This is a genomic window from Actinacidiphila sp. bgisy160 (assembly GCF_057707815.1).
Genome location: NZ_JBYIQW010000009.1, coordinates 55365 through 111531, shown reverse-complemented (window position 1 = coordinate 111531; position 56167 = coordinate 55365). Strand labels below are relative to the sequence as shown.

Here is a 56167-nt window from a genome sequence, read left to right as displayed (position 1 = left end):
CCTGCGGCAGTGGTCTTCGGGGGCGGTCTACCTGAACTTCATCGGCGACGAGGGCGAGGGCCGGGTGATCTCCGGGTTCGGCGCGCACAACCTGGGGCGGCTGGCCCAGGTGAAGACGGAGTACGACCCGGAGAACGTCTTCCGGCTCAACCACAACATCGAGCCGGGCTGAGCCCCCGGCCGGGGAGCGCGGGGCGGCGGCTCAGCGGGTGGCGTAGGGGGCGTCCACGGGGACGATCTCGCGGCCGAGCGGCACCAGGGAGATCGGCACCATCTTGAAGTTCGCGATGCCGAACGGGATGCCGATGATCGTCAGGCAGAAGCCGATGCCCGCGAGCACGTGGCCGATGGCGAGCCAGATCCCCGCGAAGATCAGCCAGATGATGTTCCCGAGCAGTGACCCGACCCCCGCGTCGCGGCGTTCCACCGTGGTGCGGCCGAAGGGCCACAGCACGTAGTTGGCGATCCTCAGGGACGCGATCCCCCACGGGATGGTGATGATGAAGATGAACATCAGCAGGCCCAGCAGGGCGTAGCCGATGGCCATCCACAGGCCCCAGATGACCAGCCACACGACGTTCAGGACGATGTTGACCGCCTTCATTGGCCCAGCCTCCCATGCGCCCGGGGGCCCCGCCCGTCAGGTGGGCGGGAGCCGCAGCTCCGACAGCCGCCCCCCACGGGGCCCGTACCCGCGCGCGGGCCGGGCCGCACGTACGCGTCAGCGGCGGTAGCCGGCCATCTCCTCGAGGCGGGTGATGCGCTCGGCCATCGGGGGGTGGGTCGAGAAGAGCTTGGACACGTCGCCGGGGCGGAACGGGTTGGCGATCATGAGGTGGCTGGTGGTCTCCAGCCGGGGCTCGGGCGGCAGCGGGGCGCGCTTGGTGCCCGTCTCCAGCTTGCGCAGCGCGGAGGCGAGGGCGAGCGGGTCGCCGGTGAGGCGGGCGCCGGAGGCGTCGGCCTCGTACTCGCGGGAGCGGCTGACGGCGAGCTGGATGAGGGAGGCGGCGACAGGGCCGAGGATCATCATCAGGAGCAGGCCGAACAGGCCGGGGCCCTCGTCGTCGTCGGAACGGCCGACGGGGATCAGCCAGGCGAAGTTGACGAGGAACATCACCACGGAGGCCAGAGCGCCGGCGACGGAGGAGATGAGGATGTCGCGGTTGTAGACGTGGCTCAGCTCGTGGCCGATGACGCCGCGCAGCTCGCGCTCGTCGAGGAGGCGCAGGATGCCCTCGGTGCAGCACACCGCGGCGTTGCGCGGGTTGCGGCCGGTGGCGAAGGCGTTGGGGGCCTCGGTCGGGGAGATGTAGAGCCGCGGCATGGGCTGCCGGGCGGAGGTGGAGAGCTCGCGCACCATGCGGTAGAGCGCCGGCGCCTCGAACTCGCTGACCGGGCGGGCGCGCATGGAGCGGAGTGCGATCTTGTCGCTGTTCCAGTACGCGTAGGCGTTGGTCCCGAGGGCTACGACGAGCGCGACGATCAGTCCCGTACGGCCGAAGAAACTTCCGATGATCAGGATGAGAGCCGACATTCCGCCCAGGAGCGCGGCGGTCTTCAGGCCGTTGTGCCGGCGGTGCACGGTACACCCTCCAAGTTGTGCATCAGGAGGACCTTCTCTCCTCGTTCAAGGAGAACCTCCCGAAGGGGGCAACGCCACCGGAAGGGCGTTAGTTCCCTTGTGCACCTTCCACCGGGTGCTCAGAGCAGGGTGGCGGAGGCGAAGCGGAGGACGAGCTGGGGTGCGCCGGACAGCACGATCCCGACGACCGCGGTGAGCGCGATGGCGGCGCTGAGCGGGCGCGGCGGGCGGGACGGGCGCGCGGCGGCGGCCTGCTCGGTCGCGGGCTTGGCGAAGAGCAGGACCGTCCACCGAAGGTAGTACACGAGCGCGATGACGACGTTGACGGCCATGACGGCGGCAAGCCAGCCGAGGTCCGCGTCGACGGCCGAGGAGAAGACGGCGACCTTGGCGAACAGGCCGATGACTCCCGGCGGCAGACCGGCCAGGCAGAGCAGGAAGAAGGCCATGGCCAGTGCGGCGAGCGGGTGGCCGCTGTGGAGGCCGCGGTAGTCGGTGAGCCGGTTCTGCGGCGCGGTGCGGGCGACGAGCGCGGCGACGCCGAAGGCGCCGAGGTTCACCGCGCCGTACATCAGCGCGTACGCGAGGGTGGTGCCGATCTGGCGGTCGGGGTCGGTGTACGCGGCCGCGGCGATCGGGACCAGCAGGTAGCCCGCCTGGCCGATGGACGACCACGCCAGCAGGCGGACCGCGCTGCGCGGGCGGTCGGGGCGCTGCATCAGGGCGGCGACGTTGCCGACGGTCATGGTGAGGGCGGCCAGGACGGCGACGGCCGGGCCCCAGACGTGCGCGTACGGCCGGAAGGCCACGACCGTGACGAGGATGAGGCCGGCGAACCCGGCGGCCTTGCCGACGACCGACAGGTAGCCGGCGACCGGGAGCGGGGCGCCGGTGTAGGTGTCGGGCACCCAGAAGTGGAAGGGGGCGACGGCGAGCTTGAAGGCGAAACCGACGACGGTGAGGGCGGCGCCGGCGGCGGCGAGGGTGTCCAGGCGAGGGTCGACGCCCTGCAGCCCCTTGGCCATGGCCTCCAGGTGGAGGGTGCCGGTGGCGGCGTAGACGAAGCTGACGCCCAGCAGGGTGACGGCGGTCGCGGCGACCGAGGACAGGAAGAACTTCAGGGCAGCCTCGCTCGACAGCCGGTCGCCGCGGCGCAGGCCGACCAGGGCGAACGAGGGGAGGGTGGTGACCTCCAGGGCGATCACGAGGGTCGCCAGGTCGCGGGAGGCGGGCAGCAGGGCGGCGCCGGAGGCCGAGGAGAGCAGCAGGAACCAGAACTCGCCGGGAGGCAGCTCGTCGAGGGTGTGCACCGACAGCAGGGCGGTGACGAGCGCCCCGGCCAGGACCAGCAGTTGCACGACGAGCGTGAAGTGGTCGGCGACATAGGAGCAGTCGCCGGGGCTGCCGACCAGGCAGAAGGTCGTGCGGTCACCGTCGAGCAGCGGCAGCAGGCTCAGCCCGGCCAGCACGAGGCCGGCCAGGGTGATCCCCACCAGGCTCTGCTTGCGGCCCTCGGGCAGGAAGAGGTCGGCGACCAGGACGACGAGCGCGGCCGCCGCCACGATGCCGGGCGGGGCGATCGCGGCCCAGTCGACCGACTGGACGACGGAGGTGGCGAGGGTGCTCATCAGCTGCCTCCGAGCAGGGTGCGCACGGCCGGGTCGGTGAGGCCGAGCAAGGCGGCGGGCCACAGGCCGGCGAGGACGGTCAGGACGGCCAGCGGGGTCCAGGCCGCGAACTCGTAGCCCCGGACGTCGGCGAGCGCCGGCGCGGCCTGGACGGTGTCGCGGTCGCCCATGCAGACGCGGCGCACGACGACGAGGAGGTACGCGGCGGTGAGCAGGGTGCCGAAGGCGGCGACCGCGGTGAAGACGAGGTAGGCGCCGCGGTCCAGGCCCGGGGCGGGCTTGAAGGAGCCGAACATCGCCAGCATCTCGCCCCAGAAGCCGGCCAGGCCCGGCAGGCCGAGGGAGGCGACGGCCGCGAAGGCGAGCAGGCCGCCCATGCGGGGGGCCTTGCCGTACAGCGCGGCGCCGGTCTGCCCGGCGAGGCTGTCCAGGTCGGTGGAGCCGTAGCGGTCCTTGAGCGCGCCGACCAGGAAGAAGAGCAGGCCGGTGATGAGCCCGTGGGCGATGTTGGCGAAGAGCGCGCCGTTGACGCCGGTGGTGGTCAGGGTGGCGATGCCGAGCAGCACGAAGCCCATGTGGCCGACGGAACTGTACGCGATGAGGCGCTTGAGGTCGCCGCCGGCGCCGCGGCGGGCCAGGGCCAGGCAGGCCAGCGACCCGTAGACGATGCCGACGACCGCGAGGGCGGCCAGGTAGGGCGCGAAGGTCTGCATGCCCTCGGGTGCGGCCGGCAACAGGATCCTCACGAAGCCGTAGGTGCCCATCTTGAGCAGGACCCCGGCCAGGAGCACCGAGCCGACCGTGGGGGCGGCGGTGTGGGCGTCGGGGAGCCAGCTGTGCAGCGGCCACATCGGGGCCTTGACGGCGAGGCCGAGGCCGATGGCGAGGACGGCGATCAGTTGCGTGGAGTGACTGAGTGGCGACCCGTTGTCAGAGGCGAGTGCCACCATGTCGAATGTGCCCGCCTTCAGCCCGATGAGGAGCAGGCCGAGCAGCATGATCACGGAGCCGAGCAGTGTGTAGAGGATGAAGCGGAGGGCGGACTTCTCCCGGTTCTCGCCGCCCCAGCGGGCGATGAGGAAGTACATCGGGATGAGGACCGTCTCGAAGGCGAGGAAGAAGAGCAGCAGGTCGAGCACCGAGAAGGTGGCGAGCGTGCCCGTCTCCAGGAGGAGCAGGAGCGCCACGAAAGCCTTCGGGGAAGGGCCCGCGGGCATCTTGAAGTAGCTGTAGAGCGCGCAGAGGAAGGTCAGCAGCGCGGTCAGGACGAAGAGGGGGAGGCTGATGCCGTCGATGCCGAGGTGGATGCGGATGCCGAGCGCCGGGATCCAACTGATGTCGGTGTTCGCCTGCATCGTCGCGGGGTGGTCGTGGTCGAAGCCCGCGGCGAGGACGATGCTCAGGACGAGGACGAGACCGGTGACGGTGACGCCGTGGCGCAGCACGGCCTGGTCGGGGTTCTTCCCCTTCAGGCCGGGCGGGGCCGGCAGCAGCGCGGCCGCGGCGCCGAGCAGTGGCAGGACGACGGCGGCCGCGAGGACGTACTGGAGGACGGTGTCGTTCACGGCTCACGCTCCGACGGCGACGAGGACGGCGAGTATCACGGAGCCGGCCAGCAGCACGCTGATATAGGTCTGCACGTTGCCCGTCTGGGTTCGGCGCACGATCGCGCCGAGCAGCCGGGGCAGTCCGCCCGCACCACGGACGTAGGTCTCGACGACCTCGCGGTCCAGGAAGCGGACGAGGCCGGAGGCGGCGAGCACGGGGCGGACGAAGAGCGCCGCGTAGAGGGCGTCGAGGCGGAAGCCGTGCGAGGCCGGCCCGAAGAGCGGGCCGAGCAGCAGGCGTCCGGGGTCGGCGGGGTCCTGGGCAGCGGCGACATCCCCGTAGACCTGTTCGTGGGTCTGCAGCGCCGCGGCCTCGGTGAGCGCCGGCTCCTCCTCCGCGGCCTCGGCGGTGACGATCGCGCCGAGCGGGGTGCCGCGGCGAACCGCGGCGGCCTGCCAGGCGCCGTAGGTCGCGAGGATGCCGACGACGGCGAGGCCGACGCCGAGGATCGAGGTGACCAGGGTCGGGGCGAGCTCGTTGCCGTCGAGCCAGGCAGGGAGGTCGAGGAGGGAGGGCACGAGGGCGACGGCGCCGAAGGCGAGGGTCGGGACGGCCAGCACCCACAGCACGACGGTCATGACGGCCGGTTCCCTGCCGTGGGCCTCGGGGGCCGTGGCGCCCTGGCCGCGGAAGGCGAGGAGGAACAGGCGTGTGGCGTAGCCCGCGGTGAGCACGGCGGTGATCAGCGCGGCGACCAGGACGAGCCAGCCGACGGCCGACGGCACGCCCTCGGCGTGGCCGGAGGCGGCGTGCTCGGCCGCTCGCAGCACCGACTCCTTGGAGAAGAAGCCGGAGAAGGGGGGGATGGCGGCCAGCGCGGCCAGCGCGATGCCCATGGTCCACATGGCGTCGGGGACGCGCTTGCCGAGGTCGCCCATGCGGGACATCGCGGCCAGCGAGTTGGTGCCGGCGGCGTGGATGACGACGCCCGCGGCGAGGAAGAGGAGGGCCTTGAAGGCGCCGTGCGAGATGAGGTGGAACACGGCGGCGCCGCGGTCGCCGACGGCGAGGGCGGCGGCCATGTAGCCGAGCTGGCCGATCGTCGAGTAGGCGAGCACGCGTTTGATGTCGTCCTGGGCGAGCGCGGCCAGACCGGAGCCGATCATGGTGACGGCGGCCAGCACGCCGAGCACCGCGAGGGTGACGGTGGATGCCTCGAAGACCGGCAGCAACCGGGCGACGAGGTAGATGCCGGCCGCGACCATGGTGGCGGCGTGGATCAGCGCGGACACCGGGGTGGGACCGGCCATCGCGTCGGGCAGCCAGGTGTGCAGCGGGAACTGCGCCGACTTGCCGGCGACGCCGGCGAGCAGCAGCAGGCCGACGACGGTGGGGTGCCCGATCCCGCCGTGGGTGGCCGCGGTGAGGATGCCGTTGATCCGGAACGTCCCGGCGTCGGCGGCGAGCGCGAAGACGCCGATCAGGAAAGGGACGTCGCCGAGCTTGGTGACCAGGAAGGCCTTGAGCGAGGCGGCCCGGGCGACCTCGGTCTCCCAGTAGTGGCCGACCAGGAAGTACGAGCAGATGCCCATGATCTCCCAGCCGACCAGCAGCACCATCAGGTCACCGGTGTAGACGACCAGGAACATGGCGGCGGTGAAGAGGGAGACCAGGGCGGAGTAGGAGGCGTAGCGCGGGTCGTGGCGCAGGTAGGCCGTGGAGTACAGCTGCACACAGGTGGCGACCAGGCCGACGAGGACGGCGATCAGCACCGCGAAGCCGTCGAGGTGCAGGGCGAGGTCGACGGGTACCGAGCCGGTCGGCGTGAGCCGCGTCGCGGCGTCGGTGGCCGGCCCGGTGCCCTGCCGTACGGCGACGACCACGGCCAGCACGAAGGCGGTCACGGTGGGCAGTACGGCCAGCGGCCGGACGAAGCCGGGGGCGGTGCGGCCGAGCAGCAGACCGCCGACGGCGCCGAGGAAGGGGAGGAGGGGGACGAGGACGGCGAGGGTCGTCAGGGTCACGCTGCGGCCTCGGCCTTCTCTTCGGGTGCGGAGGGCCCGGCCCCTTCGCCCTGCGGGTCGTGCGGTGCGCGCTCGGCGAGGTCGGTGAGGCGGTCGACGTCCGAGCTGCCCCGGTTGCGGTACACCAGCAGGACGATGGCGAGGCCGATGCCGATCTCGGCGGCGGCGATGACGATGACGAACAGCGTCAGCGCCTGCCCGGCGTGGAGGGTGTCGTGGAGCCAGACGTCGAAGGCGACCAGATTGAGGTTGACCGCGTTCAGCATCAGCTCGACCGACATCAGGACGAGGATCGCGTTGCGCCGGGCGAGGACGCCGTACAGGCCGACGGAGAACAGGAGGGCGGCGAGGACGGCGGGATAGACGAGATGCATCAGCGCTCTCCCGGCTGCTGACGGGACTGCTTGCGGGACAGGACGATCGCACCGACGAGCGCGGCGAGCAGGAGCACGGACAGTGCCTCGAACGGCAGCACCCAGTGCCGGAAGAGGATCTGGCCGGTGACCTTGGTGGAGCCCTGCGCGGCGCCGTCCACGTCGATCCAGGTGGCCCGGAAGGCGTCCACCACGACCCACACCAGAGTGCCCGCGGCGGCGACGGCCACGGCCAGCGCCGCGATCCGGTTGCCCGAATCGGCGTCCGGGGAACGCCCGATCGGCGCCTTGGTGAGCATCAGCCCGAACAGGACGAGCACGACGACCGACCCGACGTAGATCAGCACCTGCACCCAGGCGATGAACTCGGCGGTGAGGAGGAGGTATTCGACGGCGACGCCCCCGAGCGCGACGACCAGCCACAGCGCGGCGTGCACCAGCTGCTTGGTGGTGACGCTGACGACGGCGGCGGCGAGGGTCGCGACGCCCACGAGGACGAAGGCGGTCTCGACCCCGGCCGGGGACAGGAAACCGGGGTGGGCTGCGGCGAGGCTCACGCGTCGCCCCCCGGCTGCTCGCGCTCGGCCCCGGCGGCCCCGGCGGTCTCGGCGGCCCCGGCGGTCTCGGCGGCCCCGGCGGCGAGGGCCGCGGCGGCCGCCTTCTCCGCGGCCTTGCGGGCGGCACCGAGTTCCTTGGGCTCCTCGGCCGCCGGGTCCAGCGGCGGCGGGGCCGGCACCGTCCACATCCACTCGCGCAGCTTGTCGCGCTCGTGGGTGAGTTCGAGGATGTCGGTCTCCGCGTACTCGAACTCCGGCGACCAGAACAGTGCGTCGAAGGGGCACACCTCGATGCAGATGCCGCAGTACATGCAGAGCGAGAAGTCGATGGCGAAGCGGTCCAGCACGTTGCGGCTGCGCTCGCGGCCGCCGGGGGTGACGGCGGGCACCGTCTCCTTGTGGGAGTCGATGTAGATGCACCAGTCGGGGCACTCGCGAGCGCAGAGCATGCAGACCGTGCAGTTCTCCTCGAACAGCGCGATCACGCCGCGGGTGCGGGGCGGCAGTTCGGGCTGCACCTCGGGGTACTGCGCGGTGTGCGAGCGCCGGGTCATCGTGCGCAGGGTGACGGCGAGGCCCTTGGCCAGGCCGGAACCGGGGATGCCCATCAGGAGATCACCACCTTCACCACGCCGGTGAGCGCGATCTGGGCCAGGGCGAGCGGGATGAGGACGGTCCAGGCGAACCGCTGCAACTGGTCCTCGCGCAGCCGGGGGTACGTGACCCGGAGCCAGATGACGACGAAGGCCAGGGCCGCGGTCTTCAGCAGCGTCCACAGCCAGCCGAGATGGCCGGACCAGGGGCCGTGCCAGCCGCCGAGGAACAGGACGGTGGTCAGGCCGCACAGCACGACGATGCCGGCGTACTCGGCGAGCAGGAACAGGGCGAAGCGCAGGCCCGTGTACTCGGTGTAGGCGCCGAAGATGATCTCCGAGTCGGCCACCGGCATGTCGAAGGGCGGGCGCTGGAGTTCGGCGAGGCCCGCGGTGAAGAAGACGACGGCGCCGATCAGCTGCCACGGCGTCCACCACCAGGCGTACGCGTCGACGATGCCGGGCAGCGAGAGCGTCCCGGCCGCCATCGCGACGGACGCGGCGGCGAGCAGCATCGGCAGCTCGTACGACATCAGCTGCGCGGCGGTGCGCAGACCGCCGAGCAGGGAGAACTTGTTGGCGGAGGCCCAGCCGGCCATGAGGGAGCCGAGCACCCCGACGCCCATCACGGCGAGCACGAAGAACAGGCCCGCGTCGATGTCCTGGCCGACGAGCCCGTCGGGGCCGACCGGGATGGCGATGAGGACCAGGAGGTAGGGCAGCAGCGCGACGGCGGGCGCGAGCTGGAAGATCTTCCGGTCCGCGTCGGCCGGGACCACGTCCTCCTTCTGCGCGAACTTCACGCCGTCGGCGACGAGCTGGGCCCAGCCGTGGAAACCGCCGGCGTACATGGGTCCGAGGCGGCCCTGCATGTGGGCCATGACCTTGTGCTCGGTCTGGCCGACGGCCAGGGGCAGGACGAGGAAGGCGACGAGCACGGCGAGCAGCCGGAGGATCACGTCGAGGGCTTCGCTCACGGTGTGCTGCCTCCTTCTGCGTCGTCGTTGCGGGGGGTGTCCGGCGGGCCGCCGGGGGTCGCGTCCGGACTCGTTCCGGGGCGCCGCGCGGGTTTCTCCGCGTCGGACTGCGCTGCCGGTGCGGCGGCCGGGCCGGCAGCGGGTTCGGTGTCACGGGGGACGTCCCAGGGGGCGTCCGGGGTGCGCCTGCGGGGAGTCTCGGACGGCGCCGGGGTCGCCGGGGCCTCGGCGGCGCCCTGACTGGCGGAGCCCTCGGTGACGCTTCGGGTACGGCGCGGGGTGGCAGGGACCGCGGCGGCGCCCTGACTGGCGGAGCCCTCGGTGACGCTTCGCGTGCGCCGCGCGGGGCGCTCCGCGGCACCGGCGGGGCCGGCGGCACCGGCCGCACGCGGGGTACGGGCGGGCCGGGCCGGGGCGGGCGGCAACTGCCCCTTCAGCGGGCCCCACTCGTTGGGGTCGGGCACGCCCGGCGGCAGCATTTGGCGGCGCTTGGGCCCGCCGTGATCGGACTCCCCCGGCTCCTTCGCCCCCGGCCACGCCTTCGCGACACGCGCCGCCAGCACGAAGTCCTTGCGCAGCGGGTGCCCCTCGAAGCCGTCGGGCAGCAGCAGCGGCACCAGGTGCGGGTGGCCGGTGAAGTCCACCCCGAACATCTCGTGCGTCTCGCGCTCGTGCCAGGCGGCGCCCGCGTAGACACCGACGGCGGTCGGCAGGGCCGGCGCCTCGTGCGGGACGGTCGTACGGATCATCAGGCGCCGCACCGAGCCGACCGCGGGGGCGACGACGTGGGCGCAGACGCGGAACCCGGTGCCGCCCTCGTCGACGGCGCTGAGCCAGTCGAAGAAGGTGCAGCCGAGGGTGTCCCGGGCGGCCCGCAGGGCGTCGGTCCAGGACGCGGCGGGGACGTCGACGGTCAGCAGGCCGTACGCCTCCTCCGCCGTGGCCTGCGCGCCGAAGACCTCGGCGACGGCGTCCGGCTCGGGGAGCCGGTCGAAGGGCGTGGTCACTTCGCGGCCTCCCCGGGTGGTGGCGGGGCCTGGACGAGGCCGCTGCGCAGCGCGGCGGTGGACGCGCGCGGGGTGCCCCCGTCGCCGTAGCGCTCGCCGAGCGACTCGCGGGCGATCTTCTCCTGGAGCTTGAGGATGCCCTGCAGCAGCGCCTCGGGCCGCGGCGGGCAGCCGGGCACGTAGACGTCGACGGGGATGATCTGGTCGACGCCCTTGGTCACGGAGTAGGAGTCCCAGTAGGGGCCGCCGCAGTTGGAGCAGGCGCCGAAGGAGATGACGTACTTCGGCTCGGGCATCTGCTCGTACAGGCGCTTCACGGCCGGGGCCATCTTGTCCGTGACGGTGCCCGAGACGACCATGAGGTCGGCCTGGCGCGGGCCGGGCGCGAAGGGGATCACGCCGAGCCGGATGAAGTCGTGCCGGGCCATGGACGCGGCGATGAACTCGATGGCGCAGCAGGCGAGCCCGAAGTTGAAGACCCACAGGCTGTAGCGGCGGCCCCAGTTCAGGACCACCTTCATCGGCTCCGGCGCCAGGCGCGCCAGCGTTCCGAGGCGGCGCGGCTCCGGAAGGTACTCGGGAGTGCTCACATCGGTCACTTCGGTCACGTCCATTCCAGGACGCCCTTCTTCCAGGCGTAGAGCAGACCGACGGCGAGGAAGCCGAGGAAGACGAACATCTCGACCAGCGTCGTGCCGCCGTACCCCTCGGCGGCGAACACGGTCGCCCAGGGGAAGAGGAAGATCGCGTCGACCGCGAAGACGACGTAGAGGAAGGAGTAGACGTAGTAGCGGATCTGGGTGTGCGCCCAGCCCTCGCCGACGGGGTCGACGCCGCACTCGTACGTGAGCATCTTCTCCTGCGTCGGCACGACGGGCCGCAGCAGGCGACCGGCCCCGAAGGCCACGGTCACGAAGAGCACCCCGAGCACCGCGACCAGCCCGACGACCGAGTAGCCGTGGAAGTAGTCCACGTCCGTCCGCCCCTCGTTTCTCGTCGTAAGCGCGTTGTCCAGCGATCCCGGTGGATCTTTAGACGATCTGTACGAACGGAGTCTAGGCCCTGCCTCCCGGAGCGGAACCACCCGTCCTGACCGGTGGTACGGATAACCCCACCTTGTCCCCGCAGGCGTACCCCATGGCGGTGGCCGCCCCGTCCACGGCAGGCTTGACGTCATGACCATCACATCCCAGCGCGGTGAAGCCGCCCCGCTGCCGCCGGCGCGCTTCGCCTTCGACGCCGTGACGTGGAAGGAGATCGCGTATCTGCTGGCGAACCTGCCCGTGGACATCGTGGGCTTCGTCTTCGTCGCCGTCGTGCTCTACCTCGGCGTCGGGCTGTCCGTGACCGTGGTCGGCCTGCCGCTGCTGGCGCTGGGACTGGCCGGGTGCCGGTTGCTGGGGCGGCTGGAGCGGATACGGGCACGCGGCATGCTCGGGGTGGCCGTGGACGAGCCCCGATCGCTGCATCCGGGGCGGATGGGCTTCTTCCCCTGGCTGTGGACCTCGCTGAAGGACCCGGTGGGGTGGCGGCACGCGCTGTACTTCTTCATCCGGCTGCCATGGGGGATCGCGACCTTCACCATCGCCCTGACCTCGCTCTTCGTGGCGTGGCCCGTGCTGCCGTTCATCGCCCGGGGGCTGGCCAACGCGGACCGCGCGATGGTCCGCGGCCTGCTGTCGCCCTCCGACGAGCTGGAGCGGCGGATCGCCGAGCTGGAGTCGGACCGGGGCACGGTGGTGGACACCGCCGCCGCCGACCTGCGCCGTATCGAACGCGATCTGCACGACGGCGCCCAGGCACGGCTCGTGGCGCTCGCCATGGACCTGGGCCTGGCCAAGGAGAAGCTGCAGGAGGACCCGAAGGCGGCGGCGAGGATGGTCGACGACGCCCACGGCGAGGTGAAGCTGGCCCTCCAGGAGCTGCGCGACCTGGCCCGCGGCATCCACCCGGCCGTCCTCACCGACCGCGGCCTCGACGCGGCGCTGTCCTCGGTGTCCGCCCGGTGCACGGTGCCGGTGCAGGTGCAGGTGGACCTGGCGAGCCGGCCCGCGGCGGCGATCGAGGGCATCGCCTACTTCACCGTCTCCGAGCTGCTGCAGAACATCAGCAAGCACAGCGGGGCGCGCCTGGCCGTCGTCGAGCTGTGGCGCTCGGACGGCCGGCTGATGATCCAGGTCCGCGACGACGGGCGGGGCGGGGCGACCGCCTCGGGGGGCAGCGGGCTGGGCGGGCTCGCCGAGCGGCTGGGCTCGGTGGACGGCCTGCTGGTGATCGACTCCCCCGCGGGCGGCCCGACGACGGTGACGGCCGAGCTGCCCTGGCGGGACCGCGCCTGAGCCGCGCACAAGTAGGCCGGTGCCCTCGCGGAGGGGACCGGCCTTCTCTCGTGGCGCCAGGCGGCGAGTCAGCGCCCCGGTCCGGGCCGCCGCACAGCGGGGTGGGGTTTTCCCCAGGTCCGAGACGCCGATCCGCACCATGGGCGCGAGGGCCCCGCAGGAGGAGGCTGAAGACAACACAGGCGGCAGAGGGACGACGAAGAGGACGGACGTGACCATGGCATACGGTTTCCCGGAGCCGCGCGAGCACCGGTTGCCCGCGGCGCTGCGCGCGCCGATCGAGGCCCGCACCTGGCGCGAGCTCCTGTATCTGCTGCTGAACCTGCCGATGGGCGTCATCGGCTTCGTCTTCACGGTGACGATGCTGTCGCTCGGCGCGGGCCTGCTGGTCACCTTTCTCGGGCTGCCCGTCCTCGCCGCGATGCTGGCCGGTTGCCGGGGGCTCGGCGTCGTGGAGCGCGAGCGGGCCCGTCAGTGCCTGCGCATCGACGTGGCCGCGCCAGAGCCGCTGCGCCGACGGCCCGGTCAGGGCCTCATGTCGTGGCTCGGCGGCCAGCTGACCAGCGGCGCCTCCTGGCGGCACGTCCTGTACTTCTTCGTGCACTTCCCGTGGGGCGTGTTCACCTTCTCCGTGGCCGTCTCCTTCTTCACCTACGGCTGGGGGCTCCTCACGTACCCGCTGTGGCAGTGGGTGTTCCCGGCCTACACCGACCAGCCGGGGCTCCAGCTGTACGGGGACGGGAACGGCAACGGCTGGTGGCTGGACTCGCCGTTCGAGCTGGCCATGACCTCCGCGCTGGGCCTGCTGCTGGTCCTGGTCACCCCCTGGCTGATCCGGGGCATGGCGTACGTGGACAGGGGCCTGGTCGCGGGGCTGCTGGGGCCGTCCCGGCTGGCCAGCCGGGTCTCGGAGCTGGAGTCGGACCGGGGCACGGTGGTGGACACCGCCGCCGCCGACCTGCGCCGTATCGAACGCGATCTGCACGACGGCGCCCAGGCACGGCTCGTGGCGCTCGCCATGGACCTGGGCCTGGCCAAGGAGAAGCTGCAGGAGGACCCGAAGGCGGCCGCCACCATGGTCGAGGAGGCGCACGGCGAGGTGAAACTGGCCCTCCAGGAGCTGCGCGACCTGGCCCGCGGCATCCACCCGGCCGTCCTCACCGACCGCGGCCTCGACGCCGCCCTGTCCGCCCTCGCGGCTCGCTGCACCGTGCCGGTGCAGGTGAGCGTGGACCTGCCGGGGCGGCCGGTACCGGCGATCGAGGGCATCGCGTACTTCACCGTCTCCGAGCTGCTGCAGAACATCAGCAAGCACAGCGGGGCCTCGCGCGCCGCGGTGGACCTGTGGCGCTCGGGGGACCGGCTGATGATCCACGTCGCCGACAACGGACGCGGCGGCGCCTCCACGGCTCGCGGCTCGGGCCTGGCCGGGCTCGCCGAGCGGCTCGGGGCGGTGGACGGCGTCCTCGCGGTGGACTCCCCCGCCGGCGGCCCGACCACCGTCGCGGCCGAGCTGCCCTGGCGAACCTGACGTCACGGTGGCCGCGCAGGCGCCGGGACCGGAAGACCGCTGGACCGACCGGAACGACCGCAGGACCGCAGGACCGCAATAACCGCAAGGCCGCAATAGCCGTAGGACCGGGAAGACCGGCAGAACCGAGAGGACGCTGATCGCGCCCCCCTCCGTCCCTCCCCGCACCCCGCCCCGGTGGCAAGGCCGTGTGCCGGCCGCCGGAAGCTGGAATGCTGGGGAGGGGCACATCACGTCGACACGGGGGGCCGGTAGCGGTGGAGGACAGAGTGCGGGTGGTCATCGCCGAGGACTCGGTGCTGCTGAGGGAGGGACTGACCCGCCTGCTGACCGACCGCGGGCACGAGGTCGTCGCCGGGGTCGGGGACGCCGAGGCCCTGCTGAAGGTGATCGGCGAGCTCGCCGCCGAGGACGCGGTGCCCGACGTGGTCGTGGCCGACGTGCGGATGCCGCCGACCCACACCGACGAGGGCGTGCGCGCCGCGGTGCGGCTGCGCCGCGACCACCCGCGGCTGGGAGTGCTCGTGCTGTCGCAGTACGTGGAGGAGCGGTACGCCACCGAGCTGCTGGCCGGCAGTTCCCGGGGGGTCGGGTATCTGCTCAAGGACCGGGTGGCCGACGTGCGGGAGTTCGTCGACGCGGTCGTACGGGTGGCCGGCGGCGGTACCGCCCTGGACCCGGAGGTGGTGGCGCAGCTGCTGGGGCGCAGCCGCAAGCAGGACGTACTGGCCGGTCTCACCCCGCGGGAGCGCGAGGTGCTGGGGCTGATGGCCGAGGGCCGGACGAACTCCGCGATCGCCAAGCAGCTGGTGGTGAGCGACGGGGCCGTTGAGAAGCACGTCAGCAACATCTTCCTCAAACTGGGGCTGGCTCCCAGCGAGGGAGACCATCGGCGTGTCCTGGCCGTGCTCACGTACCTCAATACCTGATCCTCTGACGTATCGTCAGAGCAACCCGCGGAAGCCCAGAACTGAAGCGGCGCCGGAAGGCGTCCCCTATGGAGGAAGCAGGCAGCACCGGCTCCGGGGGCGGTGACCGTGACCCATCAGGGCACAAAGGGAGCTCAGCGCGGCGTTCACGATGCGGGAAGACCCGGGAAGGCGACCCTTACCCACGTACGATGGCGCGTGGGACACAAGGTCACGGCCCCGGTCGTGAGCCGCCGCCTCGAAGGAGGTCCGATTCAGTGACCAGCCAGGTCAGCAGCCCGACAACCCCCGATCGCCCCGTTCTGGGAGAGCAGCGGAAACCGGCCAAGGAGACCAAGAAGCTCGATCGGGTGGTGATCCGTTTCGCCGGGGACTCCGGCGACGGCATGCAGCTCACGGGAGACCGGTTCACCTCGGAAACGGCGTCGTTCGGCAACGATCTGTCCACCCTGCCGAACTTCCCGGCCGAGATCCGGGCCCCCGCAGGCACCCTGCCGGGCGTCTCGAGCTTCCAGCTGCACTTCGCCGACCACGACATCCTCACCCCGGGCGACGCCCCGAACGTCCTGGTCGCGATGAACCCGGCGGCACTGAAGGCGAACATCGGCGACCTGCCGCGCGGCGCGGAGGTCATCCTCAACACGGACGAGTTCACCTCGCGTGCGATGGGCAAGGTCGGCTACACGGCCTCGCCACTGGAGGACGGCTCGCTGTCGGCCTACGCGGTGCACCCGGTGCCGCTGACCACCTTGACGGTGGAGGCGCTCAAGGAGTTCCCGCTGACCCGCAAGGAGGCCGAGCGCAGCAAGAACATGTTCGCGCTCGGGCTGCTGTCGTGGATGTACCACCGGCCCACCGAGGGCACCGAGGACTTCCTGCGCAAGAAGTTCGCGAAGAAGCCCGAACTGGCCGAGGCGAACGTCGCGGCCTTCCGCGCGGGCTGGAACTTCGGCGAGACGACCGAGGACTTCGCGGTCAGCTACGAAGTGGCCCCGGCCGAAGCGGCCTTCCCGACCGGCACCTACCGCAACATCTCGGGGAACCTGGCGCTGTCGTACGGCCTGGTCACCGCGAGCCGACAGGCCGACCTGCCGCTCTTCCTGGGCTCGTACCCGATCACCCCGGCCTCGGACATCCTGCACGAGCTGAGCCGGCACAAGAACTTCGGCGTGCGCACCTTCCAGGCCGAGGACGAGATCGCCGGCATCGGCGCCGCGCTCGGCGCGGCCTTCGGCGGCTCGCTGGCCGTCACCACCACCTCCGGCCCGGGTGTCGCGCTGAAGTCGGAGACCATCGGCCTCGCGGTGTCGCTGGAGCTGCCGCTGCTGGTCGTCGACATCCAGCGCGGCGGGCCCTCGACGGGCCTGCCGACCAAGACCGAGCAGGCCGACCTGCTGCAGGCGATGTACGGGCGCAACGGCGAGGCGCCGGTCCCGATCGTGGCGCCGCGCACCCCGGGCGACTGCTTCGACGCGGCGCTGGAGGCGGCCCGCATCGCGCTGACCTACCGCACCCCGGTCCTCCTGCTCTCCGACGGCTACCTGGCCAACGGCTCCGAGCCGTGGCGGGTCCCCGAGCTGGACGAGCTGCCCGACCTGCGGGTGCAGTTCGCGACGACGCCCAACCACGTGGCGGAGGACGGCACCGAGGAGTTCTGGCCCTACCTGCGCGACCCGGGGACCCTGGCACGCCCCTGGGCGGTGCCGGGCACCCCCGGTCTGGAACACCGGATCGGCGGCATCGAGAAGCAGGACGGCACCGGGCACATCTCGTACGACCCGGCCAACCACGACCTGATGGTGCGCACCCGGCAGGCCAAGATCGACGGCATCGAGGTGCCCGACGTCGTCGTCGACGACCCGGACGGCCGGGCGCGGACGCTGGTGATCGGCTGGGGCTCGACATACGGGCCGATCACGGCGGCCGTACGGCGCATCAGGGGCGCAGGGGGCGCGGTCGCACAGGCGCATCTGCGCCATCTGAACCCCTTCCCCGGGAATCTCGGGGAGGTCCTGGGGCGTTACCAGAAGGTAGTGGTCCCGGAGATGAACCTCGGCCAGCTCGCCCACCTGCTGCGGGCGAAGTACCTGGTCGACGCCCGCTCGCACACCCAGGTCACCGGCCTGCCCTTCAAGGCCGAGCAACTCGCTGCCGCCATCCAGGAGGAGAGCGCAGATGTCTGAGGCTCCTGCCGTCGAACACCGCACGCCGGGGCTGCCGGCGCTGTCCCTGGTCCCCAAGGCCGAAGCCAGGCAGTCCATGAAGGACTTCAAGTCGGACCAGGAAGTGCGCTGGTGCCCCGGCTGCGGTGATTACGCGATCCTCGCCGCGGTGCAGGGCTTCATGCCCGAACTGGGCCTGGCCCGGGAGAACATCGTCTTCGTCTCGGGGATCGGCTGCTCCTCCCGCTTCCCGTACTACATGAACACCTACGGGATGCACTCCATCCACGGCCGCGCCCCGGCCATCGCGACCGGCCTCGCCGCCTCGCGGCGCGACCTGTCGGTGTGGGTCGTCACGGGTGACGGCGACGCGCTGTCCATCGGCGGCAACCACCTGATCCACTCGTTGCGTCGCAACGTGAACCTCAAGATCCTGCTCTTCAACAACCGGATCTACGGTCTGACCAAGGGGCAGTACAGCCCCACCTCCGAGCTCGGCAAGATCACCAAGTCGACGCCGATGGGCTCGCTGGACGCGCCCTTCAACCCGGTCTCGCTGGCGCTCGGCGCGGAGGCCTCCTTCGTGGCGCGCACCGTCGACTCCGACCGCAAGCACCTCACGAGCGTGCTGCGGGCGGCCGCCGCGCACCCGGGCACCGCCTTCGTCGAGATCTACCAGAACTGCAACATCTTCAACGACGGCGCCTTCGAGGTGCTGAAGGACCGGACCTCCGCCGAGAACGCGGTGATCCGGCTGGAGCACGGGGAGCGGATCCTCTTCGGCGCCGACAACACCAAGGGCGTCGTGCGCGACCGGGCCACCGGCGACCTGAGGGTCGTCGACGTCGACGCGTCCAACGAGGACGAGATCCTGGTGCACGACGTGCACGCCGCCTCGCCCACCACGGCCTTCGCCCTGTCCAGGCTCGCCGACCCCGACACGCTGCACCGCACGCCGATCGGCGTGTTCCGCAGCGTCGAACGGCCGGTCTACGACGCGCTGATGTCCGAGCAGCTGGAGCAGGCCGTCGAGCAGCACGGCAAGGGCGACATCGCCGCCCTGCTGGCCGGCAACGACACGTGGACGGTCGTGGGCTGACCCACCACGCCCATCACGCCGGACGTACGACGGGGCCCGGGCCTGATCGTCAGGCCCGGGCCCCGTCGTACGCCCGGCGGGCCACCATCACCTGCTCCGTGCGGTCCTCGGTCCAGCGGGCCAGGGCCCAGACCTGATCCGCGGCCTCCTTGCCGAGCGGGGTGAGGGAGTACTCCACGCGCGGCGGGATGACGGGGTGCGCCCGGCGGTGCACGAAACCGTCGCGCTCGAGGGTCTGCAGGGTCTGGGCGAGCATCTTCTCGCTGACCCCGCCGATCGTGCGGCGCAGCTCGCTGAAGCGCAGCGTCCCGTCGATCAGGGCGGCGAGCACCAGCACGCCCCAGCGGCTGGTGACGTGTTCGAGGATCACGCGCGAGGGGCAGTTGCGCGCGTTCACGTCGGGGGGCGCCTGCAGCACATCGGTCAGCTCGTCCCTTACGTCCATGCCACCAGCTTACTTTGAAGTGGGTACTTTCTGGAAGTTAGTACCGCTCGTAGGGTTAGTCCAGTCATCACGAACGGGGACAACAGCGACTGGAGTGAACCCCTCATGAGCATCGTCGTCACCGGAGCCACCGGTCAGCTGGGCCGTCTGGTCGTGGACCGACTGCTGGCCGACGGCCCGGCCGAGCGTGTGGCAGCCGTCGTACGCGACGCGGACAAGGCCGCGGACCTCGCCTCCCGGGGCGTGGAGCTCCGGGTGGCCGACTACGACGCGCCCGCGACCCTCAAGGGCGCCTTCCGGGCGGGCGACGTGGTGCTGCTGATCTCGGGCAGCGAGGTCGGCCGGCGCGTCGCGCAGCACACCGCCGTGATCGAGGCCGCCAAGGAGGCGGGGGTGGCACGGCTCGCGTACACCAGCGTCCTCGGCGGACCGGACGCCGACTTCCGGCTCGCCGGGGAGCACCAGGAAACCGAGCGGGCCCTGCTGGACTCCGGGCTGACCTACACACTGCTGCGCAACGGCTGGTACACCGAGAACTACACCGCACAGATCCCCGTCCAGCTGGAGCACGGCGTCACCGGCAGCGCGGGCGAGGGCCGCATCGGCTCCGCGAGCCGCGAGGACTACGCGGACGCCGCCGCGGCCGTGCTGACCGGAGAGGGGCACGAGAACGCGGTGTACGAACTCAGCGGGGACGAGGCCTGGACGATGGCCGAGTACGCCGCCGAGCTGGCCCGCCAGTCCGGCCGGCAGGTCACCTACACCGACCTGCCCGCCGACGCCTTCCTGGCGGTCCTGACCGGCGCAGGGCTGCCCGAGCCGGTGGCCGAGATGCACGTCGACGTGGACGTCGCCGGCATCTCCCGCGGGCTCCTCCAGGGTGGCAGCGGCGACCTCGCCCGGCTGATCGGACGTCCCACCACCGCGCTCGCGGACACGGTCGCGGCGGCGCTCAAGGGCTGACCCCACCCGCCCGCCCGAACGGCGGGGCCCCGCGGCGGATCCCCTCCGGACGCGGGGGCCCCGCCCCCTGCCCGTCCCGCGCGGACGCGCTCCCGGCCTGCGGCGAAGGTGTCATGACCGTCATGCGATACGCAGATGACGGGAGATGGCCACGCACGCTACCTTCGAGCAGTCGGCCAGCGCCCCGGGAGGAACGAGTGAACGAGCAGCGTGCCGGTCTGCTGTACGGATTCGCCGCCTACGGGCTCTGGGGGCTCTTCCCCCTGTACTGGCCGCTCCTCGAACCTTCCGGCGCGGGCGAGATCCTCGCCCACCGCATGGTCTGGTCGCTCGCCGTCGTCTCCCTCGTGCTGCTGGTGATGCGCCGCTGGGCCTGGGTCCCCGAACTCCTGCGGCAGCCGCGGCGGCTCGGGCTGCTGGCTGTGGCCGCGGCCGTCATATCCGTCAACTGGGGCCTGTACATCTGGGGCGTCAACAGCGGCCACGTGGTCGAGACCTCGCTGGGCTACTTCATCAACCCGCTCGTCACCATCGCCCTCGGCGTCCTCGTCCTGCACGAGCGGCTGCGGCCCGCGCAGTGGGCCGCGGTCGGTGTCGGCGCCGCCGCCGTCCTGGTGCTGACCCTGGGGTACGGGCGGCTGCCCTGGATCGCGCTGACCCTGGCCTGCTCCTTCGCGACCTACGGCTTCATCAAGAAGAAGGTCGGCATGGGCGGCCTGGAGTCGCTGGCGGCCGAGACGGCCCTGCAGTTCCTGCCGGCGCTCGGCTACCTGGTCTTCCTCGGCACCCGCGGCGACGCCACCTTCGCCTCGCACGGGGCCGGTCACGCCTTTCTGCTCGCCGCGTGCGGCGTCGTCACGGCGGTACCGCTGATCTGCTTCGGAGCGTCGGCCATCCGCATCCCGCTGAGCATGCTGGGGCTGCTGCAGTACCTCGCGCCGGTCTTCCAGTTCGGGCTCGGACTGCTGTGGTTCCACGAGGAGATGCCAGCTGAACGCTGGGCCGGCTTCGCCCTCGTCTGGCTCGCCCTGGCTCTGCTGACCTGGGACGCGCTGCGTGCCGCCCGGCGTGGCCGGATCGCGGTGCGCGCCGCCGCCGTGCTGCCCGACGAGGCGGCGCCGCGCGGGGCCGTCACCGGCTGAGCCGCGGCGTCGGCGCACGGACGCCGGCCTTCGGGTCCCTCGACGCCTCATGTGCCTCGTGCGCCTGACTGCGGGAGCGGTGGGCGCGGACCTTGTGGCGGTTGCCGCAGTGCTCCATGGAGCACCAGCGGCGCCGGCCGGGGCGTGAGGTGTCCACGAAGACCAGCCGGCAGTCGTGGGCGGAGCACTCACGGACGCGGTCGGCGTACGGGCCGGAGAAGAGCTCCACCGCGTCCCGCGCGACGGCCGCCAGGACCTGCGTGCCGGTGACCGGGGTGCGCCAGGCGCGGCTCCCGTCGGCGGCCAGGCGCAGCGCGGGAGGACGCCAGGCGGCCGCCTCGTTGAGGACGACGAGGTCCGCGGCGGGGAGCGGTTGCCCGTGGACGCGGGCGACGGCGACGCGCCAGAGCGCGTCGCGCAGGTACCGGGCCGTGGCGACGTCCTCCGGGGAGACCGCGAGGCCGTCGGGGTCGGGGCGCAGCCGGCACGCCGCCGCCCAGCGGACCAGGTCGGCGGGCTCGTGGAGGACCTCGTAGCCGGCGTAGGCGCCGGGACCGCCGGTGGGCAGCAGCTCGAGGCCGAGCGCGCCCGGATCGAAACGGTAGGCGACTCCTTCGGGTGAAGGGAGGACCAGACCGATTGCGGGCTCCTTCATGTAACCAATATAACTGGTTACAGACCGGCCGGGACGCCGGCAGGAGACGCGAACGAGGGGGCACGGCATGGCAGTTCACTGGAAGCTCGTGATCGACGCGGCGGATCCGCACCGGCAGGCCGCCTTCTGGGCGGAGGCCCTGGAGTACACGCTCGAGGACCACAGCGTGCTGATCGAGAAGCTGCTGGGGTTCGGCGCCGTCACGGAGGATCTTCTGACCGAGGCGGCCGGCCGGAGGGCCTGGCGGGACCTGGCCGGCGTGCGCCACCCCGAGGACCCGTACGACGAGGAGAAGGGCTCGGGCCTCGGGCGGCGCATCCTGTTCCAGCGGGTGCCCGAGGCCAAGACGGTGAAGAACCGGCTGCACATCGACCTCCACCCGGGCACCGGCCGGCTGGAGGCGGAAGTGGCCCGGCTGGAGGGGTTGGGCGCGAAGGTGCTGCGGCGGATAGCGGAGCCCTCCGGCACCTGGGTCACCATGGCAGACCCGGAGGGGAACGAGTTCGACGTCGCGTGACCCTCGGCTCCGGCACTCGCCTTGACGACGGAGGCGGAGCGATGAAAACATCTCCATGCATACGCAACTAATGCATACGCAAGGAGATGACGGGGTGTCGGACTCAGAGCGGTCGTTCCTGTTCCTGGTGGGAAGCACCCGCGCCGACGGCAACACGGAGATGCTGGCGCGGCACGCCGCCGAGCAGCTTCCGCCGACGGTGGACCGACGCTGGCTGCGGCTGAAGGATCTGCCGCTGCCGCTCTTCGAGGACCGACGGCACGACGGCGACGGCCGCTATCCCGCGCCGACAGGACACGCCGCGACGCTTCTGGAGGCCACCTTGGCGGCCACCGACATCGTGGTGGTCTCACCGCTGCACTGGTACAGCGTCTCGACCGGCACCAAGCTCTACCTGGACCACTGGTCGGGCTGGATGCGCGTGCCCGGGCTGGACTTCCTGGAGCGGATGCGTGGCAAGACCCTGTGGTCGGTGACCGTGCACGGCGGCCGGGACCCGGCGACGGCGGCCCCGCTGGTGGGGACGCTGCGGCACACGGCGGACTACGCCGGTATGCGCTGGGGCGGGGCGTTGCTGGGCTACGGCAGCAGGCCGGGTGACATCCTGCGGGACACGGCGGCGCTGGGCCGGGCGAAGACCTTCTTCAGCTGACCGCCTGGGCTCAGGCCGTGATGTCGCGAGTGGTGAAACGGGCCCAGGCCGCGGACCCGAACACGGCGACGTAAAGGGCCTGGAGCTGGAGGTTGCTGCGCATCTCGTCCCAGTAGACGGGGGCGCGGACCAGGTCGGCGAAGCTCAGCCAGTAGTGGGGGAAGAGGTAGGGCTGCACGGCGTGCAGTTGCGGGATGGTGTCGACGATCTGCACGGTGATCAGCAGGCCCACGGTCGTGGCCATGGCGGCGATGCCGCTGTTGGTGAGCGTGGAGATGAACAGGCCCAGCGCGGCGATGCCGGTGAGCGAGGCGGTCACGACCAGGGCGACCAGCAGGGCGCGCAGCAGCCCCTCGGAGAACGGAACCGTCGTGCCCGACAGCAGGGTGACGTCGCCGAGCGGGAAGAGCAACGCGCCGGTAACCAGTGCCGAGACGGCCACGACGAGCGTGCCGATCAGGCAGAAGGCCAGGACGGAGGCGTATTTGGAGACCAGCAGACGGGTGCGCCCGGCCGGGGCGACCAGCAGATAGCGCAGGGTGCCCGCGTTGGCCTCGCCGGCGATGGCGTCACCGGCCACGACACCGATCGCCATGGGGAGGAAGAACGGCAGCGTCGCGGCGAGCGAGGCGAAGACCAGGAAGAGACCGTTGTTGGTGATCAGCGCGACGAAGGCCGGGCCGTCGCCGCCGCCGCCTGCCGAGCCGCCGTCACCGGTCTCGATCCGCACCGCGATCCCGATGAGCACCGGGACCCCGGCCAGGACGGCCAGCAGGGCCACGGTGCGCCAGCGGCGCAGCACGGTCACCAGCTCGCTGCGGAACAGCCCGAGCGAGCGGATCGGCCACACCGGCCCGGTGGTCAGGGTGTCAGCCTGCGACATCGAAGCCCTCTCCGGTCAGCGCGACGAACGCGTCCTCCAGTGAAGCCCGTTCGACGCCGAAGCCGCGGACGCGGACTCCGGCGGCGACCAGTGCGGCATTGAGGTCGGCGAGTTCGGGGAGCGCCGCCGGGTCCTGGGCCAGTTCCCCCGTGACCCGGTCGCCGTCGGCGGCGAGACCTGTGACCCCGCGCTCCTTCAGGACCCGCACCGCCTCGGCGGGGTCGGGGGTGGTGACCACCAGACGGCCGGCGGAGGACAGCGCCTCCACCGGGCCCTGGGTGATCAGCTTGCCGCGGGACATCACGGCGGCGTGGGTGCAGACCTGTTCGATCTCGTCGAGGAGGTGGGAGGAGAGGAAGACCGTGGTGCCGTCCGCCGCCAGCTCGCGGACGAGCGAGCGGATCTCCCGCATGCCCTGCGGGTCCAGGCCGTTGGTGGGCTCGTCCAGCACCAGCAGCTCACGGGGCCGCAGCAGCGCCGCGGCCAGGCCGAGCCGCTGCTTCATGCCGAGCGAGTAGGCACGCGCCTTCTTGCCCGCGGCGGCGGCCAGGCCCACCCTCTCCAAGGCCGCGTCGACCCGGTCCCCGCGGGTGCGGGGACCGGCGGTCGGATCGGCCGCGTCGAAGCGCAGCAGGTTGTCCCGGCCGGAGAGGAAGCCGTAGAGGGCGGGGCCCTCGATCAGCGCGCCCACGCGCGGCAGGACGTTGCGCACCGCGCGCGGCATCGGCTCACCGAGCACCCGCACCGTACCGGAGGTCGGGTCGATGAGCCCCATGAGCATGCGGATCGTCGTCGTCTTCCCGGAGCCGTTGGGCCCCAGGAAGCCGAAGACGCTGCCCCGGGGTACGGCGAGGTCGAGGCCGTCGACGGCGAGCTGTCCGCCGCGGTACCTCTTGGTGAGTCCGCTCGTGGAGATCGCGTGCTCACCGGACTCGGCGGACGGCTCCCCCATCGGCGCTCCTTCGCTGCGTGCCGGTGCCCTGCTGCGCGCTCTACTTCGCGGCCGCGTCCGCGGCCTTGATCAGGGCGTCCTGGGTCACGGTGCCCACGTAGACCTTGCCGCTGTCGGTGATCAGTGCGTTCACCAGGCGGGTGCCCAGCACCGTGCCGGTGCCGAAGTCACCCTTGACCTCCTTGCCGAAGGTACCGAGCAGCCCCTGCCCGCCAAGGCCGGGGGCCTTGTCCCCGCCCTTGGACGGGTCGGCGTTCAGCGCCTCCCGCGGCAGCTTCAGCTCGGCGATGGAGTCCCAGCCCTTGCCGAGGACGCCCAGGCCCTCCAGACCGTCCAGGCCGCCGAGGTCACCGAGCTCCTCGTGCGCCTCGCGGGCCTCCCGCCCGGCCTTCCCGTCGGCCTTCTCCGTCGTCACCTTCGCCCCCTTGGGCGGGGTGAAGTCGAAGGTCGAGGCGGCGGGCCGGGAGAAGTCGACCTTGGTGAAGGCGACGTCGACGACGGCCTTGCCTCCGCCGCTCGGGGAGAGAGTGAACTTCAGCGGCACACCGGTGCCGGCGTCCACGCCGATCCGGATCGCCCCGACCGTGGAGTCGGCGGCCTTGGGCCTGATCACCAGCTGGTAGGCGTCCCGCCCGGCGATGCGCGCGGTGCCGTCCACCGTGACGGTGGAGCTGTCGTCCGTCGCGTCGAGGATCTTCTTCGCGGCCTCCTGCGGGGTGGCCGGCCAGCCCTCGGGCAGTTCGCGGTCGCCCTTGGCCGAGTCCTCGCCCCGCGCGTCGCGCGGGAGACCGGTCAGGTGATACGCCTGATTGCTGCCGCTGTCGTAGGCCCAGACCTCGTCACCGTTGTGGACGAGGCTGTACTCCGCGGCGTTCCGGACGATCGACACCCTCTGCTTCTGCGGGCCGTCGGCCGCGATGCGCAGGGTGTGGGAGCCGGCCAGCAACTGGGTCAGCTGCTCCCTCGGGTCGGCCGATGAGTCCCCGCGGCCGCCGGCGCCACCACCACCGCCGCCGAAGGGCCCGGCGGCTCCCGTGGCGCCGCTCAGCACGGCCGGCAGGCCGAAGTCCGTGCTGATGCGGACCGAGCCGGAGATCGTCTGGGTGTCCGAGGCCGCGACCTTCGCGATCAGCTCCTCGGCCGTGATCTTGGGCAGCTCCGGGCTGCCCGCGTTCGCGAGCGCCGGAACGAGCCCGATGGTCGCCGCGGCGACTCCCGCCGCCGCCACCGGGACCGCGTAACGTATCGCCTTGGTCCGCCGCCGGGGTTCCCGGTCGTCGTCCATGGGCTGGATGGGTGCCATTACGTGCCTACCTCCGTCGTCAACGGCGGGTTCTCGTCAGCGTCGCACTCGTCCACCTCGGGCCATTGTCGCCCGATCCGCCGTGTGGTGCTGCCTCTTATCCCATCAATCGCGCCACTCGGGCGCATCGCCCGCCGGGATCAACTCGGCGTACACCCCTGGGATGACGGTCCCTGACCACGACTCAGGGCACAGGGCGCCTCACCCGGTGGCCGCACGGGCCGCGTCGGCGCCGGGGACGGCCCGTCCCGGGCTCCTAGCCCGCGCGGTGCACCACGGCGTCGCACAGGCCCTCCAGGGCCCGCTTGGCGGCGCAGTCGGGCAGCGGTGCCAGCAGGGCCCGCGCCTCGTCCGCGTAGCGCACGGTGTCGCGCCGGGCCTGAGCCAGCGCCGGGTGGGCGCGCAGCAGCGCCAGCGCCTCGGCGTGCCGCCGGTCGTCCGTCAGATCGCCGTCCAGCAGTTCGCACAGCCGCCGGTCGTCCGCCGACGCGAAGCCGCCCGCCTTGGCCACGGCCGAACGCAGGTGCAGCACCGGCAGGGTCGGTACGCCCTCGCGCAGGTCCGTGCCCGGGGTCTTGCCGGACTCGTGCGAGTCGCTGGCGATGTCCAGCACGTCGTCGGCGAGCTGGAAGGCCGTGCCGACGCGCTCCCCGTACTGGGTGACGATGTCGACGACGCTCTCGTCCGCGCCGGACATCATCGCGCCGAAGCGGCACGAGACGGCGATCAGCGAGCTCGTCTTGCCGGCGATGACTTCCAGGTAGTGGTCGATCGGGTCGCGTCCGTCCCGCGGGCCGACGGTCTCCAGGATCTGCCCGGTGACCAGCCGCTCGAAGGCCTCGGCCTGGATGCGTACGGCCTCCGGCCCGAGGTCGGCCAGTATGTGCGAGGCCTTGGAGAACAGGAAGTCGCCGGTCAGCACGGCGACCGAGTTGTCCCAGCGGGCGTTGGCGCTCGGCACGCCGCGGCGCACCGCGGCCTCGTCCATGACGTCGTCGTGGTACAGCGTCGCCAGGTGCGTCAGCTCCACCACCACGGCCGACGGCACGATGCCCGGAGCGTGCGGGTCGCCGAACTGGGCGGCCAGCAGCACCAGCAGCGGACGGAACCGCTTCCCGCCCGCGTGCACGAGGTGGCGGGCCGCCTCTGTGATGAACCGCACATCGCTCTTGGTGGCCTCCATGAGGCCCTCCTCGACGGCGGACAGCCCGGCCCGGACCCCGGACTCGAGGTCCTCGTCCATTACGCTCAGCCCGAAGGGCCCGACGACCGTCGTCACCTGGGATTCTCCTGTCGCTGAGATCGCTTCTGCGGCGTGCGGCGTGGCGCTGTACTACACCGGCAGAGTAACCGGTCGCCTCTCGATCACTGCGAGGGCATGGCCCCCTCGGGCCACTACGCCCGGTTTTGCCCGCCTGTGCGACCGGTCTTCCCCGGGTCCGCGCCCGGTCGCGGGCCCCCACCGCCGCCTCGGACCACCCCTTGCGGGGCGCCCGGAGCGGGCTCCGCGAAGGACCTCGTGCCACTGGCGCCTTCCCCGCGAGCCGCCCGCCATGCCCGCCCGCCGTACGGCTCCCGGCGCGCACGCCGAACGGCGCGGCCCGCGCCAAGTGCGGGGAGCCACGCCGTGGATGGCCGCGCGGGCCGGGGCGCGGGACCCGCCCAGCGCCCGTACGCCTTCGTCACCGCCGCCGCCGGTCGCGGCGAGGCCCACTCCGTGCCGCACACGAGGCGCAGCACCGGCCCCGAAGGTGGCCGCGGCGGGCAGGCCGGTGAAGTACGCCCCGGAACGGAGGAGCCAAAGCCGGCGCCCAGCCGGGGGGCGAGCCGCCGGTACGGGCCGGCTCGGCACGCAGCTCGGACCCGAGGAAGTCCAGCGCCTCCAGGTCGACGCGGTAGCCGGTGGCGGCCCTCACGTGGTCGGCGCGGAACTCGGCCGCCCGGCCGCCGGGAGCGGCGGTGGACAGCACGGCCTTGCCGCCCTCGTCCAGGCAGGCGCCGCGCAGGGTGTGGTCCCCGCTGACGGTGGCCTTGCCCTCGAAGCGCTCCCGCGGCCACCAGGCATCCAGCGGCCCGGCACGCGGCGCGCGAGGTACACCCGCAGGGGCGCGGGCAGGCCCCGGACATACCGGGCGTGGTAGGTGAAGGCGTACAGGGGCCAGGCCCGCCCGAAGGGCGACTCGGGCTGCAGGCGCGGCTGCCGGTCCGGCGGGTCGCCGAAGCCCACGGAGCGCCGCCCGCGGGCCGGCAGCCGTACGGTGGCGCCCGCCTCCGCGAGCAGTACGGCGCTCTCCACCGCGGACTGCCCGGCGCCCACGGCGACCGCCTCGCGCCGGTGAGCCGGCCCAGGTCGGTGTGCTGGGAGCTGTGCGAGACGGGTCCCGTCACCGACGGTCCGTCGGGCGTGACCCGGCGCAGCACACCGGGCGTGTGCGCGAAGCCGTGCGCTCCGCCGCCGACGACGACCGCCCGGGCCCGGAACTGCTCGCCGGAACCGGGCTCGCGCTCGAAGCCGCCTGTCGCGGCCCGGTCCACGGACACCGCCTTGACCTGTCCCAGGTCGGGGACGAGCCGCTCCTGGAACCGGTGGCCGTAGCGGACGAAGGTCCCGGCGGGGATCAGGTCCCAGTCGGTGACCAGCGGCCGCTCCCCGGCGTCCAGGCAGAAGTCGCGCAGGGTGTGGCCGGGCCGGGCGGGCGGAGATGCTGGATGCGGCGGGGGTGGACTTCAGGAGTCATGGCGGAGGGCATGTTCTCGCGCCGGCTGACCATGGGGTTGCCGAAGGTGCGTAGGGCGATTCCTCGTTCGCGCAGGTGTGCGGCTGTGGACGGACCGCACGGGCCGGCGCCGATCACAGCGACGGGCGTCGTCATGGGTGTTCCCTTCGCATCGCGGTTCGACGTCGTGACCGGTACATCCGCAGCAGGTGCCGGGCGCCGGGCCGCAGGAAGCGGGCGAGCATGGTGAGGAACGGCCGCAGCCCGTCGGCGGCCGGCCAGGCCAGTTCGGTGCCGGTGGCGCGGCCGGGGGCGTGCGGCGGGCGAACGCACGCCGGAAAGACGGCTCCCGGATGGATTGGCGCGATCCGGCCGTGACGGCTCCGCGCGGCCGGGCCGCGACAGCACGGCGCCCCGTGACCGGGGAGCCGGTCACGGGGCGCTCGGGCCGTGCGAGGGGGTCAGCGGACGAAGACGCCCGCCTGGCTCGCGAGGTCCAGGAAGTACTGGGGCGCGACACCCAGCACCAGGGTGACGGCGACACCCACCGCGATGGCCGTGGACGTCAGCGGCGAGGGCACGGCGACCGTGGGACCGTCCACCTTCGGCTCGCTGAAGAACATCAGCACGATGACCCGGATGTAGAAGAACGCCGCGATCGCGGACGAGATCACACCCACGATCACCAGCGGCACCGCGCCGCCCTGCGCGGCGGCGCTGAACACCGCGAACTTCCCGGCGAACCCGGAGGTCAGCGGGATGCCGGCGAAGGCCAGCAGGAAGACCGCGAAGACCGCGGCCACCAGCGGTGAGCGCCGCCCCAGACCCGCCCAGCGCGACAGGTGCGTGGCCTCCCCGCCGGCGTCGCGCACCAGCGTGACGACCGCGAAGGCGCCCAGCGTCACGAAGGAGTACGCCGCCAGGTAGAAGAGCACCGAGGAGACGCCCTCCGGCGTGGTCGCGATGACACCGGCCAGGATGAACCCGGCGTGCGCGATGGAGGAGTACGCGAGCAGACGCTTCACGTCGGTCTGGGTGACCGCGACGATCGCGCCGACCAGCATCGTGAGGATCGCGACGCCCCACAGCACCGGCCGCCAGTCCCAGCGCAGCTCCGGGAGGACCACGTAGAGCAGCCGCAGCAGCGCGCCAAAGGCGGCGACCTTGGTGGCCGCGGCCATGAAGCCGGTGACCGGGGTCGGCGCGCCCTCGTAGACGTCCGGCGTCCACATGTGGAACGGCACGGCGCCCACCTTGAACAGCAGGCCCATGCCGACCAGCGCGGCGCCGATGAGCAGCAGCGCGTCGTTGCCCGCGGTGTCGGCGAGCGCCGGGGTGAGCTTGGCGGTGCCGTCCACGACCGACGCGATGCCGGAGTAGGAGACCGTGCCCGCGTAGCCGTACAGCAGGGCGATGCCGAAGAGCAGGAAGGCCGAGGAGAAGGCGCCCAGCAGGAAGTACTTGACCGCCGCCTCCTGCGACATCAGGCGACGCCGCCGGGCCAGGGCACAGAGCAGGTAGAGCGGGAGGGAGAAGACCTCCAGGGCCACGAAGAGCGTCAGCAGGTCGTTGGCCGCCGGGAAGATCAGCATGCCGCCGATGGCGAACATCAGCAGCGGGAAGACCTCCGTGGTGGTGAAACCGGCCCGGACGGCGTCCTTCTCCTGGTCGCTGCCGGGCACCGCGGAGCCCTGCGCGGCGAAGGAGTCGACGTTGCGGCCGTGCGCCTTGGGGTCGAGCCGGCGCTCGGCGAAGGTGAAGACCCCGACCAGACCCACCAGCAGGATCGTGCCCTGCAGGAAGAGGGCCGGGCCGTCGACGGCGACCGCGCCCATGGCGGCGATGTGCGCCTTTGTCGTGGCGTACCCGCCCGCCGCGAGCGCCACGACCGCGGCGAAGGCGGCGGCCATGCCGATCACCGCGAGGCCGACCTGACCGGTGTAGCGCAGGCGCCGCGGCAGGAACGCCTCGATGAGGATGCCGAGGATGGCCACACCGAAGACGATCAGGACGGGAGCGAGCTGGGCGTACTCGATCTTCGGCGCGTTGATCTTGTCGGCGGCGAGCGGTGCCGCCGTTGTCCACAGGCTGTGGACAGCAACTGTGCTGCTCACTTGGATGCCTCCAGCGCCGGCTTGGGGTCGGTCTTGTGCACGTCGGAGAGCGTCTGCTGCACCGCCGGGTTGACGACGTCCGTCAGCGGCTTCGGGTACACGCCGAGCACGATCAGCAGCGCGATCAGCGGTGCCACGACGGCGAGTTCCCGGACCTTCAGGTCGGGCATCCCCTGCACCTCGGCCTTCACCGGGCCGGTCATCGTCCGCTGGTAGAGGACGAGGACGTACAGCGCGGCGAGGACGATGCCCGTGGTGGCGATGATCCCGACGGCCGGGTAGCGGCTGAACGTCCCGACGAGGACGAGGAACTCGCTGACGAAGGGCGCGAGCCCCGGCAGCGACAGCGTGGCCAGACCGCCGATCAGGAAGGTGCCGGCCAGCACCGGGGCCACCTTCTGCACCCCGCCGTAGGACGCGATGAGGCGGGAGCCGCGGCGGGAGATCAGGAAGCCGGCGACCAGCATCAGCGCGGCGGTGGAGATGCCGTGGTTGACCATGTACAGCGTCGCCCCGCCCTGGCCCTGGGAGGTCAGCGCGAAGATGCCCAGGATGATGAAGCCGAAGTGGGAGATGGACGCGTACGCGATCAGCCGCTTGATGTCGCGCTGGCCGACGGCGAGCAGGGCGCCGTAGATGATGCTGACCAGCGCCAGCACCAGGATCACTGGCGTCGCCCACTTGCTGGCCTCGGGGAAGAGCTGGAGGCAGAAGCGGAGCATCGCGAAGGTGCCGACCTTGTCGACGACCGCGGTGATGAGCACCGCGACCGGCGCCGTGGCCTCACCCATGGCGTTGGGCAGCCAGGTGTGCAGCGGGAACAGCGGGGCCTTGACCGCGAACGCGAAGAAGAAGCCCAGGAACAGGGCGCGTTCGGCGGTGGTGGACATGTCGAGCTTGCCGGACGCCCGGGACTGCAGGATTTCCTGCAGGGAGAAGGTGCCCTGGCCGAGCTGGTCGGCGGTGACGGCGTAGAGCCCGATGACCGCGGCCAGCATGATGAGCCCGCCGGCCAGGTTGTAGAGCAGGAACTTCACCGCCGCGTAGGAGCGCTGACGGGCCGCCTCCTCCTCGCCGTGCTCGTGGGCACGGTCCCCGAAGCCGCCGATGAGGAAGTACATCGGGATGAGCATGGCCTCGAAGAAGATGTAGAAGAGGAAGACGTCCGTGGCCTCGAAGGAGATGATCACCATCGCCTCGACCAGCAGGATCAGCGCGAAGAAGCCCTGGGTGGGGCGCCAGCGGCGGTCCGGGTTCTTCTCCTCCAGGGGGTCGGCGTCGTGCCAGCCCGCGGCGATGACGAACGGTACGAGCAGCGCGGTCAGCCCGATCAGCGCGACGGCGATGCCGTCCACCCCGAGTTCGTAGCGGACGCCGAAGTCGGCGATCCAGGCGTGGGACTCGGTGAGCTGGTACCGGGCCCCGCCCGGGTCGAAGCGCACGAAGACGACGGCGGCCAGCACGAGCGTCGCCACTGAGACGAGCAGCGCGAGCCACTTGGCGGCCCCGCGCCGCGCCGCCGGCACCGCGGCGGTGGCGATCGCGCCGAGCGCCGGCAGCCCGGCGGTCAGCGTGAGCAGGGGGATGGACATCAGGCAACACCCCTCATCAGCAGCGTCGCGGCGACCAGCACCGCGGTGCCCGCCAGCATCGACACGGCGTAGCTGCGCACATAACCGTTCTGGAGCCGGCGCATCCGGCCGGAGAGGCCGCCGACGGCGGCCGCGGTGCCGTTGACGACGCCGTCCACACCCTTGTGGTCCACGTAGACCAGGCCGCGCGTGAGGTACTCGCCGGGGAGCACCAGGGCGACGTGGTTGAAGTCGTCCTGGAGCAGGTCGCGCCGGGCGGCGCGGGTGAGCCAACTGGCCCGCGGGGCGACGGAGGGGACGGGGCGGCGACCGTACATGGCCCAGGCCAGGGCCACGCCGAGCACCATGACCACCATCGTGGCGCCGGTGACGGCGCCCGCGCCGATCGGCGGGTGGCCCTCCTCGTGACCGGTGACCGGCTCCAGCCACTTCACGAATGCCTCGTGGAAGCTGAACAGGAAACCGGCGAAGACCGAGCCGAAGGCCAGGACGATCATGGGGATCGTCATCGACTTCGGCGACTCGTGCGGGTGCGGCTCGTGGCCGTCCGCGTCGGGCTGCCAGCGCTTCTCGCCGAAGAAGGTCATCACCATCACGCGGGTCATGTAGAACGCGGTGATCGCCGCGCCCAGCAGGGCCGCGCCGCCGAGGATCCAGCCCTCGGTGCCGCCCTTGGCGAAGGCGGCCTCGATGATCTTGTCCTTGGAGTAGAAGCCGGACAGGCCCGGGAAGCCGATGATCGCCAGGTAGCCGAGCCCGAAGGTGGCGAAGGTGACCGGCATGTACTTCCACAGGCCGCCGAACTTGCGCATGTCCACCTCGTCGTTCATGCCGTGCATGACCGATCCGGCGCCGAGGAAAAGCCCGGCCTTGAAGAAGCCGTGGGTGACCAGGTGCATGATCGCGAAGACGTAGCCGATCGGGCCGAGGCCCGCGGCCAGCACCATGTAGCCGATCTGCGACATCGTCGAGCCGGCCAGGGCCTTCTTGATGTCGTCCTTCGCGCAACCGACGATCGCACCGAAGAGCAGCGTGACCGCGCCGACCGTCACCACGGCGATCTGGGCCGTGGGTGCGGCGTTGAAGATCACGCCGGAGCGGGTGATCAGGTAGACGCCGGCGGTCACCATCGTCGCGGCGTGGATCAGGGCCGAGACCGGGGTCGGGCCCTCCATCGCGTCGCCGAGCCAGGACTGCAGCGGGACCTGGGCCGACTTGCCACAGGCGGCGAGCAGCAACATCAGGCCGATGCCGGTCAGGACGCCCTCGCCCGCCTGGTCCACCTGGCCGAAGAGCGGCTCGAAGGTGAAGGTCCCGAAGGTGGTGAACATCAGCATGATCGCGATCGACAGGCCGACGTCGCCGACGCGGTTGACGATGAAGGCCTTCTTGGCCGCGGTCGCCGCGCTGGGCTTGTGCTGCCAGAAGCCGATCAGCAGGTACGAGGCGAGGCCCACGCCCTCCCAGCCGACGTAGAGCAGCAGGTAGTTGTCGGCGAGGACCAGCAGGAGCATCGCCGCGAGGAAGAGGTTGAGGTAGCCGAAGAAGCGGCGGCGCCGCTCGTCGTGCTCCATGTAGCCGATCGAGTAGATGTGGATGAGCGTGCCCACACCGGTGATCAGCAGAGCGAAGGTCATCGACAGCTGGTCGAGCTGGAAGGCCACGTCCGCGTGGAAGCCGCCGACCGAGAGCCAGGTGAAGGCGGTCGAGTGCAGCGCGCGGTCCTCGCCGCCGCGGCCCAGCATGTCGAAGAAGAGCACCGCCGCGACGACGAAGGACACCCCCGCGAGCGTGGTGCCGATCCAGTGGCCCGCGCGGTCCAGCCTCCGGCCGCCGGTGAGCAGCACGCCGGCCCCCAGCAGCGGCAGGAGGACGAGCCATCCGATCAAGTAGTCCACTGTCGCTACCCCTTAGAGCTTCATCAGGCTGGCGTCGTCGACCGAGGCCGAGTGGCGGGAGCGGAAGATCGTCACGATGATCGCCAGGCCCACGACGACCTCCGCGGCGGCGACGACCATCGTGAAGAAGGCGATGATCTGGCCGTCGAGGTTGCCGTGCATGCGGGAGAAGGTGACGAACGCCAGGTTGGAGGCGTTCAGCATCAGCTCGACGCACATGAAGACGATGATCGCGTTGCGCCGGATGAGCACCCCGGCCGCGCCGATCGTGAACAGCAGCGCCGACAGGTACAGGTAGTTGACCGGATTCACTTCGACGCCTCCTCGGAGCGCTGTTCCAGCTCGGCGACCTTGGCGACCGCCTCCGCGGACACGTCCCGGTACTGGCCGCGGCCGCGCAGCGTCGGGCTGACGCTGAGCTCCGAGGCCGTGCCGTCCGGCAGCAGGCCGGGGACGTCGACCGCGTTGTTGCGGGCGTAGACGCCGGGCGCGGGGGCCGGAGTGGGAAGGGGCCAGGCGGAGCCCGACGCCCCGGGCTGCCGGCCGGACGACACGGCCTCCCGCACGCGCCGTAGGCTGAGTTCGCGCTGGGTGGCGCGGGCCTCGGTGCGCTCGCGGTGGGTGAGGACCATCGCGCCGACGGCGGCGGTGATGAGCAGCGCGCCGGTGATCTCGAAGGCCCACACGTACTTGGTGAAGATCAGCGAGGCGAGTCCCTCGACGTTGCCGCCGGCATTGGCCTGGCCGACCCCCTGGAAGTTCTTGATCGAGGCGTTGGCGATGCCGGCGATCAGCAGTACGCCGAAGCCGATGCCTGCTCCGGCGGCCAGCCAGCGCTGCCCCTTCAGCGTCTCCTTGAGCGAGTCGGCAGCGGTGATGCCGACCAGCATGACGACGAAGAGGAAGAGCATCATGATCGCGCCGGTGTAGACGACGATCTGGACGACGCCGAGGAAGTACGCGCCCTGGGCCAGGTAGAAGACCGCCAGGACGAGCATCGTCCCGGCGAGCGACAGTGCACTGTGCACGGCCTTCTTCATCAGCACGGTCGCGAGCGCGCCGAGCACCGCGACGGTGCCGAGCACCCAGAACTGGACCGCCTCCCCTGTGGAGGTGGTGTACGCGGCCAGCGTCGTCAGGGTGGTCACGCCGTTCATGCCTCGCCTCCCGTCCCGGCCGGAGCGGTGCCGCCCGTCGCGGGGACCTGCACGTCCGCCGCGCCTTCGCGGTCCCGCTCGGCCCGCACCGTCTCGTCCGGCTTCTCGCCCTTGGAGACCGCGACCTGGCGCTCGGTGCCCGGGGCCGCGTGCGTCACCGCGCCGCGGTAGTAGTCGCCCTCGTCCATGCCGGGGAAGATCGCGTGCGGGGTGTCGACCATGCCCTCGTCCAGGCCCGCGAGCAGCTGCTCCTTGGTGAAGATCAGCGACTCGCGGCTGCTGTCGGCGAGCTCGTACTCGTTGGTCATCGTCAGCGCCCGGGTCGGGCAGGCCTCGATGCACAGCCCGCACAGGATGCAGCGGGCGTAGTTGATCTGGTAGACGCGGCCGTAGCGCTCGCCCGGCGAGTAGCGCTCCTCGTCGGTGTTGTCGGCGCCCTCGACGTAGATGGCGTCGGCGGGGCAGGCCCAGGCGCACAGCTCGCAGCCGACGCACTTCTCCAGCCCGTCCGGGTGCCGGTTGAGCTGGTGGCGGCCGTGGAACCGCGGCGCGGTCGGCTTCTTCTCCTCGGGGTACTGCTCGGTCAGCCGCTTCTTGAACATGGCCTTGAAGGTCACGCCGAAGCCGGCTACCGGGCCCAGGAACTCAGGCATCGTCGGCCTCCTTGCCTACGAGTTGACGCTCCGCACGGGACGGCCGCCGCGGGACGGGCGGCAGCTCCTGGCCGGGCAGCGGCGGTACGGGGAACCCGCCCGCCATGGGGTCGAACGGCTCCTGCGGCCCGGCCTGTTCGGCCGTCTCCCGGGCCTTGTCGCCGCGGTCGCGGAAGACGTCGAAGACCAGCGAGACCAGGAGCAGCAGGACCACGCCGCCGCCGACGTAGAGCACGATCGACTGGAAGTCGTAGTTCTCGTTGCGCAGCGCCCGGACGGTGGCGACCAGCATCAGCCACACCATCGAGACCGGGATCAGGACCTTCCAGCCCAGCTTCATCAGCTGGTCGTAGCGGACGCGGGGCAGCGTGCCGCGCAGCCAGATGAAGAAGAAGAGCAGCAGCTGCACCTTGATCACGAACCAGAGCAGCGGCCACCAGCCGTGGTTGGCGCCCTCCCAGAAGGTGCTGATCGGCCACGGGGCCCGCCAGCCGCCCAGGAAGAGGGTGGTGGCCACCGCCGAGACCGTCACCATGTTCACGTACTCGGCGAGCATGAAGAGCGCGAACTTGATCGAGGAGTACTCGGTGTTGAAGCCGCCGACCAGGTCGCCCTCGGACTCGGGCATGTCGAACGGCGCGCGGTTGGTCTCACCGACCATGGTGCCGATGTAGATGATGAAGGACACCGGCAGCAGCAGCACGTACCAGCGGTCCTCCTGCTGGGCGACGATCTGCGAGGTCGACATCGAGCCGGAGTAGAGGAAGACCGACGCGAAGGCGACGCCCATCGCGATCTCGTAGGAGATCATCTGCGCGCAGGAGCGCAGTCCGCCGAGCAGCGGATACGTCGAGCCGGAGGACCAGCCGGCCAGCACGATGCCGTAGATGCCGACGGACGCGGTGGCAAGGATGTAGAGGACGCCGATCGGCAGGTCGGTGAGCTGCATCGGCGTGCGGTGGCCGAAGATGGAGATCTCGTTGCCCGCCGGGCCGAAGGGGATCACCGCGACCGCCATGAAGGCCGGGATGGCCGCCACGATCGGGGCCAGCACGTAGACGACCTTGTCGGCCTTCTTGACGATGAGGTCTTCCTTGAGCATCAGCTTCACGCCGTCGGCGAGCGACTGCAGCATGCCCCAGGGACCGTGCCGGTTGGGGCCGATGCGCAGCTGCATCCACGCGACGACCTTGCGCTCCCACACGATGGAGAAGAGCACGGTCACCATCAGGAACGCGAAGCAGAAGACCGCCTTGATGGCGATCAGCCACCACGGGTCCCGCCCGAACAGGGACAGGTCCTCGGCGGCGAGCGTCGTCAGTCCCGTCACGGGGTCACCTCCGGTGCGGCAGCGGCGTCCACGGCGGCCGGGGCGATCCGGACGACCTGGCCCGGCAGGGCGCCGGTGTCCGAGGCGACTCCCCCGCCGGCCGAGTTGAGGGGCACCCACACGACCCGGTCGGCCATCGCCGTCACCTGCAGCGGCAGCCGGACCGTGCCCAGCGGACCGGACACCTCCAACGGCTCCCCTTCGGCGACGCCGATCTCCTCGGCGGTGGTCGCCGACAGGCGGGCGACCGCCGGGTGGCGGGTGCCGGCGAGGGCGTCGTCGCCCTGCTGCAGCAGGCCCTGGTCGAGGAGCAGCCGGTGGCCCGCGAGGACCGCCTCGCCGCTGCCGGGCTTCGGCAGCGGGCGGCCGGTCTCCTGCGGGCCCGCGGCGCGCGGGCCCTCGTACGGGGCGAGCCGGGCCAGCTCGGCGCGGGCCGAGCGGACGTCGGCGAGGCCGAGCGAGACGTCCATCGCGTCGGCCAGCATCGTCAGCACCCGGGCGTCCGGGTACTGGTGGCGCTGGACCTGCTGGGCCGGCTTGATCGCGGCCTCGAAGAGCCTGACCCGCCCCTCCCAGTTGAGGAAGGCGCCGGCCTTCTCGGCGACCGCGGCGACCGGCAGGACGACATCCGCCCGGTCGGTGACCTCGCCGGGGCGCTGCTCCAGGCTGACCACGAAGCCCGCCGCGTCCAGGGCCGCGCGGGCCCCGGCCGGGTCGGGCAGGTCGGCCGGTTCGACGCCACCGACCAGCAGCGCGCCGAGTTCCCCGCTCGCCGCCGCCTCCAGGATCCCGGCGGTGTCGCGGCCGTGGCGGGACGGGATCGTGGCCACGCCCCAGATCTCTGCGACCTCGTCGCGGGCCCGGGGATCGGTGACCGGGCGGCCGCCGGGCAGCAGCCCGGGCAGGGTGCCCGCCTCGACGGCGCCGCGCTCGCCCGCGCGGCGCGGGATCCACGCCAGCCGGGCGCCGGTGGCCCGGGCGAGACGTACGACCGCGGTGAGCGCGCCGGGCACGGCCGCCAGCCGCTCGCCGACCAGGACGACGGAGCCCTCGGCGCGCAGCGCCTCATGGGCGGTGGTGCCGTTGCCGTCGAGGCCCACGCCACTGGCCAGGGCGTCCAGCCACTCGGTCTCGGTGCCCGGCGCGGCGGGCAGCAGGGTGCCGCCCGCCTTCTCCAGGCCGCGGGTGGCGAACGGGGCCAGCGCGAAGGTGCGCTGCTTGTGCCTCCGCCAGGCCTTGCGGAGCCGCAGGAAGACGCCGGGCGCCTCCTCCTCGGCCTCCAGTCCGGCCAGCAGGACGGCGGGGGCCTTCTCCAGCAGGGTGTAGGTGACGCCGTCGCCGGACAGGTCCCGTCCGCGGCCCGCCACGACGGCCGCCAGGAAGTCGGCCTCCTCCGCGGAGTGGACGCGGGCCCGGAAGTCGACGTCGTTGGTGTCGAGGGCGACACGGGCGAACTTGGCGTAGGCGTACGCGTCCTCGACGGTGAGCCGGCCACCGGGCAGCACGCCGGTGCGGCCGCGGGCCGCCGCGAGTCCGCGGGCCGCGGCCTGAAGGGCCTCGGGCCAGCTCGCGGGCTCCAGTTCACCGGTGCCGGCGTTGCGGACCAGCGGGGTGGTGAGCCGCTCGGGGCGCTGCGCGTAGCGGAACCCGAAGCGGCCCTTGTCGCAGATCCACTCCTCGTTGACCTCGGGGTCGTCCTGCGCGAGCCGGCGCATGACCTTGCCGCGCCGGTGGTCGGTACGGGTGGCGCAGCCGCCCGCGCAGTGCTCGCACACGCTCGGCGAGGAGACCAGGTCGAAGGGCCGGGACCGGAAGCGGTAGGCCGCCGAGGTCAGGGCGCCGACCGGGCAGATCTGGATGGTGTTACCGGAGAAGTACGACTGGAAGGGGTCGCCCTCGCCGATGCCGACCTGCTGCAGCGCGCCGCGCTCCACCAGCTCGATCATCGGGTCGCCGGCGATCTGCTGCGAGAAGCGGGTGCAGCGCGCGCACAGCACGCAGCGCTCGCGGTCCAGCAGCACCTGGGTGGAGATCGGGACCGGCTTCTCGTAGGTCCGCTTGCGGCCCTCGAAGCGGGTGTCGGCCTGGCCGGCGGACATCGCCTGGTTCTGCAGCGGGCACTCGCCGCCCTTGTCGCAGACGGGGCAGTCCAGCGGGTGGTTGATGAGCAGCAGCTCCATCACCCCGCGCTGGGCCTTGTCCGCGACGTCGGAGGTGAGCTGGGTCCTGACGACCATCCCGTCGGTGCAGGTGATGGTGCAGGACGCCATCGGCTTGCGCTGGCCCTCGACCTCGACGATGCACTGGCGGCAGGCGCCGACGGGGTCGAGGAGGGGGTGGTCGCAAAAGCGCGGGATCTCGATGCCGATCAGTTCGGCGGCACGGATCACCAGGGTGCCCTTGGGCACGGAGATCTCGATGCCGTCGATGCTGACGGACACCAGGTCCTCGGGCGGCACCGCCGCCTCACCGGAAGCGGCGTTGGTGGTGACGGTCACGCGTTCACCTCCAGGTGAGACTTGTCGGCCCAGGCCGTGGACTTGGACGGGTCGAAGGGGCAGCCGCGGCCCTCCAGGTGCTCCACGTACTCGTCGCGGAAGTACTGGAGGGAGGAGAAGATCGGGCTGGCCGCTCCGTCGCCGAGGGCGCAGAAGGACTTTCCGTTGATGTTGTCGGCGATGTCGGCGAGCTTGTCGAGGTCCGCCAACGAGCCCGCCCCGCTTTCGATGTCCCGGAGCAGCTGGACGAGCCAGTAGGTGCCCTCACGGCAGGGGGTGCACTTGCCGCAGGACTCGTGGGCGTAGAACTCGGTCCAGCGGGTGACGGCCCGCACCACGCAGGTCGTCTCGTCGAAGCACTGCAGCGCCTTGGTGCCGAGCATGGAACCCGCGGCGCCGACGCCCTCGTAGTCCAGTGGGACGTCGAGGTGCTCGTCGGTGAACATCGGCGTCGAGGAGCCGCCCGGGGTCCAGAACTTCAGTTTGTGGCCGGGGCGCATCCCGCCGCTGAGGGTCAGCAGCTGGCGCAGCGTGACGCCCAGCGGGGCCTCGTACTGGCCGGGGTTGGCGACGTGGCCGCTGAGCGAGTAGAGCGTGAAGCCCGGGGACTTCTCGCTGCCCATGGAGCGGAACCAGTCCTTGCCCTTGTGCAGGATCGACGGCACCGAGGCGATGGACTCGACGTTGTTGACCACCGTCGGGCAGGCGTACAGACCCTCGACCGCCGGGAAGGGCGGGCGCAGCCGGGGCTGGCCGCGGCGTCCCTCCAGGGAGTCGAGCAGCGCCGTCTCCTCACCGCAGATGTAGGCGCCCGCGCCGGCGTGCACGGTCAGCTCCAGGTCGAAGCCGCTGCCCAGGATGTCCTTGCCGAGGAAGCCTGCCTTGTACGCCTCGTCCACCGCGTGGTGCAGCCGCCGCAGCACGGGGACGACCTCACCACGCAGGTAGATGAAGGCGTGGTGGGAACGGATCGCGTGGCAGGCGATCACCATGCCCTCGATGAGCGAGTGCGGATTGGCGAAGAGCAGGGGGATGTCCTTGCAGGTGCCGGGCTCCGACTCGTCCGCGTTGACGACGAGGTAGTGCGGCTTGCCGTCGCCCTGCGGGATGAACTGCCACTTCATCCCGGTGGGGAAGCCGGCGCCGCCGCGGCCGCGCAGTCCCGACTCCTTGACGAGGGCGATCACGTCGTCCGGGGGCATGGCGAGCGCCTTGCGCAGGCCCTCGTAGCCCTCGTGCCGGCGGTACGTCTTGAGCGTCCAGGACTGCGGATCGTCCCAGAAGGCCGAGAGAACGGGCGACAGCACCTTCTCCGCCGAGTCGACCATGGTCACCGCTCCTCCTCGCCTTCCGTCGGACGCTCCTGCGTGACCGGGCCCGCCGGGTGCTCCGGGTCGGAGACCGCGGAGTCCAGCGGGGCGTCGTGGGAGCTGAGGTGGGCCGCGGGCGTCTCGTCCTGCGGCGGGGCGGAGGGCTGACGGGGCACGCCCGCGCCGCTGCCCGGCAGGGACTCGCCGCGGGCGAGCCGCAGGCCCGCCAGCGAGGCGGGGCCCGCGCCGCCGCTCGCCTCGACGGCACCGGGGCGTTCGTCGGGGAACCCGGCGAGGATCCGGGACGTCTCCTTGTACGTGCACAGAGGAGCGCCGCGGGTGGGTTCGACGGTGCGGCCGGCGCGGAGTTCGTCGACGAGCCGCTTGGCCGACTCGGGGTCCTGGTTGTCGAAGAACTCCCAGTTGACCATCACCACCGGAGCGAAGTCGCACGCCGCGTTGCACTCGATGTGCTCCAGCGTGATCTTGCCGTCGTCGGTGGTCTCGCCGTTCTCGACGCCGAGGTGCCGCTTGAGCTCGTCGAAGATCGCGTCGCCGCCCATGACGGCGCACAGGGTGTTGGTGCAGACCCCGACCTGGTACTCGCCGGAGGGCCTGCGCCGGTACATCGAGTAGAACGTGGCCACCGCGGTGACCTCCGCCGTGGTCAGCCCCAGTTGCTCGGCGCAGAAGCGGACGCCGGTACGGGAGACATGGCCCTCCTCGGCCTGCACCAGGTGCAGCAGCGGCAGCAGGGCGCTGCGGCTGCCGGGGTAGCGCGCGATGATCTTCGCCGCGTCCGCGTCCAACCGCTGCCGTACGTCGGCCGGGTAGTCCGGCGCGGGCATCGCGGGGATGCCGAGTGATACCTCTGTCACCGGTCGACGCCTCCCATCACGGGGTCGATGGACGCCACCGCGACGATGACGTCGGCGACCTGGCCGCCCTCGCACATCGCCGCCATGGACTGCAGGTTGGTGAAGGACGGGTCGCGGAAGTGGACGCGGAAGGGGCGGGTGCCCCCGTCGCTGACCACGTGGACGCCGAGTTCGCCCTTGGACGACTCGACGGCGACATAGGCCTGGCCGGCCGGGACCCGGAAGCCCTCGGTCACCAGCTTGAAGTGGTGGATCAGGGCCTCCATGGAGGTGCCCATGATCTTCTTGATGTGGTCGAGCGAGTTGCCGAGCCCGTCCGGGCCGAGCGCCAGCTGCGCGGGCCAGGCGATCTTCTTGTCGGCGACCATCACCGGGCCGGGCTGCAGCCGGTCCAGGCACTGCTCGACGATGTCCAGCGACTGCCGCATCTCCTCCAGGCGGAGCAGGAACCGCCCGTAGGAGTCGCAGGTGTCGACGGTCGGGACCTCGAACTCGTAGTTCTCGTAGCCGCAGTACGGCTGGGACTTGCGCAGGTCGTGCGGCAGGCCGGTGGAGCGGAGGATCGGCCCGGTGGCGCCCAGCGCCATGCAGCCGGCCAGGTCCAGGTAACCCACGTCCTGCATGCGGGCCTTGAAGATCGGGTTGCCGGTGGCGAGCTTGTCGTACTCGGGGAGGTTCTTGCGGAACTTCTTCACGAACTCGCGGACCTGGTCCACGGCGCCGGGCGGCAGGTCCTGGGCGAGGCCGCCCGGGCGGATGTACGCGTGGTTCATCCGCAGGCCGGTGATCAGCTCGAAGACGTCCAGGATCATCTCGCGGTCGCGGAACCCGTAGATCATGATCGTGGTGGCGCCGAGCTCCATACCGCCGGTGGCGATGGCCACCAGGTGCGAGGAGATGCGATTCAGCTCCATCAGCATCACGCGGATGACCGAGGCCCGGTCCGGGACCGCGTCGGTGATGCCGAGCAGCTTCTCCACCGCCAGGCAGTACGCCGTCTCGTTGAAGAACGGCGTCAGGTAGTCCATGCGCGTCACGAACGTGGACCCCTGGGTCCAGGTCCGGAACTCCATGTTCTTCTCGATGCCGGTGTGGAGGTAGCCGATGCCGCAGCGGGCCTCGGTGACCGTCTCGCCGTCGATCTCGAGGATCAGCCGGAGCACACCGTGGGTGGAGGGGTGCTGCGGGCCCATGTTGACGACGATGCGCTCGTCGTCGGCCTTGCCGATGGTCTCGGCCAGCTCGTCCCAGTCGCCGCCGGTGACCGTGAAAACCCGGCCCTCGGTGGTCTCCCGCTCCTCGGCCTGCTGGGGTGCTTGCCTGAAGTCGTGCGTGCTCACGAGTACGACCTCCGCTGGTCCGGAGCAGGGATCTGGGCGCCCTTGTACTCGACGGGGATGCCGCCGAGGGGGTAGTCCTTGCGCTGCGGGTGGCCCTGCCAGTCGTCCGGCATCATGATCCGGATCAGGGCGGGGTGACCGTCGAAGACGATCCCGAAGAAGTCGTAGGTCTCGCGCTCGTGCCAGTCGTTGGTCGGGTAGACCTCGACGAGCGACGGGATGTGCCGGTCCGTGTCGGCGACGCTCACCTCCAGCCGGATCAGCCGGTTGTGGGTGATCGAGCGCAGGTGGTACACGGCGTGCAGCTCGCGGCCCTTGTCCTCGGGGAAGTGGACGCCGCTCACGCCCGTGCAGAGCTCGAAGCGCAGCGCGGGGTCGTCGCGCAGGGTCCTGGCGACCACGGGCAGGTGCTCGCGCACGACGTGGAAGGTGATCTCGCCGCGGTCCACGACGACCTTCTCGATCGCGTTGTCCGGGAGGAGGCCCTGCTCCTCCAGCGCGCCCTCGAGTTCGTCGGCGACGTCGTCGAACCAGCCGCCGTACGGACGGCTCGCCGCCCCGGGCAGCCGCACGGTGCGCACCAGGCCGCCGTACCCGGAGGTGTCACCGCCGCCCCGGGCGCCGAACATGCCGCGCTGGACGCGGATCGCCTCCCCGTGGTCGCCGCGCTGGCCGGGCAGCCCGGCCGCGTTGACGTCCTTGTCCGGGTTCGGGGTGTCCGGGGAATCCGTCATCGGAGGAGCCCCTTCATCTCGATCGTCGGCAGCGCCTTCAGCGCCGCTTCCTCCGCCTCGCGCGCGGCCTCTTCGCGGTTCACGCCGAGCTTGCTGTGCTGGATCTTCTGGTGGAGCTTGAGGATGGCGTCCATCAGCATTTCGGGACGCGGCGGACATCCAGGGAGATAAATGTCAACGGGCACCACATGGTCAACACCCTGCACAATTGCGTAGTTGTTGAACATCCCGCCGCTCGATGCGCAGACCCCCATCGAAATCACCCACTTGGGGTTCGGCATCTGGTCGTAGACCTGGCGCAGGACGGGGGCCATCTTCTGGCTCACCCGGCCGGCCACGATCATCAGGTCCGCCTGGCGCGGGGACCCGCGGAAGACCTCCATGCCGAAGCGGGCCAGGTCGTACCGCCCGGCCCCGGTCGTCATCATCTCGATGGCGCAGCACGCGAGACCGAACGTGGCCGGGAAGACCGATGCCTTCCGGACCCAGCCGGCCGCCGCCTCGACGGAGGTGAGCAGGAACCCGCTCGGCAGCTTCTCTTCAATACCCATGGCTATTCTCCGCCCCTAGTCCCATTCCAGGCCGCCGCGCCGCCAGACGTAGGCGTAGGCGACGAAGACGGTGAGCACGAAGAGGAGCATCTCGACGAGCCCGAAGACCCCCAGGGCGTCGAAGGTGACGGCCCAGGGGTAGAGGAAGACGATCTCGATGTCGAAGACGATGAAGAGCATCGCCGTCAGGTAGTACTTGATCGGGAAACGGCCACCCCCGGCCGGATGCGGAGTCGGCTCGATGCCGCACTCATACGCCTCCAACTTGGCCCGGTTGTACCGTTTCGGGCCGATGATGGAGGCCATGACCACGGAGAAGATCGCGAAGCCGGCCCCGAGGCCGCCCAGCACGAGGATGGGCGCGTAGGCATTCACGTCCCCGCTCCTTCCAGTCGACGATGACTGATGACGGACCGTGCCCGGACATGCGCCCCGCGCCACCTGGATCGACCCCATGTGAGGCAGTTCACAAGCCCAGACTGCCCGCATCCTATGCCTCCTGGTCTGTGATCTGCGACACGGGGTTCACTCTGGCCTTTGTGATCTCCGCCACCCGTCGAACGATCATGAACGGGGATGAGCGGTGATCTTCTCACTCAGTAATCCCAAACGATCACCAGAAGTCACATTCTCCTGTGTTTCCGCTGGTAAACAGGGGTGCCGCACTATCAGGACGCGACGAGTCGAGGCAAATTGGAGCCGGACCGGAGGACGTGGTAGCGACTCGCCACCCGTGCGGGTGAGCCGTGAAACGCCGCGCTGACGGCGGCCCGGAGCACGTGAACGCGCGCACGAGGATTTGAAGTTGAATGTCCGGAACGCCCTGAATAAGGAAGATCAAAAAAGGGACAATACCACTGGTCCGGAGCCAACTGTGGCGCATCACACTTTTGTTGAACGGAACCGACCGGGCCTGATACCCAAGTCTTCATGTCCCTTCAGACCTCGCATATACGCCGCCGGCGACGCGCCTCGCAGAGCCCCAACTGGGTGCGCCGCGCAGGAGTCGCCGGCGGCGTCATCGGAACGCTCGCCCTGACCGGAATGTCGTCTTCGGCGAACGCCGAGCCCTCGGCCACCGACCCGGCGACCACGGGGAGCATCCCCGTCATCCCCGCCCTCTCCACCACCGCCACCGCCGCGCAGGCCGCTGACGCCATCGACGAGACCGTCGTCGAGCAGCAGCTGGACGCCGCCCGCGCGCAGGCACGCACCGCGGCCATGAAGGCCGCCCAGAAGAAGAAGGCCGCCGCCGACGCGCGGGCCCGCGCCGCGGCCAAGGCCGCCAAGGCGCGCGGGACCGCGACCGCGTCCCGCTCCGCCGGGCGCACCGCGCTGGCCGCCTCCTCCTCCACCGCGACGGGCAGCGTCGCCTCCGTCATCGGCTTCCTGAAGGCCCAGGTCGGCAAGCCGTACGTCTACGGCGCCACGGGCCCCAGCGCGTACGACTGCTCCGGTCTCACCCAGGCCGCCTTCCGCACCATCGGCGTCGAGCTGCCGCGCACCTCGCAGGCGCAGTCGACCTTCGGCACCCCCGTGTCCGTGAGCGCGGTCCAGCCGGGCGACCTCGTCTTCTGGGGCGGCGTCGGCTCCGCCTACCACGTGGCCGTCTACATCGGCGGCGGGCAGTACCTGGACGCGGCGAACCCGAGCAAGGGCGTCGTCATCCAGCAGATGTCCAACTACATGCCGACGTCCGCCGTCCGCGTGCTCTGATCACGCGCCCCGTCCCCACGGAGGCCGCCGCCCCGCACCGGGCCGGCGGCCTCCTCCGTTCCGTGCCCGTGCGGTCCGCCGCCGCGAGGGGAGCCGCCGCATCGCACCCCGCGGCAGGCGGCCGCACACGAAGGTCCGGCCCCGCCGCAAGGAGAGGTACCGCACACGGGGCCGGACGACCGGGGGAGCCCCGGAGGGGGCTCACGGGCCGGAGCCCGGCTCCGCCGTGGCGGGTGGCCGGGCTCCGGGTTCATCGACGGTGGCAGTCACGGCCTCCGCCGTGCCAGACCCTGACCCAGTGGCCCGGCGTGCGGACCCATTTGACGCGGCCGTGGCTGGAGACCCGCACCAGGCGTCCGGGGCGGTACTCCAGCTTCCAGGAGCCCGAACCGAACGAGCACTGTCCCCGCCGGTCGCCCCGCCGGTCGTCGTCGTGACGGCCGTCGCCCCGCCGGTCCTCGTCACGCCGGTCGCCCCGCCGGTCGTCGCCCCGCCGGTCGTCGTCACGCCGGTCGTCGCCCCTGCGGTCGCTCGGACGGTTGTCCGTGGGTGCCGCCGAGGCCGGGCCGGCGGCGAGCACGCCCCCTCCGGCGAGCAGGACCGATGCGGCAGCGGCGGCCAGAACCTGGGTTATGCGCGTGCTCATGACTGCACCCTTCTCTTGATCACGGATCCCCGAGCAGTGATCAAAAGTATGAGCACAACGCCTCAAATCCCGCATTTCGGGCGCGAGCTGACTCCGGGGCAGACGCGCCTGACATCGATGTCAACGACATCGATGTCAGAGAATGGCGGACCGCCCCGCCCGCCTGCCTCCACCCGGGCCCGCGCGAACGTGCGGGCGGGGCACCAAAGTTCACCACCCGTCCCGGCGCACCGCGGTGCCCGGCGGAACAACGAAGGCCACGGCGCCGGGAGTTCGCTCCGGTGGCGAGCCGGCGTCCGGTCAGCCCAGGCGGGCGTCGAGCGCCCCGAGGTCGTCGACGAACCACGCGCGGTCGCCGCGGTTGCACTCGCGGACCAGGTCCCGAAAGGCCGTACTGGCCCCGGTGTACGCCGAGACGTCGCCCACGACGGCAAGCCGTATGCGGTAGTTGGCGAACTTCTGCAGGATCTCCCCCGCCAGTCCGGTGCGCAGGGCGAAGAACCGCTCGTCCAGCCTGCCGACGGGGACGGCCACCACCTCCGCCCGGTGGAAGGCGGATCCGATCACGTCGAGCGCGTCCTGGACGCCGGAGATCCGCGCGCCCTCCTCGCCGCAGACGAGGACGGGAACGCCCCGCCGCTCGGTCACCACGTCAGCCACGGTCCGCCTCCGGGTCCTCGGTCCGCTCCTCCGGGAACATGTCGTTCTCCCCTCCCAGGACGCCGTCGATGGTGCGCAGGACGTCCGCCGTCGCCGCGGCGCCGCCGAGCACCACGACCTTCAGCCGCGAGCGTTCGTCGTCGTAGACCGTCCGGACCCGGGCCAACTCGTGGGGGTCCCGCGCCATCTGGGCGCCGGCCACGAGCAGGGTGCCCAGGCGGTCGGCGGCGGCCGCCCCGATGCCTTCGACCTCGACGACGGCCGAGACCTCCACCCGGTGCCGGTCGGCGGCCGCCGGCCTGCCGGTGAGGGCGTCCAGGTCGGCCCGGGCGACGCGGTACTGCTTGCCGATGCGCACGGCCTTCAGTCGGCCGTCGCGGATGTAGCCGCGGACCGTCCGCACGTGCAGACCGAGCCGGTCCGCGACCTGCTCGACGGACAACCAGTCCCTCTCCATAAGTACGCATCCTACCCTGTAGGGGTAACGAAAGAGTTGTTCAGGTAATCCCCCGCAGCCGCGTGACGGCACAAGAAAGCCGCGCCGGCCCGTACGGAACGGGCCAGCGTGGCAAGCGGATGCCGAGGGGTCAGGAGCGCGGCGCCACCTTCGACAGACCGTTGATCACACGGTCCATCGCGTCGCCGCCCGACGGGTCGGTCAGGTTCGCCAGCAGCTTCAGCGTGAAGCGCATCAGCATCGGGTGCGTCAGGCCGCGCTGGGTCGCCAGCTTCATGACCTTCGGATTGCCGATCAGCTTCACGAAGGCCCGGCCGAGCGTGTAGTAGCCGCCGTAGGTGTCCTTGAGGATCCGCGGGTACGACTGGAGCGCCAGTTCCCGCTGGGCCGCGGTGCCGCGCGCGTGCGCCTGGACGATGACGTCGGCGGCGATCTGGCCGGACTCCATCGCGTAGGCGATGCCCTCGCCGTTGAACGGGTTGACGAGGCCGCCCGCGTCGCCGACCAGCAGCAGGCCCTTGGTGTAGTGCGGCTGGCGGTTGAAGGCCATCGGGAGCGCCGCACCGCGGATCGGCCCGGTCATGTTCTCCTCGGTGTAGCCCCAGTCCTCCGGCATCGAGGCGCACCAGGCCTTCAGCACCTCGCGCCAGTCCAGCTCCTTGAAGGAGGCGGAGGTGTTGAGGACGCCCAGGCCCACGTTGGAGGTGCCGTCCCCCATGCCGAAGATCCAGCCGTAGCCGGGCAGCAGCCGCGGGTTGCCGGGGACGCGCCGGTCCCACAGCTCCAGCCAGGACTCCAGGTAGTCGTCGTCATGCCGCGGCGAGGTGAAGTACGTGCGGACGGCCACGCCCATCGGGCGGTCCTCACGACGGTGCAGGCCCATCTGGAGGGAGAGCCGGGTGGAGTTGCCGTCCGCCGCGACCACCAGCGGCGCGTGGAAGGTGACCGGGGTCTTCTCCTCGCCCAGCTTGGCCTCGACGCCCGTGATGCGGCCGGTGCGCGCGTCGCGGATCGGGGCGCCCACGTTGCAGCGCTCGTAGAGCCGGGCGCCGGCCTTCTGCGCCTGACGGGCGAGGAGTTCGTCGAAGTCCTCGCGCTTGCGCACGAGCCCGTAGTCGGGGAACGAGGCCAGGTCCGGCCAGTCCAGCTGCAGCCGGACCCCGCCGCCGATGATGCGCAGGCCCTTGTTGCGCAGCCAGCCCGCCTCCTCGGAGATGTCGATGCCCATCGCGACCAGTTGCTTGGTCGCCCGGGGCGTCAGGCCGTCACCGCACACCTTCTCGCGCGGGAAGGCGGTCTTCTCCAGCAGCAGGACGTCGAGCCCCGCCTTCGCCAGGTAGTAGGCCGTCGTCGAACCGGCGGGCCCGGCACCTACGACGATCACATCGGCGCTGCGTTCCGAAGCGGCGGTCTCGGTCACGGTGCTCCTCGCTGCTCTGGGCTGATGCGGCCTGTCTGCGACCAGCCGGCGGCGGCCGGACCGGACCCGTGCAGTCTATGTGGCCCCCTCCGCGCGCGGACCGGGCGCCCCGCCTTCAGCGCACCGCGCGGTGCAGCGCCACGATGCCGCCCGAAAGGTTGCGCCAGGCGACCTTGGACCAGCCGGCCTTCTGCAGTCGCCCGGCGAGGCCGGGCTGGTCGGGCCAGGCGCGGATCGACTCGGCGAGGTACACGTACGCGTCGGGGTTGCTGCTGACCGCGCGGGCGACGGGCGGCAGCGCCCGCATCAGGTACTCGGTGTAGACCGTGCGGAACGGCGCCCAGGTGGGGTGGCTGAACTCGCAGATGACGACCCGGCCCCCGGGACGGGTGACCCGCAGCATCTCGCGCAGCGCGGCGTCGGTGTCGTGGACGTTGCGCAGGGCGAAGGAGATCGTGACGGCGTCGAAGACCCCGTCGGCGAACGGCAGCCGAGTCGCGTCGCCCGCGGTGAGCGGGAGGAAGGGGTGGCGGCGCTTGCCCTCGCGGAGCATGCCGAGGGAGAAGTCGCAGGGCACCACGCGGGCGCCCGCCTCGGCGAAGGGCAGGGAGGAGGTGCCCGTGCCGGCGCCCAGGTCCAGCACGCGCTCCCCGGGACGGACGGCGAGGGACTGCGCGACGACCTTGCGCCAGCGGCGGTCCTGGCCGAGCGACAGCACGTCGTTGGTCAGGTCGTAGTTGGCCGCGACGTCGTCGAACATGGCGGCGACTTCGTGCGGCTGCTTGTCCAGGGAGGCTCGGGTCACGCCCCCATTGTTCACCCGGCGGCCCCGCGCTCCGCGCAGGGGCCCCGGCTGCGGTGAGCGGCCACCCGGCCGACGAGGCGCACGGGTGGCCGCTCAGGCCCTGCGGTGCAGGAGCCGGCCGGCGACGACGGTGGCGAGGCAGGCGCCGTGCTCGTCGAAGACGGCGAAGTCCGCCCGGGCGCCCGGCTCCAGAGGCGGGGCCTGACGCGCCGGCAGCAGGCCGCTGCGGTCCAGGGCGGAACGCAGAGCGGGGTCGGCCGGGGCGGTGGCGACGGCCGTGACCCCGCGCAGCAACAGGGCGTGCACGCGTTCGCGCGGGGTGGGGGCCGGCGGGAGCTCGCCCTCGTGGGTCAGGCCCGGACGCAGCGCGCCGGGCCAGGTCCGGACGCGGGCGCCCGGGTGGTCCGCCCGTACCGCGTCGAGCGGGCCCACGGCGGCGACGAGGCCGCCGTCCACCACCACGGCCGGGCCGTCGGTCCCGGCATGGATCGTCAGCATCGGCGCTGGTCAGGAAGTGCTGAGCAGCTTCAGTTCCGGGTGCGCCGTGCCGCCCTCGATCGCCGTCGACGACAGGTGGGAGACGACGTGGTCGTCGACCGGGTCGTTCGCCGGGTCGTCGTGGACGACGAGGTGTTCGTAGGTGGTGGCGCGCTGGGCCGGGACCCGGCCCGCGGCGCGGATCAGGTGGATCAGCTCCATGCGGTTGGAGCGGTGCTTGGCACCGGCCGAGGAGACCACGTTCTCCTCCAGCATCACCGAGCCGAGGTCGTCGGCGCCGTAGTGCAGCGACAGCTGGCCGACCTCCTTGCCGGTGGTGAGCCAGGAGCCCTGGATGTGGGCCACGTTGTCCAGGAAGATCCGTGCGATGGCGATCATCCGCAGGTACTCGAAGAGCGTGGCCTGGGTCCGGCCCTTCAGGTGGTTGTTCTCGGGCTGGTAGGTGTACGGGATGAAGGCGCGGAAGCCGCCCGTACGGTCCTGCACGTCACGGATCATGCGCAGGTGCTCGATGCGCTCGGCGTTGGTCTCGCCGGTGCCCATGAGCATCGTGGACGTCGACTCCACGCCGAGCTTGTGCGCGGTCTCCATGATCTCCAGCCAGCGCTCGCCGCTCTCCTTCAGCGGGGCGATCGCCTTGCGCGGCCGCTGCGGCAGCAGTTCGGCGCCTGCGCCCGCGAAGGAGTCCAGGCCCGCGGCGTGGATACGGGCGATGGCCTCCTCCACCGGCACCTTGGAGATGCGGGCCATGTGCTCGACCTCGGAGGCACCGAGGGAGTGGATGACCAGCTGCGGGAAGGCCTGCTTGATGGCGCTGAAGTGCTTCTCGTAGTACTCGACGCCGTAGTCCGGGTGGTGGCCGCCCTGGAACATGATCTGGGTGCCGCCGAGTTCGACCGTCTCCGCGCAGCGGCGCAGGATGTCGTCGAGGTCGCGGGTCCAGCCCTTGGCCGTGTCCTTGGGCGCGGCGTAGAAGGCGCAGAACTTGCACGCCGTCACGCAGACGTTGGTGTAGTTGATGTTGCGCTCGATGATGTACGTCGCGATGTGCTCGGTACCCGCGTAGCGGCGGCGGCGCACGGCGTCGGCTGCGGCACCGAGGGCGTGCAGGGGCGCGGAGCGGTAGAGGTCGAGCGCCTCCTCGGGCGTGATGCGGCCGCCGTCGGCGGCACGGTCGAGGACGGACTGCAGGTCGGCGTTCTCGCTCACCGGGGCGTCCCTTCCGAGGGTCGTTGACGGACCCGCTCAGCCTACGCCAGGGGGTCAGCCGCCCTGCTTCCTGAGGTCCCCTTCCGGCTGACCGGCCAGGGAGTCGCCCGAGCGGTAGTGCAGCGAGCCGTCCGCGTTGAGGGCGAAACGCTCGTCGGCCGAGCCGTCCGAGCAGACCCCGGGATGCGGGTTGGTGCCGCCACTGGTGTCCAGCACGACGCTCTTCTCCGTGGCCTCGGCGAGCTTCCAGTCGCCGCTGCAGTCGTAGGACGTGCCGAGCAGGTCCAGCACGCTCTTGTCGCGGCCGACGACCGCGCCGACCTTGCCCTCGCGCAGCGTGATCTCCATCGTCCCCGGCACGCCGTGGGCGGTGACGGTGTCGCCCTTCCACGTACCGACGAAGGCCTTCGGGAGGGCGTCCAGCCGCGGCCCCGAGGCCGGCGGCGGGGAGGAGGACGCCGGGGAGGAGGATGTGGCCGAGGACGCCGTCGAGGGCCCGGAGTCCGCGTTGTGCGAGGGGCCGCGCTCACCGCCCTTGGCCTGCTCCGAGCCGTCGACGAGGCCCGGCAGCACGAGCGCCAGTGCCACGGCGGCCGCGACCAGCACGATCCCCGTGGCGGCCAGAGCGGCGGCGCGGCCGCGCCGCTGGCCCGGGGCGGGGGTGGGCGGGGGCGTGGCGGCCGGCGGCGGCGCGTCGTGAGGTTCGGTCAGCGAGGGCGGCGGGCCGAACGACCCGTACGAGGGGTGCGAACCGTACGAGCCGCGGCTGCCGCCCGGCCCGCCGGCGGTCCCGTCCGCGGTACCGGTGACCGGGCCGTTCGGGCCCGGTGGCGGAGCGGGTTCGAGGTCGAGCAACTCGACGGCCTGCCGCCCCAGGCGCTCCGTCAGCGGGGCCGGCAGCCAGCCGGACCGCACCAGCGACGCGGCGTCGCCGCCGGGGGCCAGCAGTTCGGCGAGCCCGCGGGGCGTCGGACGCACCGCGGGGTCCTTGGCCAGGCAGGACTCCGCGATCCGGCGCAGCTCGTCGGGGACTCCGTCGAGTTCGGGCTCCTCGTGGGCGACCTTGTAGAGCAGGACCGCCGCGCTGTCCCCGGTGAAGGGACCGCGGCCGGTCGCGGCGAAGGCCAGCACCGCGCCGAGGGCGAAGATGTCGGCGGCGGGGCCGGTGGGTCCGCCGGTGACCTGCTCGGGCGCCATGTAGCCGGGCGAGCCGACGACCACGCCCTTGCTGGTCAGGGCGGCCGTGGCGTCCATGGCACGGGCGATGCCGAAGTCGATCAGCACCGGGCCGTCGAGCGAGAGCAGCACGTTGGACGGTTTGATGTCGCGGTGCACCAGCCCCCGCCCGTGCACGGCCTCCAGCGCCTCGGCGAGCCCCGCGCCCAGCGCCCGTACGCCCTGCGGCGTCAGGGGCCCGAAGGTGGCGACGGCCTCGGACAGGGCGGGACCGGCGACGTAGCGGGTGGCCACCCACGGCACCGGCGAGTCGGTGTCGGCGTCCAGCACCGGCGCGCTCCACGCGCCGCCGACCCGGCGCGCCGCGTCGACCTCGCGCTGGAACCGGGTGCGGAACTCCAGGTCGTCCGCGAGCTCCGAACGCACCACCTTCACGGCCACCGTCCGGCCGCCGGGGCTGCGCCCCAGGTAGACCCGGCCCATCCCGCCGGCCCCCAGCCGGCCGAGGATGCGGTACGGGCCTATCGCCGGGGGGTCGTTCGCTTGCAGGGGCTGCATCTGCGCGCCTCTCACCGGTGCGGAAGGTCAGTGGAGTTGTACCCGTGGCCGCCGTGGTCACCCCAGCCGTCGCGGCTGCCGCCTGAGCGGGTCCGGAGGCCGTCGCCACGGCCGGGGCCGCCGACGATCGCAGTGGGCCCGCGGGCCCTGCCCGGGCCGGCGGCGGGGCGCCACCGGCCCGTACGGGTCAGCCCCCGGCGCCCAGCAGTTCGACGCGCGCCTGCGCCGGGAAGCCCACCCGGCGGGCGAACTCGGCGATGCCGGTGAGCTGCTCGGGGCCGAGCGAGAAGTCCAGGGTGGTGAAGTAGCGCTGGAGTGTGCGGGCGTCGAAGGCCTCCCAGCGGGCGGCCTGCTCGGCGACCTTCTCCACCTCCTCCATGCTCAGGTCGCGGGAGGCGAGAAAGGCCTGGTGCACTTCGTGCACCGCGTCGGGACGGGCCGCCAGGTAGTCGCGGCGGGCGGCCCAGACGGCGAAGACGAAGGGCAGCCCGGTCCACTCCTTCCACATCAGCCCGAGGTCGTGCACCTCCAGGCCGAGCCGCGGCGCGTCGTGCAGCGAGGCACGCAGCGCCGCGTCCCCGATCAGGACGGCGGCCTGGGCCTCCTGCATCATCAGCGAGAGATCGGGGGGGCACGTGTAGTAGTCGGGCTCGACCCGGTACTGCTCGGCGAGCAGCAACTGGGCCAGGCGGACCGAGGTGCGGCTGGTGGAGCCGAGGGCGACCCGGGCGCCGTCCAGCGAGCCCAGCGGGACCTGGCTGACGATCACGCAGGACATCACCGGGCCGTCGCAGCCGACGGCGATGTCCGGGAGCGCTACCAGGTCCTCGGCGTGCCGGAGGTACTCCATGAGGGTGATCGGACCGACGTCCAGGTCCCCGGCGACGAGCTGGGCGCTCAGCTTCTCCGGCGTGTCCTTGGTCAGCTCCAGGTCGAGCAGGGCACCCGTTCGGGCCAATCCCCAGTAAAGGGGTACACAATTCAGGAACTGGATGTGCCCGACGCGAGGCCGGGCCCGGCGCGCACCACCGGCGGATGGAAGAGGCGCAGATTTGTCCACATCAGGAGGCTAGACCCCCGCCCCCGGGATCTTCCGGCGGGGCCCGGTCACCCACGCCGGGCCATCGGGAGTCGGCACCGCGTTCACTCCGCGTTCGCGCCTCGCGCGGCACGGGGGAAATCCGATCTTGTCGCTCTTCCCCGCCGCAGATGCTCCGTGCTACTGTCGTCGCAAGTTGCAGTTTGGTTTCCCTTGCAGTACAGAGCCTGCGGAGCATGTGACCGCGGGCTTTTGTAGTTTTCAGACTTCTTGCAGTGAGCAGGGCAGGTTCTGGAGCAGGGCAACCCTTTGGCCCAAGGAGGGCTTATGGCTACCGGAACCGTCAAGTGGTTCAACGCCGAGAAGGGCTTCGGCTTCATCGCCCAGGACGGCGGCGGCCCCGATGTCTTCGTCCACTACTCCGCGATCAACGCCTCCGGCTTCCGTTCGCTGGAGGAGAACCAGGCGGTGACCTTCGACGTCACGCAGGGTCCGAAGGGCCCTCAGGCGGAGAACGTCACCCCCGCCTGATCGCGGACTGACGCGCAGTAACCGACGAGCAGTACCAAGGAGCCCCGCACGGTCGTGCGGGGCTCCTGCCTTTCGGGCGCCGCGGTCGGGAAACCGCGTAAAGCGGCTTCGGTCTCCCGTGCGAAGTCGGCGGCGACGACCGCGCGGCGCAGTTTCATGGACGGGTGAGATGGCCGCCGACCGCTCCGTGAATGCGAACGGGCGCACAGTGAAGCGGCGTATGGACTCGGCACGGGAAACGGTGGAATTCGCGTCGTCCACGGCCGGCTGCTGCCCGGCAGGCAGTTCCGCGCCGGAGACCGGCTCGCCCAGGGCCTCCGCCTTGTGGCCGGTCCGCTTCCCGTGCTCCAGGCCCTCGGGTCGGGGGGCGAGCGGGGCGCAGACGTACGGCCCGCCCTCGACGCGTGGGCTCCGTAGGCGGATGTTACTTACGGTAACGCATTCAGGAGGCGGGCAATGGCCCCGCCGCGCCGGGCCTCCGGCGTTCGCGGACCTGCCTCGGCACGCGCTCGCGGGCCGCCCCGGCCCCCGGGTGTCAGTTGCTCCGAGCCGCCGCGCGCGAGGCGTCGTCCGCCTCGTCCTCCTGGGCGGCGCTGGCGGCGAGGTTCGCCTTCGCGCGCTCCACGCGGGTGGAGACCTGGACGGAGGCCTCCTCGCGCACCCCGCGCAGCACGACGAAGCTGAGCGGCGCGCTGATCACCAGCGCGAGCAGCATCACCCACAGCAGGTTGGAGTCGCCGAGGCCGGCCGGCAGCACGCGGACGTAGACCAGGCCCCAGATCACCAGGAAGCAGGCCGCGAACAGGCCAAGACGCATC

At 71.7% G+C, this 56167-nt stretch carries 54 protein-coding genes and 2 pseudogenes (2 of these 56 only partly in view); 12 read left to right on the top strand and 44 right to left on the bottom strand.

Going from position 1 to position 56167, the window contains the following annotated elements:
- Positions 1-172, top strand: partial view of an FAD-binding oxidoreductase gene (locus tag AC3EUJ_RS11050; protein WP_431960906.1) — the 3' end only. 1211 nt of this gene lie to the left of the window's left edge; 172 of the gene's 1383 nt are visible here — the last part of the coding sequence; its start codon lies beyond the left edge, outside the window; its stop codon occupies positions 170-172.
- A 30-nt stretch (positions 173-202) separates the two neighbouring features.
- Here AC3EUJ_RS11050 and AC3EUJ_RS11045 read toward each other — a convergent pair whose 3' ends face one another.
- The 12 genes from AC3EUJ_RS11045 to AC3EUJ_RS10990 all read right to left on the bottom strand — a co-directional run bounded on the left by AC3EUJ_RS11045 (position 203) and on the right by AC3EUJ_RS10990 (position 11263).
- On the bottom strand, positions 203-604 hold the full coding sequence (locus AC3EUJ_RS11045) for a YccF domain-containing protein (protein WP_431960905.1): 402 nt from the start codon (positions 602-604) through the stop codon (positions 203-205).
- 117 nt (positions 605-721) lie between these two features.
- Positions 722-1582, bottom strand: a complete 861-nt coding sequence (gene htpX, locus AC3EUJ_RS11040) for a zinc metalloprotease HtpX (protein WP_431960904.1) — start codon at positions 1580-1582, stop codon at positions 722-724.
- Positions 1583-1701: 119 nt separating this feature from the next.
- On the bottom strand, positions 1702-3210 hold the full coding sequence (locus tag AC3EUJ_RS11035) for an NADH-quinone oxidoreductase subunit N (RefSeq protein WP_431960903.1): 1509 nt from the start codon (positions 3208-3210) through the stop codon (positions 1702-1704).
- Entirely contained in the window at positions 3210-4775 is a 1566-nt protein-coding gene (locus AC3EUJ_RS11030; RefSeq protein WP_431960902.1) for a complex I subunit 4 family protein, read from the bottom strand. Before AC3EUJ_RS11030 ends, AC3EUJ_RS11035 begins: the two co-directional genes overlap by 1 nt.
- A gap of 3 nt (positions 4776-4778) precedes the next feature.
- The gene (locus AC3EUJ_RS11025; protein ID WP_431960901.1) at positions 4779-6782 is read right to left on the bottom strand and encodes an NADH-quinone oxidoreductase subunit 5 family protein; all 2004 of its coding nucleotides are present in this window, start codon (positions 6780-6782) and stop codon (positions 4779-4781) included.
- A complete protein-coding gene (gene nuoK, locus AC3EUJ_RS11020) occupies positions 6779-7156 on the bottom strand; it encodes an NADH-quinone oxidoreductase subunit NuoK (protein ID WP_431960899.1) in 378 nt (125 codons plus the stop codon). The genes AC3EUJ_RS11025 and nuoK (AC3EUJ_RS11020) overlap by 4 nt, the downstream gene beginning before the upstream one ends.
- Positions 7156-7713, bottom strand: a complete 558-nt coding sequence (locus AC3EUJ_RS11015) for an NADH-quinone oxidoreductase subunit J family protein (protein WP_431960898.1) — start codon at positions 7711-7713, stop codon at positions 7156-7158. Before AC3EUJ_RS11015 ends, nuoK (AC3EUJ_RS11020) begins: the two co-directional genes overlap by 1 nt.
- Positions 7710-8321, bottom strand: coding sequence for a NuoI/complex I 23 kDa subunit family protein (locus tag AC3EUJ_RS11010; RefSeq protein ID WP_431960897.1), 612 nt, complete (start codon positions 8319-8321; stop codon positions 7710-7712). Before AC3EUJ_RS11010 ends, AC3EUJ_RS11015 begins: the two co-directional genes overlap by 4 nt.
- A complete protein-coding gene (nuoH, locus tag AC3EUJ_RS11005) occupies positions 8321-9283 on the bottom strand; it encodes an NADH-quinone oxidoreductase subunit NuoH (RefSeq protein ID WP_431960896.1) in 963 nt (320 codons plus the stop codon). The genes AC3EUJ_RS11010 and nuoH (AC3EUJ_RS11005) overlap by 1 nt, the downstream gene beginning before the upstream one ends.
- Complete coding sequence (locus tag AC3EUJ_RS11000) at positions 9280-10290, bottom strand: NADH-quinone oxidoreductase subunit C (protein ID WP_431960895.1); 1011 nt, start codon at positions 10288-10290, stop codon at positions 9280-9282. Before AC3EUJ_RS11000 ends, nuoH (AC3EUJ_RS11005) begins: the two co-directional genes overlap by 4 nt.
- Positions 10287-10904, bottom strand: coding sequence for an NADH-quinone oxidoreductase subunit B (locus AC3EUJ_RS10995; protein ID WP_431960894.1), 618 nt, complete (start codon positions 10902-10904; stop codon positions 10287-10289). The genes AC3EUJ_RS11000 and AC3EUJ_RS10995 overlap by 4 nt, the downstream gene beginning before the upstream one ends.
- Positions 10895-11263, bottom strand: coding sequence for an NADH-quinone oxidoreductase subunit A (locus tag AC3EUJ_RS10990; RefSeq protein WP_326572910.1), 369 nt, complete (start codon positions 11261-11263; stop codon positions 10895-10897). The genes AC3EUJ_RS10995 and AC3EUJ_RS10990 overlap by 10 nt, the downstream gene beginning before the upstream one ends.
- Positions 11264-11465: 202 nt before the next feature.
- Between AC3EUJ_RS10990 and AC3EUJ_RS10985 the strand changes: the two genes are divergently transcribed.
- The 5 genes from AC3EUJ_RS10985 (at position 11466) to AC3EUJ_RS10965 (ending at position 18350) form a co-directional block, all read left to right on the top strand.
- On the top strand, positions 11466-12629 hold the full coding sequence (locus AC3EUJ_RS10985) for a sensor histidine kinase (protein ID WP_431960893.1): 1164 nt from the start codon (positions 11466-11468) through the stop codon (positions 12627-12629).
- A 217-nt stretch (positions 12630-12846) separates the two neighbouring features.
- The gene (locus tag AC3EUJ_RS10980; protein ID WP_431960892.1) at positions 12847-14160 is read left to right on the top strand and encodes a sensor histidine kinase; all 1314 of its coding nucleotides are present in this window, start codon (positions 12847-12849) and stop codon (positions 14158-14160) included.
- 269 nt (positions 14161-14429) lie between these two features.
- Positions 14430-15089, top strand: coding sequence for a LuxR C-terminal-related transcriptional regulator (locus AC3EUJ_RS10975; RefSeq protein WP_431960977.1), 660 nt, complete (start codon positions 14430-14432; stop codon positions 15087-15089).
- A 257-nt stretch (positions 15090-15346) separates the two neighbouring features.
- A complete protein-coding gene (locus AC3EUJ_RS10970; protein WP_431960891.1) occupies positions 15347-17272 on the top strand; it encodes a 2-oxoacid:acceptor oxidoreductase subunit alpha in 1926 nt (641 codons plus the stop codon).
- Positions 17265-18350 (top strand): 2-oxoacid:ferredoxin oxidoreductase subunit beta, encoded by a 1086-nt coding sequence (locus tag AC3EUJ_RS10965; RefSeq protein ID WP_431960890.1) that lies wholly within the window; start codon positions 17265-17267, stop codon positions 18348-18350. Before AC3EUJ_RS10970 ends, AC3EUJ_RS10965 begins: the two co-directional genes overlap by 8 nt.
- 49 nt (positions 18351-18399) lie before the next feature.
- Here the strand turns inward: AC3EUJ_RS10965 and AC3EUJ_RS10960 are convergent, their stop codons facing one another.
- Positions 18400-18795: a winged helix-turn-helix transcriptional regulator gene (locus tag AC3EUJ_RS10960; protein ID WP_431960889.1), complete on the bottom strand. Its 396-nt coding sequence runs from the start codon at positions 18793-18795 to the stop codon at positions 18400-18402.
- 105 nt (positions 18796-18900) lie between these two features.
- Between AC3EUJ_RS10960 and AC3EUJ_RS10955 the strand changes: the two genes are divergently transcribed.
- Positions 18901-19758, top strand: coding sequence for an SDR family oxidoreductase (locus AC3EUJ_RS10955; RefSeq protein WP_431960888.1), 858 nt, complete (start codon positions 18901-18903; stop codon positions 19756-19758).
- A gap of 197 nt (positions 19759-19955) precedes the next feature.
- Positions 19956-20900 (top strand): EamA family transporter RarD, encoded by a 945-nt coding sequence (rarD, locus tag AC3EUJ_RS10950; protein WP_431960887.1) that lies wholly within the window; start codon positions 19956-19958, stop codon positions 20898-20900.
- Here rarD and AC3EUJ_RS10945 read toward each other — a convergent pair.
- Positions 20890-21555: a CGNR zinc finger domain-containing protein gene (locus AC3EUJ_RS10945; RefSeq protein ID WP_431960886.1), complete on the bottom strand. Its 666-nt coding sequence runs from the start codon at positions 21553-21555 to the stop codon at positions 20890-20892. The two genes, rarD and AC3EUJ_RS10945, sit on opposite strands and share 11 nt — an antisense overlap.
- A gap of 67 nt (positions 21556-21622) precedes the next feature.
- On the opposite strand from AC3EUJ_RS10945, the gene AC3EUJ_RS10940 reads away from it, so the two are divergent.
- On the top strand, positions 21623-22072 hold the full coding sequence (locus AC3EUJ_RS10940) for a VOC family protein (protein WP_431960885.1): 450 nt from the start codon (positions 21623-21625) through the stop codon (positions 22070-22072).
- Positions 22073-22142: 70 nt separating this feature from the next.
- Complete coding sequence (locus AC3EUJ_RS10935; RefSeq protein ID WP_431960884.1) at positions 22143-22724, top strand: flavodoxin family protein; 582 nt, start codon at positions 22143-22145, stop codon at positions 22722-22724.
- Between the two features lie 10 nt (positions 22725-22734).
- Here AC3EUJ_RS10935 and AC3EUJ_RS10930 read toward each other — a convergent pair whose 3' ends face one another.
- From AC3EUJ_RS10930 to AC3EUJ_RS10835, 20 genes and pseudogenes are all read right to left on the bottom strand, one after another.
- Complete coding sequence (locus AC3EUJ_RS10930) at positions 22735-23607, bottom strand: ABC transporter permease (protein ID WP_431960883.1); 873 nt, start codon at positions 23605-23607, stop codon at positions 22735-22737.
- A complete protein-coding gene (locus AC3EUJ_RS10925; RefSeq protein WP_431960882.1) occupies positions 23594-24559 on the bottom strand; it encodes an ABC transporter ATP-binding protein in 966 nt (321 codons plus the stop codon). Before AC3EUJ_RS10925 ends, AC3EUJ_RS10930 begins: the two co-directional genes overlap by 14 nt.
- A gap of 40 nt (positions 24560-24599) precedes the next feature.
- Entirely contained in the window at positions 24600-25862 is a 1263-nt protein-coding gene (locus AC3EUJ_RS10920) for a LolA family protein (RefSeq protein WP_431960881.1), read from the bottom strand.
- 256 nt (positions 25863-26118) lie between these two features.
- Positions 26119-27105 carry a polyprenyl synthetase family protein gene (locus AC3EUJ_RS10915; RefSeq protein WP_431960976.1) on the bottom strand — a complete coding sequence of 329 codons (987 nt, stop codon included), beginning with the start codon at positions 27103-27105 and terminating at the stop codon, positions 26119-26121.
- Positions 27106-27530: 425 nt separating this feature from the next.
- A pseudogene (locus AC3EUJ_RS10910) lies at positions 27531-28735 on the bottom strand (FAD-dependent oxidoreductase); the annotation flags it as partial.
- Positions 28732-28899, bottom strand: a pseudogene (locus tag AC3EUJ_RS10905) (ATP-grasp domain-containing protein); the annotation flags it as partial. The pseudogenes AC3EUJ_RS10910 and AC3EUJ_RS10905, both read right to left, overlap by 4 nt.
- A gap of 141 nt (positions 28900-29040) precedes the next feature.
- On the bottom strand, positions 29041-30693 hold the full coding sequence (gene nuoN, locus AC3EUJ_RS10900; protein ID WP_431960880.1) for an NADH-quinone oxidoreductase subunit NuoN: 1653 nt from the start codon (positions 30691-30693) through the stop codon (positions 29041-29043).
- Complete coding sequence (locus AC3EUJ_RS10895) at positions 30690-32285, bottom strand: NADH-quinone oxidoreductase subunit M (RefSeq protein ID WP_431960879.1); 1596 nt, start codon at positions 32283-32285, stop codon at positions 30690-30692. Before AC3EUJ_RS10895 ends, nuoN begins: the two co-directional genes overlap by 4 nt.
- Positions 32285-34183: an NADH-quinone oxidoreductase subunit L gene (gene nuoL / locus AC3EUJ_RS10890; protein WP_431960878.1), complete on the bottom strand. Its 1899-nt coding sequence runs from the start codon at positions 34181-34183 to the stop codon at positions 32285-32287. Before nuoL ends, AC3EUJ_RS10895 begins: the two co-directional genes overlap by 1 nt.
- Before the next feature lie 12 nt (positions 34184-34195).
- Positions 34196-34495: an NADH-quinone oxidoreductase subunit NuoK gene (gene nuoK / locus AC3EUJ_RS10885; RefSeq protein WP_431960877.1), complete on the bottom strand. Its 300-nt coding sequence runs from the start codon at positions 34493-34495 to the stop codon at positions 34196-34198.
- Positions 34492-35340, bottom strand: a complete 849-nt coding sequence (locus AC3EUJ_RS10880; RefSeq protein WP_431960876.1) for an NADH-quinone oxidoreductase subunit J — start codon at positions 35338-35340, stop codon at positions 34492-34494. Before AC3EUJ_RS10880 ends, nuoK (AC3EUJ_RS10885) begins: the two co-directional genes overlap by 4 nt.
- A complete protein-coding gene (gene nuoI / locus AC3EUJ_RS10875) occupies positions 35337-35993 on the bottom strand; it encodes an NADH-quinone oxidoreductase subunit NuoI (protein ID WP_431960875.1) in 657 nt (218 codons plus the stop codon). The genes AC3EUJ_RS10880 and nuoI overlap by 4 nt, the downstream gene beginning before the upstream one ends.
- Complete coding sequence (nuoH, locus tag AC3EUJ_RS10870) at positions 35986-37323, bottom strand: NADH-quinone oxidoreductase subunit NuoH (protein WP_431960874.1); 1338 nt, start codon at positions 37321-37323, stop codon at positions 35986-35988. Before nuoH (AC3EUJ_RS10870) ends, nuoI begins: the two co-directional genes overlap by 8 nt.
- Entirely contained in the window at positions 37320-39821 is a 2502-nt protein-coding gene (locus AC3EUJ_RS10865; protein WP_431960873.1) for an NADH-quinone oxidoreductase subunit G, read from the bottom strand. The genes nuoH (AC3EUJ_RS10870) and AC3EUJ_RS10865 overlap by 4 nt, the downstream gene beginning before the upstream one ends.
- A complete protein-coding gene (gene nuoF, locus AC3EUJ_RS10860; RefSeq protein ID WP_431960975.1) occupies positions 39818-41149 on the bottom strand; it encodes an NADH-quinone oxidoreductase subunit NuoF in 1332 nt (443 codons plus the stop codon). Before nuoF ends, AC3EUJ_RS10865 begins: the two co-directional genes overlap by 4 nt.
- Positions 41150-41151: 2 nt before the next feature.
- Entirely contained in the window at positions 41152-41979 is an 828-nt protein-coding gene (nuoE, locus tag AC3EUJ_RS10855; protein ID WP_431960974.1) for an NADH-quinone oxidoreductase subunit NuoE, read from the bottom strand.
- A gap of 26 nt (positions 41980-42005) precedes the next feature.
- The gene (locus AC3EUJ_RS10850) at positions 42006-43349 is read right to left on the bottom strand and encodes an NADH-quinone oxidoreductase subunit D (protein WP_431960872.1); all 1344 of its coding nucleotides are present in this window, start codon (positions 43347-43349) and stop codon (positions 42006-42008) included.
- A complete protein-coding gene (locus AC3EUJ_RS10845) occupies positions 43346-44083 on the bottom strand; it encodes an NADH-quinone oxidoreductase subunit C (RefSeq protein WP_431960871.1) in 738 nt (245 codons plus the stop codon). Before AC3EUJ_RS10845 ends, AC3EUJ_RS10850 begins: the two co-directional genes overlap by 4 nt.
- A complete protein-coding gene (locus AC3EUJ_RS10840; RefSeq protein ID WP_018558792.1) occupies positions 44080-44634 on the bottom strand; it encodes a NuoB/complex I 20 kDa subunit family protein in 555 nt (184 codons plus the stop codon). The genes AC3EUJ_RS10845 and AC3EUJ_RS10840 overlap by 4 nt, the downstream gene beginning before the upstream one ends.
- Before the next feature lie 15 nt (positions 44635-44649).
- Positions 44650-45009: an NADH-quinone oxidoreductase subunit A gene (locus tag AC3EUJ_RS10835; protein WP_018558791.1), complete on the bottom strand. Its 360-nt coding sequence runs from the start codon at positions 45007-45009 to the stop codon at positions 44650-44652.
- Positions 45010-45564: 555 nt separating this feature from the next.
- Here AC3EUJ_RS10835 and AC3EUJ_RS10830 point away from each other — a divergent pair.
- Positions 45565-46350 carry a C40 family peptidase gene (locus tag AC3EUJ_RS10830; RefSeq protein WP_431960870.1) on the top strand — a complete coding sequence of 262 codons (786 nt, stop codon included), beginning with the start codon at positions 45565-45567 and terminating at the stop codon, positions 46348-46350.
- A 250-nt stretch (positions 46351-46600) separates the two neighbouring features.
- Here the strand turns inward: AC3EUJ_RS10830 and AC3EUJ_RS10825 are convergent, their stop codons facing one another.
- From AC3EUJ_RS10825 to AC3EUJ_RS10785, 9 genes are all read right to left on the bottom strand, one after another.
- A complete protein-coding gene (locus AC3EUJ_RS10825; RefSeq protein WP_431960869.1) occupies positions 46601-46996 on the bottom strand; it encodes a hypothetical protein in 396 nt (131 codons plus the stop codon).
- A 300-nt stretch (positions 46997-47296) separates the two neighbouring features.
- Entirely contained in the window at positions 47297-47656 is a 360-nt protein-coding gene (locus AC3EUJ_RS10820; RefSeq protein WP_431960867.1) for a DUF4180 domain-containing protein, read from the bottom strand.
- A complete protein-coding gene (locus AC3EUJ_RS10815) occupies positions 47649-48113 on the bottom strand; it encodes a helix-turn-helix domain-containing protein (protein WP_431960866.1) in 465 nt (154 codons plus the stop codon). The genes AC3EUJ_RS10820 and AC3EUJ_RS10815 overlap by 8 nt, the downstream gene beginning before the upstream one ends.
- A 130-nt stretch (positions 48114-48243) precedes the next feature.
- Positions 48244-49533 carry a geranylgeranyl reductase family protein gene (locus AC3EUJ_RS10810; protein WP_431960865.1) on the bottom strand — a complete coding sequence of 430 codons (1290 nt, stop codon included), beginning with the start codon at positions 49531-49533 and terminating at the stop codon, positions 48244-48246.
- A 115-nt stretch (positions 49534-49648) separates the two neighbouring features.
- Positions 49649-50338, bottom strand: a complete 690-nt coding sequence (locus tag AC3EUJ_RS10805) for a demethylmenaquinone methyltransferase (protein WP_431960864.1) — start codon at positions 50336-50338, stop codon at positions 49649-49651.
- A gap of 93 nt (positions 50339-50431) precedes the next feature.
- On the bottom strand, positions 50432-50836 hold the full coding sequence (locus AC3EUJ_RS10800; RefSeq protein ID WP_431960863.1) for an imidazolonepropionase-like domain-containing protein: 405 nt from the start codon (positions 50834-50836) through the stop codon (positions 50432-50434).
- A 9-nt stretch (positions 50837-50845) separates the two neighbouring features.
- Positions 50846-52045 carry a cyclic dehypoxanthinyl futalosine synthase gene (mqnC, locus tag AC3EUJ_RS10795; RefSeq protein ID WP_431960862.1) on the bottom strand — a complete coding sequence of 400 codons (1200 nt, stop codon included), beginning with the start codon at positions 52043-52045 and terminating at the stop codon, positions 50846-50848.
- 54 nt (positions 52046-52099) lie between these two features.
- The gene (locus AC3EUJ_RS10790) at positions 52100-53779 is read right to left on the bottom strand and encodes a serine/threonine-protein kinase (protein WP_431960861.1); all 1680 of its coding nucleotides are present in this window, start codon (positions 53777-53779) and stop codon (positions 52100-52102) included.
- A 187-nt stretch (positions 53780-53966) separates the two neighbouring features.
- The gene (locus AC3EUJ_RS10785) at positions 53967-54839 is read right to left on the bottom strand and encodes a menaquinone biosynthetic enzyme MqnA/MqnD family protein (RefSeq protein ID WP_431960860.1); all 873 of its coding nucleotides are present in this window, start codon (positions 54837-54839) and stop codon (positions 53967-53969) included.
- A 306-nt stretch (positions 54840-55145) separates the two neighbouring features.
- On the opposite strand from AC3EUJ_RS10785, the gene AC3EUJ_RS10780 reads away from it, so the two are divergent.
- Positions 55146-55349 (top strand): cold-shock protein, encoded by a 204-nt coding sequence (locus AC3EUJ_RS10780; protein ID WP_004943697.1) that lies wholly within the window; start codon positions 55146-55148, stop codon positions 55347-55349.
- A 535-nt stretch (positions 55350-55884) separates the two neighbouring features.
- On the opposite strand, the gene AC3EUJ_RS10775 is transcribed toward AC3EUJ_RS10780, so the two are convergent.
- Positions 55885-56167, bottom strand: the 3' portion of a protein-coding gene (locus tag AC3EUJ_RS10775) for a DUF4229 domain-containing protein (protein ID WP_431960973.1). 17 nt of this gene lie beyond the right edge of the window; the window shows 283 of its 300 coding nt (coding positions 18-300); the start codon falls outside the window, past its right edge; the stop codon is at positions 55885-55887.

Bases quoted from the DNA above. Each gene is read 5' to 3' on its own strand.
- AC3EUJ_RS10940 (WP_431960885.1), top strand. From the start codon at position 21,623: ATGGCAGTTCACTGGAAGCTCGTGATCGACGCGGCGGATCCGCACCGG.
- AC3EUJ_RS10800 (WP_431960863.1), bottom strand. From the start codon at position 50,836: ATGCTGACGATCCATGCCGGGACCGACGGCCCGGCCGTGGTGGTGGAC.
- nuoF (WP_431960975.1), bottom strand. From the start codon at position 41,149: ATGGTCGACTCGGCGGAGAAGGTGCTGTCGCCCGTTCTCTCGGCCTTC.
- AC3EUJ_RS10980 (WP_431960892.1), top strand. From the start codon at position 12,847: ATGGCATACGGTTTCCCGGAGCCGCGCGAGCACCGGTTGCCCGCGGCG.
- AC3EUJ_RS10840 (WP_018558792.1), bottom strand. From the start codon at position 44,634: ATGGGTATTGAAGAGAAGCTGCCGAGCGGGTTCCTGCTCACCTCCGTC.
- AC3EUJ_RS10880 (WP_431960876.1), bottom strand. From the start codon at position 35,340: ATGAACGGCGTGACCACCCTGACGACGCTGGCCGCGTACACCACCTCC.
- AC3EUJ_RS11010 (WP_431960897.1), bottom strand. From the start codon at position 8,321: ATGGGCATCCCCGGTTCCGGCCTGGCCAAGGGCCTCGCCGTCACCCTG.
- AC3EUJ_RS10915 (WP_431960976.1), bottom strand. From the start codon at position 27,105: ATGGACGAGGACCTCGAGTCCGGGGTCCGGGCCGGGCTGTCCGCCGTC.
- AC3EUJ_RS10930 (WP_431960883.1), bottom strand. From the start codon at position 23,607: ATGTCGCAGGCTGACACCCTGACCACCGGGCCGGTGTGGCCGATCCGC.
- AC3EUJ_RS10995 (WP_431960894.1), bottom strand. From the start codon at position 10,904: ATGGACGTGACCGAAGTGACCGATGTGAGCACTCCCGAGTACCTTCCG.
- AC3EUJ_RS10965 (WP_431960890.1), top strand. From the start codon at position 17,265: ATGTCTGAGGCTCCTGCCGTCGAACACCGCACGCCGGGGCTGCCGGCG.
- AC3EUJ_RS10780 (WP_004943697.1), top strand. From the start codon at position 55,146: ATGGCTACCGGAACCGTCAAGTGGTTCAACGCCGAGAAGGGCTTCGGC.
- AC3EUJ_RS11035 (WP_431960903.1), bottom strand. From the start codon at position 3,210: ATGAGCACCCTCGCCACCTCCGTCGTCCAGTCGGTCGACTGGGCCGCG.
- AC3EUJ_RS10945 (WP_431960886.1), bottom strand. From the start codon at position 21,555: ATGAAGGAGCCCGCAATCGGTCTGGTCCTCCCTTCACCCGAAGGAGTC.
- AC3EUJ_RS10815 (WP_431960866.1), bottom strand. From the start codon at position 48,113: ATGGAGAGGGACTGGTTGTCCGTCGAGCAGGTCGCGGACCGGCTCGGT.
- AC3EUJ_RS10825 (WP_431960869.1), bottom strand. From the start codon at position 46,996: ATGAGCACGCGCATAACCCAGGTTCTGGCCGCCGCTGCCGCATCGGTC.
- AC3EUJ_RS10935 (WP_431960884.1), top strand. From the start codon at position 22,143: ATGCATACGCAAGGAGATGACGGGGTGTCGGACTCAGAGCGGTCGTTC.
- AC3EUJ_RS10920 (WP_431960881.1), bottom strand. From the start codon at position 25,862: ATGGCACCCATCCAGCCCATGGACGACGACCGGGAACCCCGGCGGCGG.
- nuoE (WP_431960974.1), bottom strand. From the start codon at position 41,979: ATGCCCGCGCCGGACTACCCGGCCGACGTACGGCAGCGGTTGGACGCG.
- nuoK (WP_431960899.1), bottom strand. From the start codon at position 7,156: ATGCATCTCGTCTATCCCGCCGTCCTCGCCGCCCTCCTGTTCTCCGTC.
- AC3EUJ_RS10845 (WP_431960871.1), bottom strand. From the start codon at position 44,083: ATGACGGATTCCCCGGACACCCCGAACCCGGACAAGGACGTCAACGCG.
- nuoI (WP_431960875.1), bottom strand. From the start codon at position 35,993: ATGCCTGAGTTCCTGGGCCCGGTAGCCGGCTTCGGCGTGACCTTCAAG.
- AC3EUJ_RS10960 (WP_431960889.1), bottom strand. From the start codon at position 18,795: ATGGACGTAAGGGACGAGCTGACCGATGTGCTGCAGGCGCCCCCCGAC.
- AC3EUJ_RS10925 (WP_431960882.1), bottom strand. From the start codon at position 24,559: ATGGGGGAGCCGTCCGCCGAGTCCGGTGAGCACGCGATCTCCACGAGC.
- AC3EUJ_RS10790 (WP_431960861.1), bottom strand. From the start codon at position 53,779: ATGCAGCCCCTGCAAGCGAACGACCCCCCGGCGATAGGCCCGTACCGC.
- AC3EUJ_RS10830 (WP_431960870.1), top strand. From the start codon at position 45,565: ATGTCCCTTCAGACCTCGCATATACGCCGCCGGCGACGCGCCTCGCAG.
- AC3EUJ_RS10955 (WP_431960888.1), top strand. From the start codon at position 18,901: ATGAGCATCGTCGTCACCGGAGCCACCGGTCAGCTGGGCCGTCTGGTC.
- AC3EUJ_RS10895 (WP_431960879.1), bottom strand. From the start codon at position 32,285: ATGTCCATCCCCCTGCTCACGCTGACCGCCGGGCTGCCGGCGCTCGGC.
- AC3EUJ_RS10985 (WP_431960893.1), top strand. From the start codon at position 11,466: ATGACCATCACATCCCAGCGCGGTGAAGCCGCCCCGCTGCCGCCGGCG.
- AC3EUJ_RS11045 (WP_431960905.1), bottom strand. From the start codon at position 604: ATGAAGGCGGTCAACATCGTCCTGAACGTCGTGTGGCTGGTCATCTGG.